The 57,671-nt window shown below is 51.9% G+C and carries 41 protein-coding genes, 1 rRNA gene and 1 riboswitch (1 of these 43 running past the window's edge); of the genes, 15 read left to right on the top strand and 27 right to left on the bottom strand.

Annotation, left to right across the window (positions count from 1 at the left end):
• Together lhgO and AC23NW_RS06225 are read right to left on the bottom strand one after the other, a co-directional pair.
• A protein-coding gene (gene lhgO, locus AC23NW_RS06230) for an L-2-hydroxyglutarate oxidase (protein ID WP_487448390.1) crosses the window boundary here: on the bottom strand, nt 1-997 show its 5' portion. Its footprint begins 200 nt before the window's first position; only the first 997 of its 1,197 coding nucleotides appear in the window; its start codon is at nt 995-997; its stop codon lies beyond the left edge, outside the window.
• A 4-nt stretch (nt 998-1,001) separates the two neighbouring features.
• Nucleotides 1,002-2,210 (bottom strand): anhydro-N-acetylmuramic acid kinase, encoded by a 1,209-nt coding sequence (locus AC23NW_RS06225; RefSeq protein ID WP_487448388.1) that lies wholly within the window; start codon nt 2,208-2,210, stop codon nt 1,002-1,004.
• 59 nt (nt 2,211-2,269) lie between these two features.
• On the opposite strand from AC23NW_RS06225, the gene AC23NW_RS06220 reads away from it, so the two are divergent.
• Together AC23NW_RS06220 and AC23NW_RS06215 are read left to right on the top strand one after the other, a co-directional pair.
• Nucleotides 2,270-3,151 (top strand): fructosamine kinase family protein, encoded by an 882-nt coding sequence (locus tag AC23NW_RS06220; protein ID WP_487448387.1) that lies wholly within the window; start codon nt 2,270-2,272, stop codon nt 3,149-3,151.
• Between the two features lie 48 nt (nt 3,152-3,199).
• The gene (locus AC23NW_RS06215; protein WP_487448386.1) at nt 3,200-3,958 is read left to right on the top strand and encodes an SDR family NAD(P)-dependent oxidoreductase; all 759 of its coding nucleotides are present in this window, start codon (nt 3,200-3,202) and stop codon (nt 3,956-3,958) included.
• A 48-nt stretch (nt 3,959-4,006) separates the two neighbouring features.
• Here the strand turns inward: AC23NW_RS06215 and AC23NW_RS06210 are convergent, their stop codons facing one another.
• Entirely contained in the window at nt 4,007-5,371 is a 1,365-nt protein-coding gene (locus tag AC23NW_RS06210) for a M28 family metallopeptidase (protein WP_293835950.1), read from the bottom strand.
• A 173-nt stretch (nt 5,372-5,544) separates the two neighbouring features.
• On the opposite strand from AC23NW_RS06210, the gene AC23NW_RS06205 reads away from it, so the two are divergent.
• Complete coding sequence (locus AC23NW_RS06205; protein ID WP_487448384.1) at nt 5,545-6,399, top strand: SdiA-regulated domain-containing protein; 855 nt, start codon at nt 5,545-5,547, stop codon at nt 6,397-6,399.
• Nucleotides 6,400-6,435: 36 nt separating this feature from the next.
• Here AC23NW_RS06205 and AC23NW_RS06200 read toward each other — a convergent pair whose 3' ends face one another.
• The 5 genes from AC23NW_RS06200 to AC23NW_RS06180 all read right to left on the bottom strand — a co-directional run bounded on the left by AC23NW_RS06200 (nt 6,436) and on the right by AC23NW_RS06180 (nt 10,917).
• Nucleotides 6,436-6,717, bottom strand: coding sequence for a hypothetical protein (locus AC23NW_RS06200; protein ID WP_487448382.1), 282 nt, complete (start codon nt 6,715-6,717; stop codon nt 6,436-6,438).
• Between the two features lie 32 nt (nt 6,718-6,749).
• Nucleotides 6,750-7,280, bottom strand: a complete 531-nt coding sequence (locus tag AC23NW_RS06195; RefSeq protein WP_487448380.1) for a hypothetical protein — start codon at nt 7,278-7,280, stop codon at nt 6,750-6,752.
• 99 nt (nt 7,281-7,379) lie between these two features.
• Nucleotides 7,380-7,721, bottom strand: coding sequence for a tRNA-binding protein (locus AC23NW_RS06190; RefSeq protein WP_487448379.1), 342 nt, complete (start codon nt 7,719-7,721; stop codon nt 7,380-7,382).
• A gap of 102 nt (nt 7,722-7,823) precedes the next feature.
• Complete coding sequence (locus tag AC23NW_RS06185) at nt 7,824-8,909, bottom strand: DUF5074 domain-containing protein (RefSeq protein WP_293835963.1); 1,086 nt, start codon at nt 8,907-8,909, stop codon at nt 7,824-7,826.
• Entirely contained in the window at nt 8,896-10,917 is a 2,022-nt protein-coding gene (locus AC23NW_RS06180) for a TonB-dependent receptor plug domain-containing protein (protein ID WP_487448377.1), read from the bottom strand. The genes AC23NW_RS06185 and AC23NW_RS06180 overlap by 14 nt, the downstream gene beginning before the upstream one ends.
• Nucleotides 10,877-11,097: riboswitch (cobalamin riboswitch) on the bottom strand. (Overlaps the previous gene by 41 nt.)
• 113 nt (nt 11,098-11,210) lie before the next feature.
• Between AC23NW_RS06180 and AC23NW_RS06175 the strand changes: the two genes are divergently transcribed.
• The gene (locus AC23NW_RS06175; RefSeq protein ID WP_487448375.1) at nt 11,211-11,981 is read left to right on the top strand and encodes an SDR family oxidoreductase; all 771 of its coding nucleotides are present in this window, start codon (nt 11,211-11,213) and stop codon (nt 11,979-11,981) included.
• A 117-nt stretch (nt 11,982-12,098) separates the two neighbouring features.
• Here AC23NW_RS06175 and AC23NW_RS06170 read toward each other — a convergent pair whose 3' ends face one another.
• Complete coding sequence (locus AC23NW_RS06170) at nt 12,099-13,328, bottom strand: NAD(P)/FAD-dependent oxidoreductase (RefSeq protein ID WP_487448374.1); 1,230 nt, start codon at nt 13,326-13,328, stop codon at nt 12,099-12,101.
• A gap of 267 nt (nt 13,329-13,595) precedes the next feature.
• Between AC23NW_RS06170 and AC23NW_RS06165 the strand changes: the two genes are divergently transcribed.
• Nucleotides 13,596-15,968, top strand: coding sequence for a glycosyltransferase family 4 protein (locus AC23NW_RS06165; protein ID WP_487448372.1), 2,373 nt, complete (start codon nt 13,596-13,598; stop codon nt 15,966-15,968).
• A gap of 151 nt (nt 15,969-16,119) precedes the next feature.
• Nucleotides 16,120-17,583, top strand: a complete 1,464-nt coding sequence (locus AC23NW_RS06160) for a glycoside hydrolase family 130 protein (protein ID WP_293835976.1) — start codon at nt 16,120-16,122, stop codon at nt 17,581-17,583.
• A gap of 79 nt (nt 17,584-17,662) precedes the next feature.
• On the opposite strand, the gene AC23NW_RS06155 is transcribed toward AC23NW_RS06160, so the two are convergent.
• From AC23NW_RS06155 to AC23NW_RS06135, 5 genes are all read right to left on the bottom strand, one after another.
• Nucleotides 17,663-19,192, bottom strand: coding sequence for a SusD/RagB family nutrient-binding outer membrane lipoprotein (locus tag AC23NW_RS06155; protein ID WP_487448371.1), 1,530 nt, complete (start codon nt 19,190-19,192; stop codon nt 17,663-17,665).
• Nucleotides 19,193-19,213: 21 nt separating this feature from the next.
• Nucleotides 19,214-22,402, bottom strand: a complete 3,189-nt coding sequence (locus tag AC23NW_RS06150; RefSeq protein ID WP_487448369.1) for a SusC/RagA family TonB-linked outer membrane protein — start codon at nt 22,400-22,402, stop codon at nt 19,214-19,216.
• A gap of 293 nt (nt 22,403-22,695) precedes the next feature.
• The gene (locus AC23NW_RS06145) at nt 22,696-23,538 is read right to left on the bottom strand and encodes a BT_3044 domain-containing protein (protein ID WP_487448368.1); all 843 of its coding nucleotides are present in this window, start codon (nt 23,536-23,538) and stop codon (nt 22,696-22,698) included.
• 12 nt (nt 23,539-23,550) lie between these two features.
• A complete protein-coding gene (locus AC23NW_RS06140; RefSeq protein WP_487448367.1) occupies nt 23,551-25,068 on the bottom strand; it encodes a SusD/RagB family nutrient-binding outer membrane lipoprotein in 1,518 nt (505 codons plus the stop codon).
• A gap of 14 nt (nt 25,069-25,082) precedes the next feature.
• Entirely contained in the window at nt 25,083-28,337 is a 3,255-nt protein-coding gene (locus AC23NW_RS06135; protein ID WP_293835983.1) for a SusC/RagA family TonB-linked outer membrane protein, read from the bottom strand.
• A 399-nt stretch (nt 28,338-28,736) separates the two neighbouring features.
• Here AC23NW_RS06135 and AC23NW_RS06130 point away from each other — a divergent pair, with 399 nt between their 5' ends.
• Complete coding sequence (locus tag AC23NW_RS06130; protein ID WP_487448365.1) at nt 28,737-30,056, top strand: cation:dicarboxylate symporter family transporter; 1,320 nt, start codon at nt 28,737-28,739, stop codon at nt 30,054-30,056.
• A gap of 58 nt (nt 30,057-30,114) precedes the next feature.
• Here AC23NW_RS06130 and hemE read toward each other — a convergent pair whose 3' ends face one another.
• Together hemE and purU are read right to left on the bottom strand one after the other, a co-directional pair.
• A complete protein-coding gene (gene hemE, locus AC23NW_RS06125) occupies nt 30,115-31,149 on the bottom strand; it encodes a uroporphyrinogen decarboxylase (RefSeq protein ID WP_293835987.1) in 1,035 nt (344 codons plus the stop codon).
• Between the two features lie 62 nt (nt 31,150-31,211).
• A complete protein-coding gene (gene purU, locus AC23NW_RS06120; RefSeq protein ID WP_487448363.1) occupies nt 31,212-32,051 on the bottom strand; it encodes a formyltetrahydrofolate deformylase in 840 nt (279 codons plus the stop codon).
• Nucleotides 32,052-32,233: 182 nt separating this feature from the next.
• Here purU and AC23NW_RS06115 point away from each other — a divergent pair, with 182 nt between their 5' ends.
• The 5 genes from AC23NW_RS06115 to egtD all read left to right on the top strand — a co-directional run bounded on the left by AC23NW_RS06115 (nt 32,234) and on the right by egtD (nt 39,337).
• On the top strand, nt 32,234-33,652 hold the full coding sequence (locus AC23NW_RS06115; protein WP_487448362.1) for a TlpA family protein disulfide reductase: 1,419 nt from the start codon (nt 32,234-32,236) through the stop codon (nt 33,650-33,652).
• Nucleotides 33,653-33,755: 103 nt separating this feature from the next.
• Nucleotides 33,756-35,159 (top strand): ATP-binding protein, encoded by a 1,404-nt coding sequence (locus AC23NW_RS06110; RefSeq protein WP_487448360.1) that lies wholly within the window; start codon nt 33,756-33,758, stop codon nt 35,157-35,159.
• Between the two features lie 94 nt (nt 35,160-35,253).
• The gene (locus tag AC23NW_RS06105; RefSeq protein WP_487448359.1) at nt 35,254-36,915 is read left to right on the top strand and encodes an NAD(P)/FAD-dependent oxidoreductase; all 1,662 of its coding nucleotides are present in this window, start codon (nt 35,254-35,256) and stop codon (nt 36,913-36,915) included.
• A gap of 290 nt (nt 36,916-37,205) precedes the next feature.
• Nucleotides 37,206-38,390, top strand: a complete 1,185-nt coding sequence (gene egtB, locus AC23NW_RS06100) for an ergothioneine biosynthesis protein EgtB (RefSeq protein ID WP_487448358.1) — start codon at nt 37,206-37,208, stop codon at nt 38,388-38,390.
• Nucleotides 38,357-39,337, top strand: a complete 981-nt coding sequence (gene egtD / locus AC23NW_RS06095; protein WP_487448357.1) for an L-histidine N(alpha)-methyltransferase — start codon at nt 38,357-38,359, stop codon at nt 39,335-39,337. The genes egtB and egtD overlap by 34 nt, the downstream gene beginning before the upstream one ends.
• 111 nt (nt 39,338-39,448) lie before the next feature.
• Here egtD and typA read toward each other — a convergent pair whose 3' ends face one another.
• From typA to AC23NW_RS06045, 10 genes are all read right to left on the bottom strand, one after another.
• Nucleotides 39,449-41,263, bottom strand: a complete 1,815-nt coding sequence (typA, locus tag AC23NW_RS06090; protein ID WP_293837714.1) for a translational GTPase TypA — start codon at nt 41,261-41,263, stop codon at nt 39,449-39,451.
• Between the two features lie 226 nt (nt 41,264-41,489).
• The gene (locus tag AC23NW_RS06085) at nt 41,490-41,693 is read right to left on the bottom strand and encodes a hypothetical protein (RefSeq protein WP_293837712.1); all 204 of its coding nucleotides are present in this window, start codon (nt 41,691-41,693) and stop codon (nt 41,490-41,492) included.
• Between the two features lie 69 nt (nt 41,694-41,762).
• Nucleotides 41,763-44,162: a TonB-dependent receptor gene (locus AC23NW_RS06080; protein ID WP_487448355.1), complete on the bottom strand. Its 2,400-nt coding sequence runs from the start codon at nt 44,160-44,162 to the stop codon at nt 41,763-41,765.
• A gap of 150 nt (nt 44,163-44,312) precedes the next feature.
• Nucleotides 44,313-44,603, bottom strand: coding sequence for a hypothetical protein (locus AC23NW_RS06075; protein WP_293837709.1), 291 nt, complete (start codon nt 44,601-44,603; stop codon nt 44,313-44,315).
• Nucleotides 44,604-44,751: 148 nt separating this feature from the next.
• Entirely contained in the window at nt 44,752-45,603 is an 852-nt protein-coding gene (locus tag AC23NW_RS06070) for a dienelactone hydrolase family protein (RefSeq protein ID WP_487448354.1), read from the bottom strand.
• Nucleotides 45,604-45,830: 227 nt separating this feature from the next.
• Nucleotides 45,831-47,111, bottom strand: a complete 1,281-nt coding sequence (locus AC23NW_RS06065; RefSeq protein ID WP_487448353.1) for a metallophosphoesterase — start codon at nt 47,109-47,111, stop codon at nt 45,831-45,833.
• 87 nt (nt 47,112-47,198) lie between these two features.
• The gene (locus AC23NW_RS06060) at nt 47,199-50,636 is read right to left on the bottom strand and encodes an efflux RND transporter permease subunit (protein ID WP_487448351.1); all 3,438 of its coding nucleotides are present in this window, start codon (nt 50,634-50,636) and stop codon (nt 47,199-47,201) included.
• A 56-nt stretch (nt 50,637-50,692) separates the two neighbouring features.
• Nucleotides 50,693-51,823, bottom strand: a complete 1,131-nt coding sequence (locus AC23NW_RS06055) for an efflux RND transporter periplasmic adaptor subunit (protein ID WP_487448350.1) — start codon at nt 51,821-51,823, stop codon at nt 50,693-50,695.
• Nucleotides 51,824-51,853: 30 nt separating this feature from the next.
• Nucleotides 51,854-53,221: a TolC family protein gene (locus AC23NW_RS06050; RefSeq protein ID WP_487448348.1), complete on the bottom strand. Its 1,368-nt coding sequence runs from the start codon at nt 53,219-53,221 to the stop codon at nt 51,854-51,856.
• On the bottom strand, nt 53,211-53,828 hold the full coding sequence (locus tag AC23NW_RS06045; protein WP_487448347.1) for a TetR/AcrR family transcriptional regulator: 618 nt from the start codon (nt 53,826-53,828) through the stop codon (nt 53,211-53,213). The genes AC23NW_RS06050 and AC23NW_RS06045 overlap by 11 nt, the downstream gene beginning before the upstream one ends.
• A gap of 336 nt (nt 53,829-54,164) precedes the next feature.
• Between AC23NW_RS06045 and AC23NW_RS06040 the strand changes: the two genes are divergently transcribed.
• The 3 genes from AC23NW_RS06040 to AC23NW_RS06030 all read left to right on the top strand — a co-directional run bounded on the left by AC23NW_RS06040 (nt 54,165) and on the right by AC23NW_RS06030 (nt 57,287).
• Nucleotides 54,165-54,926, top strand: coding sequence for a hypothetical protein (locus AC23NW_RS06040; RefSeq protein WP_293837697.1), 762 nt, complete (start codon nt 54,165-54,167; stop codon nt 54,924-54,926).
• A gap of 103 nt (nt 54,927-55,029) precedes the next feature.
• Complete coding sequence (locus AC23NW_RS06035; protein WP_487448345.1) at nt 55,030-56,373, top strand: histidine kinase; 1,344 nt, start codon at nt 55,030-55,032, stop codon at nt 56,371-56,373.
• Between the two features lie 116 nt (nt 56,374-56,489).
• Entirely contained in the window at nt 56,490-57,287 is a 798-nt protein-coding gene (locus tag AC23NW_RS06030; protein ID WP_487448343.1) for a LytR/AlgR family response regulator transcription factor, read from the top strand.
• Nucleotides 57,288-57,390: 103 nt separating this feature from the next.
• Here the strand turns inward: AC23NW_RS06030 and rrf are convergent.
• Nucleotides 57,391-57,502, bottom strand: a 5S ribosomal RNA gene (rrf, locus tag AC23NW_RS06025).
• Between the last annotated feature and the right edge of the window lie 169 nt (nt 57,503-57,671).

Below are 57,671 nucleotides of genomic sequence, written 5' to 3'. Positions count from 1 at the left end.
CCGGAATCAGTTCCTGTAAGGCTTTGGTGAACGCCGATTTTGAAAACGAGCGGTACATTTCGCCCAGACCGGTCTCCCAGTATTTGGCAGCCACTTTCTGAAAACCCGGCCACGAAAGCGTTTCAAACAGCTCTTTGGCGTTGATGTCGGATTTACGGTAGCCTTCCCGCGCAAAGGCCAGCACCGCGTTCGGGCCTGCCTCTACCCCACCGTGTACCATCCGCGTGTAATGCACGCCGAGGAACGGGAAATTAGGGTCGGGGACGGGATAAATCAGGTGTTTAACCAGATACTCCTTCTCTGGTTTCAGCTTATAATATTCGCCGCGAAACGGCACAATTTTCAGATTGATCGGGTCGCGCTGCGTCATCTGCGCAACCTTGTCCGAATACAGACCCGCACAGTTAACCACCAGTTTGGCTTCGTAAGCACCCTTATTGGTTACTACCACGCTGAGGCTGTTGCCGGGCGTCAGTTGCTCGACTTTCTCACCGAGCCGCACCTCGCCGCCCAGTTCGCGGAACTTCTGCGCATATTTCTCACAAACCTGCTTATAGTCAATAATACCGGTCTGTGGTACGCGGATTCCTTCGACACCATTCACATAGGGTTCAATTTCCCGCATCTGCGCCAGACTCAGCTTTTTGAGTCCTTCGAGGCCATTCTGCTGCCCGCGCTCATAGAGCATGTTCAGTTGCGGAATCTGTTCCGGCTTTGTGGCCACCACAATTTTCCCGCAAAGCTCATACGGAATGTTTTCCCGCTCGCAGAACTCAATCAGTGACCAGTAGCCACGGATGCAGTTGGTTGCTTTCAGGCTGCCGGGCTTGTAATACAAACCCGAGTGAATCACACCGCTGTTATGCCCCGTCTGATGCGCGGCCACGTGTGTTTCCTTTTCCAGTACGGTTACCGACAGGTTCGGGCTCTGCTGCTTGATTTGCAGGGCTGTTGCCAGCCCCACAATACCGCCCCCAATGATGATAATGTCTTGCATAAAGTTATCCGGGGAAGGAGATCTTGCCCATCGTGACAGATGGTACGCCCGCCCGCTTTTTATCGTCGCGTTCAAACAAAGTCTGGCCGCCGGCTACCGCCTCATTCGCCAGCACGGCAAACAATACCGCTTCCTTGGCATCGCCCGAGATACCGATGTCGTCGGTCCGGCCAAACGTGCAGTTCGGCAGCAGTTCACGGATCGCACCGGTCAGCACCGGATTGTGCATCCCGCCCCCGCTCATGTACACGTGGTAGGTCTCATCAGGCTTAATGACCCGCAACACCGTCTCCGCAATCGTTTCGGCACTGAACCGTGTCAGGGTCGCCATCAGGTCTTCGGGCGATAGTGAGGTCGTGCTGCTCCGCTGCTGAGCCTGCCGGACGTAGTCGAGGCTGAATAATTCGGGGCCGGTCGTTTTAGGAAACGGCTGGTCGAAAAACGAATTTTTCTTAAGCGCCTTCAGCAACTCGGTATTTACCTTACCACTGGCCGCCATCCGGCCGTCTTCGTCATACGGCTTATCCGAAAACCGCCGTGCAAAGGCATCCAGCAGGGTATTTCCCGGACCGGTATCCGTGGTAAAAACTTCCGTTGCGTCCTGTGTCGCGGGCAGATACGTAAAATTCGCGATCCCGCCCATGTTCAGCAGAATCCGGTTTTCGGCCGGTGCTGAAAACACAAAATAATCACCGTACACAGCCAGCGGAGCTCCTTCGCCCCCCATCGCCGTGTGCTTCTGCCGGAAATCGCTGAGGGTGATGATGCCCGTTGTTACGGCCACATGATCGCCATCGCCAATCTGCAGCGTTGCATTCGGAAACTTATCCTGCTGATGCAGGGCTTTCGGCGCATGAAAAACGGTTTGCCCGTGACTGGCAATCAGGTCAATCTGGTCCGGCGGAATTCCCCAGCGTTCCAGGCTGTTCAGAACCATGTGTCCATGCAGCCGCCCGATCCACGGGTTCAGCAAACAAAGATGCTGGAAATCGATTTCCTTTTTAGCGAAAACCTTACGGATTTCTGCCTTTATGTCGTCGGTATAGGGAATCGTATCAAAATGTGTTACCTCAACCTGCGTTTCAGGGCCACTGCCCTGAATCCGGCACAGGGCAATATCCAGCCCGTCGAGTGATGTACCCGACATCAGGCCGATGATCCGGCGCTCACGGCGGCCGGCTATTTCATATAATCGTTGAACTTGCTTATTCATGCGTCCAGGTGCGTGCAAATGGCAAATTTAGCTAATTTAACCTGGTTAATGACGAAAACATGTTTTGGGGAAACGATCAGTTTGACTTTTTTGAACATATTCTTTTCAAGGCGCTCGGCCAGCCGGTTGATGTCATTGACACCCAGTTCCTCTCGGGCGGAGACATCAGTACGGCAGCCCGTATTTTTTCGTCGGCAGGACTGTTTTTTGTCAAATGGAACCACGCCGAAGAGCCCGACCTGTTCGACTGTGAGGTACAAGGCCTTGAGGTGCTCCGCCAGACCGGCGCGCTTACCATTCCGCAGGTGATCGGCGTGGGCCGGTATATGGATAAATCGTATCTGATTCTGGAATACATTGATTCGGCACTCAACAATCCAACGTTCTGGCCGGAGCTGGGGCGTCAGCTTGCGCTGATTCACCGGCATACGCAGCACGCCTTCGGCTTTTCACAGGATAATTATATCGGCACGCTGATCCAGAACAATAGCCAGATGGACAACGGCATTGATTTTTTCTTTGAACGCCGCTTATTGCCCATGGCTGGTCTGGCTATGTATAACCAGCTGCTGAGCAAGCCGATGTACGACCGTTTTTTCCGGTTAAAAGAACGCCTGCCCGACCTGCTGCCGAATGAACGGCCCGCCCTGCTGCACGGCGATCTGTGGTCGGGCAATGTCATGATTGACGCCGAGGGCCATCCCGCCCTGATCGATCCGGCGGTTTATTATGGCCTGCGGGAAGCCGAAATCGCCTTTACCAAACTGTTCGGCGGTTTCGATGAACGGTTCTATGCCAGTTATCACGAAGCCTTTCCGCTCGCCGGCGACTTTGATGAACGGGTACCAATCTACAACCTGTATCCGCTGCTTGTACACCTGAATCTCTTCGGCACCGGCTACCTCAGCGGCATCGAAAAAGTCCTGAAGCGGTTTACTTGATTTCTGTCGCGGCTTTCCGCTATTTTACCGTTACTAATCCTGAACCTTATGTTTGATTTTACGCATCAGGTTGCGCTCGTCACCGGCTCCGGCTCGGGGATCGGCCGCGCCACCGCACTGGCTTTTGCACAAGCCGGAGCACAAGTCATTGTTTCTGACATCAACGAAGAAAGCGGACAGGAAACCTGCCGTCTTATTGCCGGACAGGGCGGCGAAGCGCATTTTATCGCCTGTGATGTAGGACAGCCCGAACAAATTACGGCGTTGATCGACCAGACGGTCGCGCACTACGGCCGGCTGGATGTAGCCGTAAACAACGCCGGTATTGGTGGCAAGTTTGCCAGAATCACCGAACAATCGGCTACCGACTGGGACCAGATGATTGCCGTTAACCTCAGCAGCGTGTTTTACTGCCTGCAGGCCGAAATCCGGCAGATGCTGACGCAGGGCTCCGGCAAGATCGTCAATGTAGCCTCGATTGCGGGCGTCCGGGGGTTGCCGAAGAGTGCACCCTATACAGCCGCCAAACACGCGGTCATCGGCCTGACCAAAGCCACGGCCGCCGAATACGTACGGCAGAATATCCGCATCAATGCGATTTGTCCGGTATACACCCGGTCGGCCATGGTTGACGGCCTGCTGTCGGTCGCGCCGGGGATGGAAGAAAAACTGTTGCAGGTGATTCCGATAGGGCGGTTCGGACAACCGGAAGAAATTGCCCAGGCCATTCTCTGGCTTTGCTCCGATGCCAATGCGTTCTGCACCGGGCAGGCCATTCAGCTCGATGGCGGCATGACGGCCATGTGATGTAAAGCTGTAGAGACAAGGCCGTTCCTTGTCTCTACAGTCATAAGCTTACCGCAGGTTCGGCACGGGAAGAACGGGCAGACTTTCGTTACCGTCTTCGCTAACCGCCTGAACCGCGAAATAATAGTTGTCTTTCGAATACTGAAGCGTCATACCCAGTTTAGTGGTAAAGAACTTCTTTTGCCAGAACGGCCAGTGCGTTTCCCGCATCAGCACGTAATAGCCCTTTACCTTACCGTTTTTGGGAGCCTGCCAGTATAAGGCTGTCGAATTGGTCAGGTTACGGACATCAACCGTCACATTCTGGGGTACCATCGGTGCTTTAGCCAGGTTCGCCAGCGCGGCGGCGTTGATGCCGGTATTTTTCCGCAGGTAGTCAAAGTCCATGAACTTCGCGTAATCACCAAACTCAGTGCCGTTTTCCGTACGCAGGTCCTGGTGCTGGTGCTCGTAGTTTTCGTTCATTTCGGTAATCCGGACGGCGGCAAAACCCCGCTGCACAAACGGTGTATGATCGCCCCCACGCAGGTAGCGGTCATTCCGGTACACCATCACTACTTCCAGGTTATCCACATACCGCTCCCCGATTTCTTTCAGGTAACGGGCCAGCGTACGTGCCTTGCCGTCGTTTTCGGTGCCATATTGCCGGATATTGGCCGCTTTGTCGGCAGTCTGATACGCCGGTAGCCCCTCACTGAAAACCCGGACGCGGGTGTTGTCGATCACCTTATCTTCGCCCGGCGACACGCTTTTGTTATTGGAGCCGACAATATCGTTGTTCAGCAGCGCTTCGAGGTTCCATTTTTCCTGTACCGCCCGTTCGGCCAGGTGCTCGGCGCCCAGCAGCCCCTGCTCTTCCCCGCTGACGACGGCAAAGACAATGGTAGCCGGAAACTGGTACTTGCTCATGACACGGCACAGTTCAATAACTGCCGCCGTTCCCGAGCCATCGTCATTTGCGCCGGGAGCGTTGCTTTCGCGGTTCATGACGTTGGTGACCCGGCTGTCGATATGGCCCTGCACAATAAACACACGGTCGTCGTTCGGATCGGTCCCTTTGAGCGTGGCAATAACGTTGCCGATTTCATAGTCCTTATCTACGCGGCGGCCATCGGCTTTCAGCGTCCACGCATCAATAGTAGCCGTCATCCGGCCGCCCGACTGCTTTGCGTATTGGTTAAATTTGCCCAGTACCCAGCGGCGCGAGGCCGGAAGACCCCGTTTATCATCCGTTGATGTACTCAACGTATGGCGGGTACCGAAACTTACCAGCCCGTCGATGTGTGCCCGCAGGCTATCGGCCGACAGCTCGCTGACGATCTGACTGATCTGCGGGTCACGGTTGACGATGGTTTGGGCGGAAAGGCAAAAAGGCGTAGCCAGTAAACAGGAAAGTAGTAGTCGTTTCTGCATGAATTTGTTGATTGTGCCAACGAAAATAACAAAATGTCCTTTTTCTCCGCCGATTTTAGATGTACTCCCAAATTAAGTAGATAAACTTACCGTTACCATCTATGGAGGTATCGTCTGTCAGACCGTTTCCTGCCGTACCTTCGTGCCACAACGCCCAGTACTAACTACTCCCCATGAAACAACAAATTCTATATGCCTTCCTGCTTGTAAGCATATTGGGTGCCTGTCAGTCTAAAAAACAGGAGGACACCACGGAGCAGGTAATCAATCAGCCCGTACCTTACGATCTTACCAAGCCCGATCAACGCTATGACCTGCCCCGTGACCTGCGGGAAATTTCCGGCCTCAGCTACTTCAAGCCGGGCATGCTGGCCTGCATTCAGGATGAGCTGGCGGTTGTTTTTCTGTATGACCTGAAAAAGAAAAAAGTAGCGGACGAAGTTGTCTTCGGGTCGAAAGGCGATTACGAAGGCGTTGAATATGTAAACGAGGAGCTGTTTGCCTTACGCAGTGACGGGGAGATTTACCACTTTCCGGCCCAGCCGATGGGCTCAAAATACGTTGCCCACATCAAAGTGGGGCTGCCCGGCAAAAATGATGTTGAAGGGCTGGGCTATGACCCGAAACTAAACGCCCTGTTGCTCGCCGTAAAAGACGGCAAAGGCAGTGATAAACCGATTTATTATTACGACCTGAAGCACGGCACACTTTTTCAGGGGCCGGTTATTAAGCAGGACGAATTAAAGGCGTTTGAAAAAGCGACGAATACAGCGGGGGCCAAAGAACACGCCGACCATGAGGTAAAACCGGCGGGCATTGCCGTTCACCCGAAATCGGGCGATTATTATGTCCTTGCCTCGAACGGGCACCGGCTGCTGGTGCTGAACCGGAAAGGGAAATTTCTGTCGTCGGTACCGCTGAATCCTGAGCTTTTCAAACAGCCGGAAGGGATCTGTTTCGCTCCCGACGGCACTTTATACATCGCCAGCGAAGGCGGTTATTTACTGACGTTTAATATGATACCGTGACATCGGTAACTATCACGGTATCACTAATACGTTACCCTATTCGCAGTCGGCCATTTTTTCCAGCAGCAGCTTGGCGAATTTTTTCCGGTCTTCCGGATCGGAGTACTTGCCTTCCATATCGGCTTTGATCTTTTTTGCCTCGTCGCGGAGCTTGCGTACATCATCGGCCGAGGCCTCTCCCGTGATCAGACCAACGGCGGCTTTCTGGGCTTTGCAGGTCAGATCGGCTACGTGCTGGGCATCCCGCTCAACGCTGTCGCAGGACGAAAACAAGGTAGACAGGGCAATGGCGCCTATCCACAGAGCTGTTTTTTTCATACTTTCCAATGTCTTAACTGTTGACTTTTGTGTTAAAATTTTCCCCGTACGCCAACACCCATCACAGGCGTTGCGTTACCGGGCAATGACTGTACCGATACGCCGAGACGGGCCTCCCGTAAGACCGAATTATACTGCTTCACGGCCTTGTTGACCTGTGAGTTGCCATATATAGACACCCCTAATGAAGCAGCAACCGAACCGATATAAATGGTCCAGTATTCGCGGCTGTTGAAACGGACGCCCGACCGCTGGGTCAGGAAGTAAATAAACGGAGCTATGGCTGTCAGGCGGCTCACCGTAGTGGCAAGCCGGTAGTTCCGGTAATGCCGGGTTACCGCCGGATGGCTTAGTTCGTAGAAAGGAATTTCGAGGGAATTAGGTGATGACAGGCGTTTGCCACCGTAGTAATATACGCTGCCCAGCGCCGATGAGCCGGCGGCCCGCTCAATAGGCTGCAAATGCGCCGGAATGGCCGTAGACCGGTAAAAAACGGTATCGCGCTGTTGTGCTGTCGCCAGAAAAGGCACCAGCAAACACCACAGAAGTATAATTTTTCTCATGAAAAGGTCAGGGTACTATATGCGGAGCTGTGTTAAGCCAACGAAAAAACAGGGCATTCTGACATATAATGGCCCGTTTCTTTTTTTTATATCCCTTAATCAGGCAATACGCTGGCCGTTATCAACCGGGCGTTCGGTCTGGAGCAGCGTTACGGTACCGTCCGGGGCCACGGCCCCCAGCACAAGGCATTCACTGTAAAAATTGGCAATCTGCTTAGGCGGGAAATTCACAACAGCCACAATCTGTTTACCAATCAGGGTATCGGGCTGGTAAAGTGTCGTAATCTGGGCCGATGAACGGCGGATACCCTTAGGCCCGAAATCAATCGTCAGCTGGTAGGCCGGTTTACGGGCTTTGGGGAAAGGCTCTACACCAATGATGGTTCCGGTCAGGATTTCGACCTTTTCAAAATCACTCCACGAAATGGTTTCGGCAGGCATACGGCAGGTATTAAATGAATAATGGACAATGTACAATGAATAATGCGGCTCCGCAAGCCCTGTTACTCCTTGTACATTGTCCATTTTACATATCCGGCCTGCTTACTTGAAGTAAACGCCTGCCGGTGAAATCTCAGCTTTTACTGAATCAATGAGTGCACCGGTTGCCTGGTAACGCAGCACATAACCCGCCTGCCCGAATGATGGCACGGCTGTTCCGTACAGATTACCCGTCTGCGGATCTACGTTCAGGTTCGAGAAATAGCGATTCACAATAGGTTTCGTGGTCGAAATTGCGGCATCGCTGATGCCGAAGCTGTACACTTCACCCTTCGAGTTGTAGTTGGCGTCGTAATATGAACGCACGAAATAGATCGTCCGCTTGTCGGGGCTGATACCAACGGCCGACGGCGTTTTGGTGGCATCTGAACCTGCCGGAATCCGTGCTTCGATGGTTTTGGTCTGCGTGTTCATCCGGATCATTTCTGAGCCTGATGAGATCCAGAGGCGGCTGTTGGCATCGACGGCAAACGGACGGGGGTTCGTACCCACGGTCAGCTTCTGCGTTACCTCGTCTTTTGTTACATCAATAACGGCCATCAGCTTATCGCCGTTGTACCGGCTGCCGAGGAACACTTCGTTACCCACCAGAACCATCCACTCGTTGGCGCGGATGCCCGGAATCTTCTTCGTTACTTTGTTTGAGCCCAGATCGACCACCGCAATGTAGCCAGGCTCCTTGTAGAATGTACCCGCGCTGAAGTCGCCCGAAACGTCCCAGCAGCTGACATATGCCTTATTGGCGGCTACACGGATCACCTGCCGCGGGTTTTCGATGTCCGGTGTTTTCAGCGTCGCGATCGACTTAAAGGTGCTGGCATCCACAATCTCCACCTGATCCAGACCGGCGGTGCTGTTATCGACCAGAATCAGCCCCTTACCATCGACTTCGGTATAGCCGCTGACGCCCCCTTTCAGTGAACGCGTATTTACCTGATTAAAGATATCGTATTTCGCAGCCGTTGAGGTACGGGCCAGATACGAGATGGTCCCGTTGTTTTGTGAGAAATTCCCCTCGTTCAGGATCAGGATACCCGACTCATACGGTGTAGGCTCCGGATCTTTGGTCTGACACGACGCCAACAAGCCAGCTAATCCGGCCAGTAACAGGAATTTAGAGTTTTGCATTTTTATTGGTATTAACAGTTAAAAACAAACTTAAGGCATAATTGCGTCCCGGCATGGCGTTACGCCGGACATTGAGATACAGGACATCAAACACGTTGTTGATCTGGCCCTGCACCTGCCCCAGAACCGCTCCCCACTGCCAGTGCGTGTTCAGCAACACATTGGTCAGCGTGTAGGCCGGTAATGCCTGGATATTATCAAAGGTGATGTACTGCTTTGTGTTCAGAAGCGTCTGGATCGTCAGCCGCGTCGGGCCGCGTTTCACAAACGCGCTCAGGTTACCGGTATGTAAGGGCACGTAAACCAACTGTTTGCCGATCACATCCTGCGCATAGACATCATAGACGCGTTCCTGCGTCGAGCGGGTGTAGGCGTAGCCCGCGCGCATCCCCGCCTGCCAGCGTCCCTGTGTGTAGGTGGCTGAGCCGTTCCATTCGACACCCCGCGCCAGTACTTCCTGTAAGTTTTCGACGCGGTAGTTGCGGGTCGGGTTCCAATAGGTCCAGTCTTTAACGCGGTTGCGGTACGTAGTCAGTTCGGCCGTCAGCTGCCAGGCTTTTGCGGTGGTGGTACGCGCAGCCAGGCCAGCCTCGGCATTTATGCCCTGCTCCGGCTTCAGGGCCGGATTGCCCAGATTCAGCCAGTAGCGTTCATTCAGTGTCGGCACCCGGTAACTCCGCCCGACGGAGCCTTTGGCCGTCAGTTGCCAGGCGGCCTGCCGGATCAGCTGGTACTCCCCGCCAATTGATGGCGTAAACGGAGCCCGGTATCCCGTCGCAAAGCCCTGCCGCAGATTGGCCGACACCAGCCACCGCCGGCCCTGATAGCGGGTCAGGGCATACAGATCGGCGCGGTTTTCCTGAACCACCTGTCCGCCATAGCCATCGACCTGCGTCCGGTAATGCGAGGCTTCGGCCCCTACACGCAGACTCAGGCCGGGCAACAACAAGCGCTCATGCTCGACGCGGGTCATCAGCCGGTCCATCAGCGAATGGCTGGGGCGGCTAAAATCACCTTTGGCATAATCGAGCACATCGCGGAACCAGCCCGCCCGCACGGTGGTATGGCTGGCCTCATAAGTGCCCATTAGCCGGTAATTCTGTGTGCGCGTCCGCTCACGGCCGATCGTGTCGGCGGGTGCCTGTACCAGATCGTTATCGGTCAGCCACGCATTCACCGAAACCTGCCGCCCCTGCCGGTTGCGGAAATACAGGTCCTGCAAAAGCCCCCGCTGCCGGGTTTCGGTCGGTTCAAGGTAATAGTATTTACGTTCGGGATAAGGATAGCGGTTATTCAGCTGGCTGCCGTAGACAACGGTCTTGCCGGCAACCTGCCATTGACTGCCCAACCGGCCGGTATACCGTGCTCCCCCCTGCGACTGATGGTTCCGGAAACTCCCCTGCTGATGTCCGGCGAATACCGACAGTCCGCTTTTGGTAAAGTCAGGCATTGTTTTCAGGAGAATACTGCCCCCAACGGCATCGGAACCGACCACGCTGGCGGCAGAACCATACTGCACCGAAAGCTGGTCGAAGCCGGCCACTGGAATGGTCGAAAAGTCGGTCAGGCCGGCCATGGGCTGGTTAATATTGACGCCGTTCCAGAGCACGGCGGTATGGCTGGCCGACGTACCGCGAAACGAAACGGTAGCCAATTGGCCGGGACCATAGTTTTTGAAGAGCAAAGGGGTGTTAAGCGCCAGCAGATCGGTCAGCGACTGGTAGCGGAACTGAGCGAGTGTCGTTGAATCGAGAGGCTGCACTTTCTGGCCCGCCAGAAACCGCTCGGCGGCATATCCCCGCACAGTTACCACCGACAGGGAAACAGGTTCCTGTCCGCCCTGAGCCAGCGCGCTATACGAAATACCTACCCAGCCAAGGCAAAGCCCGGCCACCATCCGACGCAAAAATGTGTTCAACCGACTACCTGAAAAGTTGTTGGGGTTGTGGATTTCCTCCGAATCCGTTACCGCTGATGGATCGTCGGCAGGTCTCCTGGCTTGTTTCATTGATTCAGGCCTTCCCGCAGACGCTTGGGTTGCAGTGGCCATGCAGGCGAATCAATTGTATGCTGAAACGAACAGTTGCGGGGACAGCTCCGGTCTGGCCACAAGGGCCTCCGGTATTCCCTTTTAAGCCTTGAAAGCCGCCACGAAGCGGCATCAGGCACCGAAAATCGGTTACAAAGGTAGAGGATTGTCGTTAGAATTTACCTTTTAGGGAAATAGAATTTAAAATACTAGTTTGGTAGCCTAATGATTCACTGAGCTTACAAAAAGCTTTTTATACCCCATTATTCTTCATGACTTCATCACTCTGGTCGCTTGCAAACCGGAAAGCACTGGTAACGGGCGGCACCAAAGGCATCGGCGAGGCTATCGTCCAACAACTGTTGGCGGCAGGGGCTTCGGTTTTTATCGTTGCCCGCGACAATGACCGGCTACAACAGCAACTCGCCGGGTACCGGCAGCAGGGCTATACGGTATCGGGACTGGCGGCTGATCTGAGCGTTCCCGGCGCTACCGGTCAAATCATCGATGCCGTAACCGGCGAATGGGGTGCACTCGACATTCTGGTCAATAACACCGGTACCAACATCCGCAAACCGACCGCAGACTACAGCCCGACGGAATACGACCATATCATGACCACCAATCTCCGCTCAGCCTTTGAACTGACGCAGGCGGCTTATCCGTTACTGAAAGCCTCTGAACAGGGAAATGTGGTGTTTGTGTCGTCGGTGTCGGGGATTACCCATACGAGCAGCGGCTCGATCTATGCCATGAGCAAGGCTGCTCTTAATCAGCTGACACGCAACCTGTGTGTGGAATGGGCAACCGACGGCATCCGTGTCAACGCCGTAGCGCCGTGGTATATCAACACCCCGCTTGCCGCTCCGGTACTGACCAATCCCGATAAGCTCAATGGTATCCTCAGCCGCACGCCCATGAAACGAATCGGCGAACCGGTGGAAGTGGCTTCGGTTGTTACGTTTTTGTGTATGCCTGCGGCCGGCTATGTCTCCGGTCAGACTATCTCCGTGGATGGCGGCCTGCTGGCGTGGGGGTATTAGTGCGTAGGGCGTAGGGCATAGAGAGGATGCATGGTTGTGTCAACACTACGCCCCTAGCTCTATCCGCTACGCTCTATGCCCTCGGCTCTATTCTCTCTGCTCTATGCCCTCCGCTAATTACCGGCCAAAGCGGAACATACCACCGTAGTTGCAGTCACCGTTCTGGAACAGATTGCGGATAATGTTAGCGGCGGTAATGCTGAACGTGATGCCGTTGCCGCCGAAGCCAAGAGCAAAATAGCTGTGCGGATAGCGCTCATGCTCACCGATGTACGGCAGGCCGTCCTGCGTCTCGGCAAAGGTCCCCGCCCAGGTCAGGTGCGGTTTTGCATCAACATCCGGAAATAATTCATTGATCTTTTTCAGCAGCCTCTCCTGCTTCTGCGGAATCATAGCGTCCCGTTCGGCTGCGTCTACTACCCACTCGTCTTCCCCTCCCAGCATCAGGCGGTTGTCGCGGGCGGTCCGGGCGTAGAAATACGGCTCGTCGGTATCCCAGATCAGGGACTGGCGCAGGGCCTCCGGCATAGTGGCCAGCGGTTCTGTTACCAGCGCATATGTACTTTTCAGTTTAAGGGCATCGGCATAGGCCGCCTGATCGCGCTGCATCATCTGCTGCGTTTCATAGCCGGTGGCATACACAATCTTACGGGCAAAAATTTCGGTATCGTGGTTGGTCCGGATGCGGGCCCGTTTGAAACCATAATCAATTTCTTCAGCCGTTGTTTCTTCGAATACCCGCAGGCCCCGGTCGATCAGGTAGCGGTACAGGGCCTGTGTCAGATCCATCGCATCCAGCTCAGCGGCCTCCTGCGACAAAATACCACCCGGAGCGTCAAAGCCGAACCGCGCTTTGATGGCCTGCCGGTCGAGCCATGATACCTGAAATCCGTACCGGGCACGGGCTTCAAACTCCTGCCGCAACATATCCAGATCGTCGGTTTTGGCGGCGTAGTACAGGCTATGTTTCTGATTGAATCCACAGCGCGTATCCAGCCGGCCGACAATATCACGCAGTTTATAAATGGCCCACAGACAAAGCTTGTAGGCCAGTACCGCATCCTGTTCGCCGACCTGCCGGATCAGCTGATGAAGCGGTACATCTATTTCGTATTGAATCAGGGCCGTACTGGCAGCCGTACTGCCCCGTCCCAGGGTTCGTTTATCGATCAGAACGGTATCAATACCGGCGCGGTGCAGTTCATAGGCAACAAGGGCACCGGTAATACCCCCGCCCATAATCAGCACATCACAACTGGTGTGCGGCTGTAGGAGCGGCGTAGTCTGGGCGGCTTTCGAAACCGGTTGGTTTTCCAGCCAGTATGTCTGAGCGGATCGTACATTCATGAGTTCTATAACGTTGAGAATGGCTACGTGCTAACTCGCGCGATAGTGGAGAATGCTTTCCCTACCGGCTTAGTAGTGATTTGTAGTTATGCTATTAACTCCGCCACCCGACGAAAGTTTGCGGCCGTTCAGAAAGATTCGGCCCGATCCTGCTTTTATGCGCTTTACGAGGCGGTTTTCAGGGTATTCAGCCTTAAACAATTACCCCCTTTCCGGGATTATAGTAGTATCCGAACGCATCAATACGTATACAACTGCTCAACGATCATGACTACTTTATCCAATTCAAACCAAATTACCTGGAAAGCACACCCGAAAAGCATTGCGTTCATCGGTGACTATCTGCCCCGCCAGTGCGGTATCGCCACCTTTACGGCTGATCTTTATCAGTCGTATCAGCAGTTTATTCCCGATGCAAAACCGATTGTAGTATCCGTTAATGACTCACCGGAGGGGTATAATTATCCGACCGAAGTGCGGTATGAATTTTACCAGCATGATCAGGAGTCGTACCGGAAAGCCGCTGAATTTCTGAATTCTAAAAACACCGAAGTGGTCTGCCTGCAGCATGAATACGGCATTTACGGCGGACCGGCCGGTAACTATATACTTACGTTGCTGCGGGCGCTTACCATGCCTGTTGTTACGACGTTTCATACGATCCTGAAAAACCCGGATGAAGACCAGCTGCTCGTCCTGAAAAGCATTGCCGACATCTCGGCGCGGGTCGTCTGCATGTCGGAGAAAGGGCGGGATTTCCTGATCAATATTTACGATGTACCGGCGGAGAAAATCGACCTGATTCCGCACGGTATTCCGGATATGCCCTTTGTGGATCCAAACTTCTATAAAGACCATTTCGGACTCGAAGGGCGCCAGACCATCCTGACATTCGGGCTGCTGTCGCCTAACAAAGGCATTGAAAACGTGATTAATGCCTTGCCGAAGATCGTTGAACGGTATCCGAATGTAGTGTATATGGTGCTTGGAGCCACTCACCCGCACCTGATCCGGCACGAGGGCGAAGCCTACCGCGAGAAGCTGATTGCCCTGGCCGAATCGCTGGGTGTCAGTCAGAACGTTCAGTTTTACAACCGCTTTGTGGAGCTCGACGATCTGCTCGAATACCTGGGTGCGGCCGATATCTACATTACGCCGTACCTCAATCCGGCGCAGATTACGTCAGGCACGCTGTCGTATGCATTCGGCTGCGGCAAGGCGGTGATCTCAACGCCGTACTGGCACGCGGAAGAACTGCTCGACGGGGACCGCGGCATCCTGGTACCGTTCGGCGATGCGGATGCCATTGCGGACAATATCCTGACACTGCTGACCGACGAGCCGCTGCGCCATGCGATGCGGAAACGCGCGTACATGATGGGCCGTGAAATGATCTGGGCCAAAACAATTGAGCGCTATGCCGATGCGTTTGCCCAGGCCCGCGTTGGCCGTATGGACAGCGAACAGCCGTATGCCCTGCGTGGCGAAGGTCATTATCAGTTGCCAACGCTCCGGCTCGATCACCTATATCGCCTGACCGATTCGACCGGTATTGTTCAGCACGCGCGGTATCACCTGCCCTATTACGAAGAAGGCTACTGTACCGATGATAACGCCCGCGCCTTTATCCTGACGCTGATGCTGACCGAAAATGGTATTACCGACCGGAAACTGCTGGGCGTCATGGACAACTATGCGGCATTTCTGAATCATGCCTACTCTCCCGCGCATCAGCAGTTCCGCAATTTTATGAGCTATGACCGGCGCTGGCTGGAAGATGTCGGATCAGACGACAGCACCGGCCGGACAATCTGGGCACTTGGTACCTGTCTGGGCCGTTCGACCAATAAAAACCTGACGACCTGGGCCATGAGCCTGCTCGAAAATGTACTGCCGAGCATACCGCACATGACGTCGCCGAGAGCGTGGGCCTTTGCCTTGCTGGGCATCCACGAATACCAGAAACGCTTCAGCAACGACCGGCTGGCCAAAACGTTCCAGCAGGAGTTGCAGGATAAACTGATGACCATCTTCACCAATGCTGCTACCGAAGACTGGCCATGGTTTGAACATGTGCTCTCTTATGACAACGCCAAACTGGCCCACGCCCTGATTTTGTCGGATCATCCCGAACAGGTCGAAACGGGCCTGAAAGCCCTACGCTGGCTGACCGAACAGCAAATGGCGGAACGCGGTCACTTCCAGCCGATCGGCTCCAACGGTTTTTATGTAAAGAACCAGCCGCGCGCGTATTTCGACCAGCAGCCGCTCGAAGCCCAAAGCATGGTATCCGCCTGTCTGGCAGCTTACCGCGCCACCAGCGATACATTCTGGTACAAGAAAGCGATCCGTATCTTTAAATGGTTTACGGGTCTGAACGACCTGGGTCTGCCGTTGTACGATCCGCATACCGGTGGCTGTTTCGATGGCCTGCATACCGACCGTGTCAACCAGAATCAGGGGGCTGAATCGACCTTATCGTACCTGCTGGCGCTCGCCGAGTTGCAGGGCGCTCAGGGACATATCGCCGGCCCTACCGATATGGTCCGCAGCCGGACCGGCACCGAACATAACGGATTGGCCAAACTGTTGCAGGCCGCCGGTCAGGCACCACAGGCTATCCGGATTCCGGAAGTATAGCCGGTCTGTACGTTATATTTTCCATAATTTTGTTTAGTTAAGTAGGCACAGTACTATTTTTAACAACAATCCGGTTACACTACCGTTTGAAACAAAACCAGTCAGCGGGCAGGTGCGGCATGCCGTTCGCCTGCCCGCCCGTTTTAGAAATATGAGCGTAAAAGCCACCCGAACGGGCATCGTCTTACGGCCCGACCCTACCCGTGTACTGTTCCGTCCGTTTGAGCTGGGCAGTACGACACGGACGCTGAAAATCATTGCCCGGGTCAGTTCGCTGACTGACGATGAAGTAGCCGTTAAGCTTCAGGAAGTTATCAATGAATTCGGTAGCCGGCACTACAAGCTGGAGCGCTTTTTCCAGAAGCGGTTTGAGCATATCAAACCGCATTTACTGACCGACGAGCCGCTGAGTATGGAGCGGCAGCTGCTGCTGGGCGCGTATTTTACGATGGAATACTCCCTCGAATCAGCCGCGCTGTTTAATCCGTCGATGATCTGGCACCCCGATCAGACGAATGTGCCGCCGGGATTCAAGCGATTTATCCTCAGCCTCCGTGCCACGGGTGAAGGCCATATCTCGTCAATTTCGTTCCGGATGGGCTACATCGACGAAGGCAGTAAAATTGTGCTCCGGAAACCATCACGCTACGTTACATCGCCTGAGATTGTGCCGAACCATGTGTTTAATAAAGCACAATTTGAGCGGAAGCTGTATGAGCTCCGGCTGATCAATGGCATTTCCGAGCGTATGCTGGCTGGTCTTGGTGATGAGTTTAGCCTCGCCGAGCTGGAGCTGGTTATCAAACGGATTACAACTCAATTCCGGTACAACGCCGAGTATGAGGCCATCGCTAACGGTATTCTGGCACTTGCCAGATCCAACTACGAGCTGCATTTCGACGAAGATCAGCAAATGGATGAGCGGTGCATTTTCCCGAGTTCCCCGAACGAAACGAACGGTATTGAAGATGCGCGTTTTGTGCAGTTTACGGAGGATAACGGCGAGGTAACCTATTATGCCACCTATACGGCATATAACGGTCACGTCACTTTCCCGCAGTTACTGGAGACGAAAGACTTTACGCATTTTAAGGTCAGTACACTTAACGGCGCCGAGGTGCAGAATAAAGGGATGGCGTTCTTCCCGCGTAAAATCAACGGCCGCTATGCCACGTTGTCGCGGCAGGACGGGGAGAATATCTACCTGATGTATTCGGATGATCTGTATTTCTGGCAAACGAAGGAGCTGCTTCTGAAACCGACCTACCCGTGGGAGTATGTGCAGCTGGGTAACTGCGGTTCACCGATTGAAACCGAAGCCGGCTGGCTGGTGCTGAGCCACGGGGTTGGTCCGATGCGGAAGTATGCCATCGGGGCGTTTCTGCTCGACCTTAATGACCCGTCGAAAGTAATTGGCCGCACTAAAGAACCGATCCTGAGCCCCGACGAAAACGAGCGGGAAGGCTACGTACCGAACGTTGTGTACAGCTGCGGCGGCATCATCAACGGCAATGACCTGATTATCCCCTACGCCATGGCCGACTATGCCAGCAGCTTTGCCATTGTCAACGTACAGGAACTGCTGGCCGAGCTGACCAGCGATAACAATAAATAAGTACCGGCAAGGTATATAAAGAGGAAAGGCCGTCAATTGACGGCCTTTCCTCTTTATATACTGCGGACGAATCGGTTAATTAGTCAACATCCCAGAACAAACGGGTCGTGAACGCATCGATTGTACCAACGGCTTTCACGTTTGTACCGTTTGAACCTGATTCTGTGTTCGGATAGTAGAAACGCAGCGGACGTTTGGCTTCGCCAACCAGCTGCACACTCTGTGGTGTTGCAGGCAGGTTAGTCCGGCGATATTCTGTCCATGCTTCCAGACCGCTGAAGTTAGCCAGTGCAATCCATTTCTGCGTGGCAATAGCTGTCAGTTTATCAGTAGTAGCTGCCCAGTCATAGTTTACGATTTTGCTGCCTTTGAATGCTTCAGCACCAGCTGTATTTGCACCCAGTACACGGAATGACTGCTTAATTCCTTCTTCGAAATAAGCCTGAGCCGTATTTGGCAGGGTTACATCGCTGTACCGCTGTTTTGCTTCGGCAAGCAACAGTTGTACTTCAGCAGCAGTCATAAAGATAATCGGACGGTCGAATGCACCGCGAACGATTAAGCTTGGTCCTACAGCACTTGTGTTGGCAGGCAGATAACCCGAGCTGGCACCGAATGGTGTACCGCTATAGTTAGCTGCAATTTCAGCGCGTACGCTTACGCCCGGTGCAGCTGTGTTTTCGTTACCTACTGCATAGGCAATACGCTTCAGACGAAGTGTATCACTTGACGACTTGAGGTTGTTTACCAGGAACTGCGTAATACGCGGATAGTTGTTCAGCGCCTGACGTGTACCGGCAGCATTGTAGCCCCAACGCTCGTAAATCGGGTTCATTTTACCAGCCGTTGCCAGGTAGAAACCGCTGCCACCTGAGCCTACATCTTCGCCATTGATAAAGCCTGAGCCCTGAGAAACGATTTTATTGATTTCGGTTTTGATATACGTATCACGGCCTGAGATGCGTGACTGGTGTATCAGAATACGCATCTTCAGTGAGTTAGCAAACTGCGACCATTTTGTAGTATTTCCTTTGAACACCAGGTCAGAACCTGTGAATGCACTGGCAAATGTATTGGCCTTCATGTCGGTTAAGGCTTCATCCAGCAATGTGATCAGCGATTCGTAAACGGCTTTTTGATCGTCAAATTTAGGAGCCAGCACAGCACTTCCTTTCAGTGCATCTGTGTAAGGTACGCTGCCGTACATATCCACCAGTTGCTGGAACAGGAATGCCTTCATTACTTTGGCTGGTCCTTTCAAAAATTTCTGATCGTATTTGTCGGCATTGTCAATTACGAACTGATAGTCCTGCAGGTTATCGTAGTAGCCATCCCAGTAGTTAAAATCACCATTAGTGAAGTTATAAGCAAACTGAGTAGTACTAATGATATACCCGTTCGACTGTGTCCACTGACCCGACCAGTATGAACCGATCTCGTTTGGGGTAACAATGTTAGCTGCCGATGTATTCAGTGCGTTTGTGAATACATAGTTAGGAGAGGCAGTAGGCAGCGTATTTGGGTTGGTATTGATGTCGAGGAAAGACTCCTGACAAGACGTCCCTGCCAACGCAACAAACGCTAATAAAACTATTGATTTTAATTTCATGTCCTGTTAATGTTGTGATTCCTAGAAACCAAGGTTGATGTTCACACCGAACTGACGTACCGGAGGCGTCTGACCAGTGTTGTTGATACCTAAGCCATTACCTGTTGTAAAGCTATACTCAGGGTCAGTATAGTAGTTCATTTTATCGACGATCGTAATCAGGTTACGGCCATACAATGCGATGCTGGCAGTCGAGAAGATTTTTGTCTTCGCTAAAAATGACTGTGGCAGATTGTATGACAGGTTAACATCACGAAGTTTGATAAACCAGGCTTTGTTCACGAAGTTTTCTGAGATTACCCGGTAGTTATCCACCCACAGAGCGTATTCAGGCTCACGAACTTTAATAGTTGTGTTTGGTGTCACAGATCCATCGCTGTTCAGTACGGCAGAGTTCGGGAAGATCTGATCCGTCCGGTTGTCAGTCCATTTGCCTGAACCGGTAAAGGTCATCTGACGGCCTAAGTCGCTGTACATGTAGTTGCCACCGCGATATTCGAAGTTAAAGGTAAAGCCAAAGCTGCCGTAGTTCAGTTTAGACCCTAAACCTACGATATGACGAGGTAGCGTACCACCACGCGGAGACAGTGTAGACTGACGCAGCGGATAACCTGTCGTGGCGTTAACCAGGCGATAACCTGAGCCATCCGGAGCATACTGATAACCATCGGTTTTCAGCATCGGGAACCGTGAGCCTTTGATTACATACGTACTAGCGTATGAATAACCGCTCAGCAGGAATTCATCAATGCCCGGATACAGGTCAATCACTTTGTTATCGTTGTATGAGTACCGTACAGAGGCATCCCAGTCCAGTTTACCGCCACGGGCAATCAGGTACTTGAATTCGCCTTCATAACCCCAGTTTTTCGTCTGCCCTACGTTGATCAGCAGGTTCGAGAAACCAGTAGTATTCGGTACTTTCACCGTGATTACCTGGCCTTTTGAGCTCTGGGTGTAAGCCGATACATCTAAGTTAACCCGGTTATTGAACAGCTGGAATTCGCCACCGATCTCTGATGAATAAACAACTTCCGGCTTCAGGTTAGCATCCGGCAGGGTGTTACCTACTGTCAGACCAACAGTGTTGCCGTATGGGAAGTTAGCACCGTTGTTGTATACCAGGTCAAGACCATAGAGCGGGATGTTATCGTTTGCGTTCTTGTTATAGTTAACCCGCAGTTTGGCGTAGTTCAGGAACGAGCTCTTAATAGTCGGGAAGGCATCGGTTGCAATGAACGAAAGGGCCGCTCCGTAATAAGGGTATGAGTAGAAATTCTTCGGACGGGTTGGCTTGTAGAACAACGACGTCTGGTCATAACGGAATGTACCGTTCAGAATCAGCCAGTTTTTGTAGTTGGTCGTTAAGTCAGCGTAGAAACCTTCACGACGCTGCAGTGAGTTAGCTTCACCACCTGTTAATTCGCCCTGACGGTTTGATACGTTATATACATCCGGTACAACGATCGTGCTCGACCCTACTGAGATTGACTTCAGGTAACGCTGGTATACGCTGTGACCCAGAATCAGTTTGTTTGAGAACGGACCGAAATCCTTTGTCAGCTGAATCTGGAATTCGTTGTTGATTACGTTTTCTGTGTTCGCGTAGTCGTTAACGCTACCCAGGACGTCGGAAATAGCGCGGTAGATACCTGTACCATCACCATCAAAATACCACGGAGCCGGAATGAACGATTTTGACTTTGCCCAGTCAGAATACAGAAATTTACCGGTTGTGTTTTTACCTGTCCGTGAGTTGTTCATGATGCCCAGACGCTCAGTAATCGTCATCCATGGCGTCGCCTTGTAGGTCAGATTCAGGTTACCCTGGATGTTAGCATCCTTGTAACGGGCACGATTGTTATCCGCGTTGAAGTACGGGTTGTTGTAATAGTCGTTGTAGAAACCGTTCGGGTTAGCGAGCGGGTTGTTCTGCCAGTCGCGCAGATCGCTCAGCGGCAGGTTGGCCGGCTGGTTGATTACGTCGTTATAGAAATCGGCTGATGTGCGGTCATACGAAGCCTGAGTATAGCTGGCGTTGAAACCGGCGTTCAGCTTACCATACTCGCGGGTAGCCGTCAGGCGGGCACCGGTACGCTCACTCTTATCGTGCGGAACAATACCCTGGATTTTCTGATTTTCAGCCGACATGTAAAATGAGCTGTTTTCATCACCACCCTGGAAGCTAATCTGGTTATTCATAGACACTCCAGTATCGAACGCCTTGTAACGTCCGTTTTTAACGGCTGAATACGGAACAATCAGCTGGCTGCCATCTTCGGCCGTACGACCGAGGATACGCATTGAACCATCGAACGGATCACCGAACTGCTGGTTTTCGTATGAACGCCAGTTGCCTTTCATCCGCACCAGCGGATCGCTGCTATAACCGGCAGAACCAAACGACGGATAGTAGTGCGAGCCGGAACCGTATTTTTCCTGGAATTGCGGCAGGAAGCTGATCTGCTCAAAGTTTGTACTGTTTGAGTAGCCAACCTTGATTTTACCCTTCGTACCTTTTTTCGTTGTGATGATCAGCGCACCGTTGATACCGGCCGAGCCGTACAGGGTTGCCGCCTGACCACCCTTCAGGATTGATACGCTTTCAATGTCATTCGGGTTAATCAACGCCAGTACAGTCGATGTTGTCTGCATACCGTCCAGAACCACGAGTGCTTCGTTGTTACCGGTCAATGAACGGAAACCGCGTAATACAATTTTCACCGACGGGTCAACACTGTTGTTCACGTTGTAAACAGCCAGACCGGTTACTTTACCGGACAGGGCCTGTGCCAACTGCGGTGAGCGGCCAACGGTCACGTCTTCAGTCTGTACTTTCGAGTACGCATAACCGATTTCGCGCTGGTTCTTACGAATACCTTGTGCCGTTACAACGATCTCCTGTAACTGAGACGCATCCGGTTTCAGCGAGATGTTGATTGTTGTCTGCGCACCAACAACTACCGTCTGCGTCGTAAAGCCGATAAAGCTGAACTGGAGCGTTTCCCCTTTTGACACCGCGATTTTGTACGTACCGTCTGCCTGTGTACTGGCACCGCGGCTCGAACCTTTGACAAGTACACTTACGCCGGGTAGTGGAGATTTGTCCTCCGAAGATGTGATCTGGCCCGTTACTGTAATGTTCTGCGCTAACAGCGGAACACAGAAAAGCAACGTCAGTAGCCAGCTACCGAGTAGAACTTTTTTCATAGGGAACGATTATTAGTTTGGTTATTTTGGAAAATTGACCGCAAATTATCACTTTTTAATTAATTCGGTAAAATTTTAATAAACTATACCTAACTTTTTGCCACATAATCGGTTGCCGTTTTCTCAATACAACGTAGTAATCAGGTCACTTTATTTAATGATTCCTTAATATTCGACCTGATAAATACAATTTTCGCAACATTTCGGCTCGCATGTTAAAAAAGTTTAAAATTGGACTTTCAATAAAAAAGGCGGACCATAAGGCCCGCCTTCATTATTAAAAAAATACCAGATTACAGTCGTCTAATACGTTCATTCACAACCCGATCTCCACCTGATCCAGGGTATTTATAGTTCAGAATGAATGTCCGCGTAGCCGGATCATAGCGGTTTTCCCCGAATTGCGTGGTCGCCGTGCTCGATGATCCTTTCGGTGTAAGCGTTACGGTATTGTCCGCATTTACCTTCAGCCACATGGTCCAGCCACTGCCACCCAGGTCCGCAAAGTTAGTTTCGCTGGTTGTCAGATCAATGGTCTGCAGTGTTTTCTGCTCATTGATCGCGCGGGCGCCGGCTGTCGGGTGTGTAAAGGTCCCCGTTGCCTGATAGCTACCTTCGTAGTTATTCCGCAGCTTGATGAAAATGATCTTTGTCGCATAGTTACCACTCACCGTTACCCCGCCCGTCGCACTGGTGATACTGACCGGAATGGCAAACTGATCGGTTGGTTTAATCGAGCCCGTATTGATCTGTACCGTAACAGGTGCCATGCGTGTACCCGCCTTTACCGTCACCGTCGGCGTCGTGATCTGGTAGGTTCCCGCCGTCGGCAACGTGTAGGCAGTGCCGTTCTGGCTATTATACGTAGTCAGCGCGCTCTGATTAATGCCCAGTGCCAGCTGCACATCCTGCGACGGCAGATTCGGCGAAGCAATGTTTACATTGAACGAATACGAGGTCGGCGTTGATGAAGACAGAAAACTCTGGTTATCCGCAATGCCGTAGAATGCCGACGACGGAATCTCCGCAATCGCACCGGCACCCTGAAAGTCCACATAATGTTCGTCGTCGTTCAGGCAGCCCGTCAGATTAAAAGCCGTCCCAACCGCAACGAGTATAGCAAGAATTTTTTTCATGGTTGATTTCGTTTATTTAATCCAGAACACCTTAGTTGTAAACTGGCTGACCTGCCCCTGCGCCTGCACGTTGGTACCGTTGTAGCTGTACTCACTCTGCGGATACAGCAACCGCACCGGAATCTGGCGCACGGTTACGCTCGGATCCCGTGAGATCGGCACAGCCGGTAAGCCCAGCCGGCGGTAATCACTCCATGCTTCGTAAGGCGAGAAACCATTCAGCGACGCCCATTTCTGGGTAATGATCGCCTCGATTTTATTCGGCGACGCGTCCCATCCTACGTTTGCGACGTTCTGCGAATAGTACTCCTGCGCGTATTCCTCCGCCGTACCGGTATCGTCCTGTACCTTAAGATTCCGGTATGATTCGGTAATAGCGGTCTGGTATAAGGTCTTTGCACTACCTGTAATCCAGCCGCGCTGCGCTGCTTCGGCCTGCAGGAAGAAAGCTTCGTGCGACGACATAATCACGGCATCCTGCGCGGCACTTTCCAGCAGTCCGGGGCCAATGCCCGATGTCTGGCTGTTGACCAGCGTATTGATATCGCCGAAATATGTGCCCCGGTATGCGCTGCCCGTCGACGATGCCGAATAGAAGAAATACAACCGCGAATCATTGGTCTGCGTGTAGAAATCAATGGCGTATTTGTTGCCGCGGTACTGGTTGTTGAGTTCAACCGTTGCCCCGCTCACCGAATAACCGAACGCACCATAGAACGGACTCTGTCGGTTGGTTGAGTTGGTATAGCCCGGATTCACCGACGCGTTTTCACCTTCATGCAGGAAACCGATGTTCGATGCCTTGATCTTAGCCAGCTCAGTCTGGATATAGGCCTGCCGGTCCGACTTTTCAGATTGCCGGAGCAGCATCCGCAGTTTGATCGTGTTGGCAAAACGGGCCCATTTGTCCATATCACCCTTAAACATGATGTCATTAGCTCCAATATTCAGTGACTCTTCTCCGGCATCCACCCGCGCATTTCCCTGATTGATGAAAATCAGGGCTGAGTCGAGCTGTACCATCAGGTTTTCATAAACCGCCTGTCCGTTTTCGTAGGTTGGCTGGAGGTTTGTGGCCCCTTTGAGCGCCCCTGTATAGGGTATATTACCGTAGGTATCTACCAGAATCTGGAAGTGCAGCGCCTTCATGACTTTGGCAATGGCCTGCAGGTACGGCTGATTACGGACCGCCCCCTGCTTCTCCACGAAATCATAGTCTTTCAGCCGTGTGTAGGCATCCGTCCAGATATCGTTGAAATAGGTCGTTGTAAACTGGTAGTTTTTGTCCGACTGACTGATCGAATAGTTACCGCTCCAGTTCCAGTAACCCATCCACAGGTTCAGGAAGGGAAAATTTGTGGCAAAATAGGTACCCGTTGCATTCAGGGCCGTTGGCAGTACCAGTTCCGGTGGTGCCTCCGTCGCCTGATTCGGGTTATTGTTAATATCGAAGTAGCTGTCTTTGCAGCCGGACACTGTTCCCAGTACCACAACCAGCGCTCCGATGGCAAATTTCTTTATATTGTTCATGATGAGTTCTGCGTTTAAAAACCTACACTAACCCGGAAACCATAGAAACGCGTTGTCGGCGTCTGGTACTCGTTCGTGATCCCGATTGCGTTACTGTTATCCACCGAGAATTCAGGATCGGAGAATACGTTGGTTTTCGGGCGGAACAACAACAGGTTACGACCGTTCAGGGCAATGTTCAGCGTCTTCACGAATTTCACCTTCTCCAGGAATACCGCCGGCACATCGTAGCTGATGGCCATCTCGCGTAACCGCCAGTAGTCGGCGCTGGTCACGTAGCTGGTTCCGGCCTGATGATAGGCTGAGTTTGTCCAGAAAAACAGGTTGCCGTCGCGGGTAGTCAGGTTAGTGTTCGGCGCGAACGTGCCGTCACTGTTCTGTACCACTGAATTCGGGAATACGAAGTTTTCGCGGCCGTTATAGGTTGACCGGATACCGGCACCGGTAAATTCAAGGGCGCTGCCCACCGAGTTATAAATCACGGCCCCGCCACGGTACTCCCACAACATGTTCAGGCTGAAGTTGCCGTACTTAAATGTATTTGAGATACCCAGCCGGTGTTTTGGCTGCGTCGAACCGGCATAGGCCAGATTCGGATCCAGAATCGTTTCGCCGTTGCTACCCACTACCGGACGGCCCAGGAACTGACCCGAAGCATCATAGTACGGGCTGTTCGGGTCATTGTTGGCACGGGCGATGTCGCTCACGTAAATGGCCGGATACGACTTACCGACAGCTGCATACACATCGGAACCGGTTCCGCTGCCATACGGGATATTCAGACGATCCAGATCACCGTACAGCGACAGAACCTTGTTGGTCAGATAGGTATAGTTCCCGCTGGCTTCCCACGTAAACTTACCGGCACGGATAATCGGACGGATTTTCAGATCAACCTCAATGCCCTGGTTTTCCATTTCACCGGTATTGATCAGGGCCGATGTATAGCCTGTTGCCCGCGAAATCTGAATCGGTACGGTCTGGTTGGTCGTATTCATTTTGTAGTAGGCAACCTCCAGATTGAAACGGTTCAGGAAGCCCAGTTCTACGCCAATCTCACGGTTGGTCGTAAATTCCGGCTTCAGGTTCGGGTCATACTGTGTGTTGCCCAGCTGATAGCCGGACTGGCTGCCATACGGAAACGACGTGCCGTTGGTATAGGCATTTGTACCGGCAATGAATACGTTCTGTAACTGATACGGTCCCACAGTGATGTTACCCACTTTTGAAATACCGCCACGCAGTTTCAGGTAATTCAGCCACGTTGTCCCTTTCAGAGCCGGGATGGCATCCGACAGAATCACCGACGCATCAACACTCGGATAGAAGAATGACCGGTTAGCGCTCGACAGCAGTGAGGTCCAGTCGTTCCGGCCGGTTGCGTGAATAAACACAAAGTCGCGGAAACCAACCGTAATGTCACCGAATGCCCCCATCAGGCGGCTGCGCTGCATGTACTCCGATACTTCCGGCTGACCAATTACGTTCGAGATGTTATACAGTCCCGGAATCTGCAACGCCGCACCGTAATCCGACTGCGTCCGGTAGTAATCCTGCTGAATATGGTGACCCAAAATCAGGTTAGTCGAAAACTCACCGAATTTAGGGCTGAACGATACGAGGAGGTCACCGGTAAAGCGGGTTGTCAGCGACATGGCATCCTGCACACGGGCATTGACCCGCTGCAGCGAAGAGGCAATATTACCGGCACCCCACGGGTCGCCCAGCGCATAGTCGGAGAAAGTAACCGCCGCGCGGTTGTATTTGTACGAGCTGAAACGCGCCTGCCCACCTACACGGTACAGGATATTCATCCACTCAACCGGCTTGTAGGCCACGTCCGCAAACCCCTGCAACGCGTAGTTGTTGGTTTTCTGACGCGAGTTTTCGCCGGTCACCTGCCACCACGGATTTGGATAATAGGCATTATAATAGCCGTTAACATTGCCATACGGCGAGTTGATATCCATCAGCCGCGGATCGCGGATCGGTACGTGCGCCGGTGTGTTCAGCACGTTCCAGTAAACCGGACGGTCCTGTCCGAAATCGCCGCCGGCCACGTTGGTATTCTGATACGTAAAGTTTACCGCTGCATTTGAGGTGAATTTATCTACCACACGACCACCTTTTACGCCAATCACCGTCCGCTGGTAGCGGTCGTTCGGGATAATCCCGCTCTGGTCGAGCCGCTGCAGGTTCAGGCCGAAATAATTGCTGTTATCGCCGACCCGGAAGTTAATGTCGTGCTGCGACAACACGCCCGTATTAAAGAAATCACGGCGCGGGTCTCTTTTTGTGGCGCTGTACGGCACCATCAGGGTATCCAGGCCCGATACGGTTCCGTCCGGATTCCGGATTTCAACACCATAGCCCAGCGGTACCATGCTGCCGTTGTAGGCCGGACCAAACTGCTGGTTTTCGTACGGTACATACAACCGGCGGCCATCGCGGTCCAGGAAGGGATTACCCTCGCCCCCGTTTGACCCGAATGAGCGCTGCAGCCCCGGCATGTAGGCCACGCTTTCAAACTGCGTTGAGTTGGTGTACGAAATCTGCGGGCGGGTTGCCGCCCCACCGCGCTTCGTCGTAATCACCAATACACCGTTCGACGCATCCGAGCCATAAAGCGCGGCGGCACTCGGGCCTTTCAGCACCGTCATGTTTTCGACGTCGTTAGGGTTGATGGTACTCAGGAAGCTGTTGTCGGTGATGATCCCGTCGACGACCAGCAGCGCCTGGTTGTTACCCAGAAACGAGCGGTTGCCGCGCAGTGTCAGCCGTACGTTACTGCCAACCCCGCTGTTTACGTTGTTGATCTGCAGACCCGACACTTTACCGGCCAGACCCGTCGCCACGTTGATCGGCGAAGCCTGTACCAGCTGCTGGTTATTTACTTTCGCCACGGAACCACCGATTTCGCGTTCATTCCGCTGGATACCAAAAGCAGTCACCACGACTTCGTTTAGTATAGCAGCATCCGACTCAAGCACTACATTGATTGTACTCCGGTTTCCCACCGCCACATCCTGCGATTTGTAGCCGACAAAGGAATAGGTCAGCGTTGAGTTGCCCGGTACAACAACACGATAGGCACCGTTTCCGTCGGAGGTTGTGCCCCGCGTTGTGCCCTTAATAACAATGTTCACACCCGGTAATGGGGAACCATCATCCGAAGCGGTAACCCGGCCACTCACTGTTACGTCCTGCGCCAGCAACGGAACACAGAACAACAGTGACAAGAGCCAGCTACCAAATAGAACTTTTCTCATAAACGACAATTGGTTAGCTAATTACTATTATTTGAAAAAGTGTCTACAAATCTAAAGCAGACATTTTATTATTCGCAACTTTTTGTCGTCCACAGAATAATTTTTTGATATTTATCGAATTAAATCGCCATTAAAATCAAAAAATCGTAATCTTGCCAAAGCAATCACAAAAACATTAATCACTGTAACTATTTAACTTTTCCTAGTTTGTAGATAATATAAAATAAACATTATCCTTCGCTGCTTGTTGCAGACAACTATATTTTGAGTCAACTAATTCTAACACAATAGTTTGTACACCAATTATTCGCATAAATATACTTACGATACACAGGGCTTTATTTTGGACTTTATCGCTATTTTTACTCCGCTTACGGCCAGGCCTAACCATCGACTACCTTGAAAAAACTATTCTCAAACCTTACATTCTGGGTTCTTACCAGTATCACCTTAGGCATTTTACTAGGCCACTTCCGGCCGGACATTGCGTTGCAGCCAATTCTTGACAGTCCGGTAAAAGGCCGGCTTATGGGGCAGGAGCTCACGATAGGAGCCACCATCAGCGAGATGCTCAGCGGGCTTTTTATCAGTGCCGTAAAGCTGTTCATCAACCCGATCATTTTCCTGACCATTACCTTAGGTATTGTCAGCATGGGCGATTTAAAGAAAGTCGGGAAAGTAGGTGCCAAAGCGCTGCTGTACTTTGAGGTAGTCACAACGGTCGCGCTTATTATCGGCATTGTGGTCGCCAATGTCATCCGGCCCGGCGATGGTGTAATGACGGAGCAGCTTAAGGGAGGCGATATTTCAAAGTACACCAAAGGCGCTACTGAATTCAGCTGGCTGAAGTTTTTCCTCGATAATGTCACGCTGCAGGTGCTGGTGTTTGCCATCCTGCTTGGTATTGTTCTGAGCCGTTACAGCGGCCGCGAGCAGGTGGTTGCCCTGATGACGCGCCTCTCTAAATATATTTTCTGGGGCTTGCACAAAGTGATGCTGCTGGCGCCCATCGGCGCTTTTGGCGGCATGGCTTTTACCATCGGCAAGTACGGTCTCGGCACCCTCCTGCCGCTGGCCAAACTCATGGGCACCGTTTACACGACCATGGCCGTTTTTATTTTCGGCGGCCTCGGCCTGGTCATGCGCTCGTACAACATCAGCCTGTGGGGATTCCTGAAATACATCCGCGAAGAGCTGCTGATTGTGCTGGGTACGTCTTCTTCGGAAGCAGCGCTACCCTCGCTCATGGAGAAACTCGAACGCATGGGCTGCGCCAAATCGGTGGTCGGGCTGGTGGTACCGGCCGGCTATTCATTCAACCTCGACGGCACAACCATCTACCTGTCGATGGCCACGATTTTTCTGGCGCAGGTCTTCAATGTACATCTGGATATCAATCAGTTGCTGACCATCATCGGCATTCTGATGGTAACGTCGAAAGGAGCCGCGGGGGTAACCGGCAGCGGTTTTGTGGTACTGGCCAGTACGCTGACGGCCATTAAGGTGATTCCGGTCGAAGGGCTGGCCCTGTTGCTGGGCGTTGACCGGTTTATGTCCGAAGCGCGTAGTATCACCAACTTCATCGGCAATGGCGTAGCAACCATCTGGCTGGCCAACAACGAAAAAGCCTTTGACCGCCAAAAAATGGCGTATGCCTTCGGCAACATTACCGAAAGTGAAGATATTGAAAAGGATAATCTGGATCCGTTGCCGGAGTAGGTTAAGCAGCTTGCCATAACTTCCAGGAAGTTTTGAACTTCCTGGAAGTTAATAGTAATTACAACTCCTTCACTGTCTCGATAAAGCAGCGGACTTTGTCGGGATCGGTATCCGGATAAACGCCGTGGCCAAGGTTAGCAATGTATTGTTGCTTACCAAACGCATCTACCATTTTCCGCACCTCGGCCCGGATCTGGTCGTAGCTGGCATAGAGCACACAAGGGTCAAGATTGCCCTGCAACGTCTTATTTGGCACCAGTAACCGCGATTCGGCAGGGTCCATGTTCCAGTCCAGGCCTACCACTGAGCAGTTCAGTTCACCAATAGCTTTACGGGCAAAAAACGCGCCTTTCGCAAAAACCGTTACGGGTACGTCAGTCGCCGGGTCAGCCGCAATGGCATCACAAATCTGCTTGATGTACGGCAGCGAATACGTATTGTACTGCTCCGGCGACAAGATACCCGCCCATGAATCGAACAGTTGAACCAGATTAGCCCCTGCCGCCACCTGCGCCTTCAGGTAGCCAATGGTACTGTCCGTGATTTTCTGCAACAAAGCGTGTGAAAACGCCGGATCGGTGTACAGCAGTTTTTTGGCTACAGAGAATGTCTTTGAGCCTTTACCTTCTGTCATGTAGCAGAAAATCGTGAACGGTGCGCCGGCAAAACCAATGAGCGGGACCCGGTTGTTCAGGCCTTTTTTAGTCAGCCGGATGGCTTCCAGCACATAGCCCAGATCGGTTTCGGCATCGGCAACGTGCAACTGCTTCAGGTCGTCGGCTGTCCGGACCGTTTTCGGGAATACCGGCCCGCGCTGCTCTACCATTTCGTAGGGTAACCCCATCGCCTCGGGCACCACCAGAATGTCGGAAAAGATAATGGCCGCATCAACGCCCAGGAGGTCAACCGGCTGAATCGTTACTTCGGCTGCCAGTTCGGGCGTGGTAGCCAGACTGATAAAGCTACCCGCTTTTTCGCGGACGGCCCGATATTCGGCCAGAATCCGGCCGGCCTGCCGCATCATCCAGACAGGCACCCGTTCGACCTGCTCTCCGCGCGCAGCCCGCAGCAATAAATCGTTTTGTAAGTTCATAGTCGTGACACCGGTATCCTGCGGGGCTTCCGGAGAAGTCCGCAGCCGCTAACCGGTGATTGTTAAAGAATAATCGTCCGGTTCCGGTGAATGAACACACGGTCGTTGAATACTAGTTTTAAGGCCTGGGACAGTACAAGTTTTTCGACATCCTTGCCTTCCGTGGCCATGTCGATAGCCGTATGCCGGTGGTCAACCTCTTTCACATTCTGGGCAATAATCGGTCCCTCATCCAGATCATTGTTGACGAAGTGGGCTGTGGCGCCGATGATTTTTACCCCCCGGTCATGAGCCTGCCGGTACGGGCTGGCTCCGATAAAGGCGGGCAGGAACGAGTGGTGAATATTGACAATCCGGTTCGGGTAATGCTTCACAAATTCCGGCGTCAGCACCCGCATGTACTTGGCCAGTACCAGGTACTCCGGCTGGTAAATGGCCAGTGTACGCAGAATAGCGGCCTCGTGCTCATCGCGCGTTTTGAGCTCGTGAGAGATGTAATGAAACGGAATCCCGAACTTGCTCACCAGCGGTTGCAGGTAATTGTAGTTACTCACCACGGCCAGAATATCCGCATCCAGTTCGTTGAAGGTGTACCGGATCAGCAGTTCGCCCAGGCAATGGTGTTCTTTCGTAACAAACACCACAATGTTCTTTTTCTTCTTGGGGTTAATGCGCAGGTTAATGCCTTGCGGAAGCGTGTTCTGTAGTTCAGTCATCAACGCTTCCTTATCCAGCTCCCCTTCAAATTCGGTACGCATGAAAAACTGCCCGTCGGGGCTTACGTATTCATCGTTCCGGATAATATTCAGATTGTGCCGAAACAACACACCTGTGACATGATAAATCAGCCCTTTATTGTCGGGGCCGTCCATCAGCAATATATGTTTAGTAGCGTCGGACATAAAAGCCTTAAAAACGCAAAGGTACAGACTTTATGCCATTTGACGGTCAGGGAAATAGCAGGAAGACGGCGCCGGTAAAGACGTAAACAGCCAAACACGTTTCACCCATTATAACCGCTATTGCCTGACATTGCAAATACAACTGAAATTCACTTACTTACAGCCCCCAAAACACCACTAACATGCATCTGTATATCCTGACCTTCGTCCTTCTTTTTTCCTCATTTACCAGCCATGCACAGACGATTAATGACCTCGGCAAATTCTATCCTGATGCCAGAACAGTTGTACGGCTCAATTATACCGGCAATGAACGCGCCTGCCGGCTCTCAATAAGCTCAGGGCGCACCCTGGTTGGTGAGAACAATACTGTTGCTGACCTTATTCCGGCCGGTAATGGGTCTAAAGAAATAGCGATTGCGGTTGCCGGTATACAGTCCGGTCATCTGTATATCGATAAGCACTGGCTACCGGTGTTATTAATTCCGGCCGATACCCTGACCATTACCTTTAATGGCAACAGCGCTTCCGGATTCAGCACGGCAGCAATTACCGGAAAAGGCGCCGCCGCAACGCTTTATTCCAGAGCACGCGAAAAAGACACGGCATTCCAGAATGACGCTATCGAAGCCCGAAAGCTGCCTGCTATCCAGGCCGTGTTCCAGCGGCTGGATTCGCTCAGAAACGCCGAACTATCCTACTTTAACACCTACCGGCAGCAACATAAGCTTCCCGACTGGTTCGTACAGTTTGAACAGGATCGTATTCGTGCGGATAATGCTTTTTTTCATGTTCAAAGCCTGTACAGAGACAGCCTGACGAACAACTTTGCCGCCTTAGACGAAGCACTACGGTTTGCTACTCCGGACATACTGGATAACCCGAGAATACGCCTGCATAACCTTTACCAGCTATTTCTGCGGGATTACTGGCGATTTAAGGCCCGCAATCCGGCCATCGACAAAGCACAGAGAAACGCGCTGGCTATTTCTCTGAACCAAATGAGTCAGGATGTGTGGGATGCATTTGCCGCCGCGATGATTGCTGAGTACTGGAAAATGTCACCTACCGGAGGTCAGTTTTTCTACGACAAATTTTATCCGTTCATAAAGGACAAACGATTTATCGATCCTGTAAAAAATCATTTCGGGCCGCTCTACCAGCTTTCCGGAACGCAGATACAGCAACGGCTAACCACGGGTACGGGTGCGGGCCACGACTCACTGGCGCTGGCCGAAGCGATGCAGGGGAACATCGTTTATATCGGTTTCTGGTTTGTCAGCTGTCCGCCCTGTATTGCCGAGATACCTTATGAAAATGCGCTGGTAGATCGCTTTCAGGGCAAACCCGTCAAAATCGTCAATATCTGTGTGCATAGCAGCAAAGAAGACTGGATACGAATGAGCAAGGCCAAAAACCTGAAAACCCTGAATCTGTATGCAGACAAGCCATGGGCCACGGCATTACTGGAAAAATTCAGCGTTGCAGCCTTCCCGCATTACGTCCTGATTGATGCCAAAGGCAAGCTGGTTTGCAGCGGCTGCGGAAGCCTCCCCAGCACCAACGCTGCGCAGGAAATCGAAAAACTGCTGTCACAGTAAGTTATCCACGCTGCTTTTCCCGCTGTATAAATGCTTGCCGGCAAACGAACGTCCTCGAAGCTAAGTGTGTTACCGCATTGACCTTTATACCAACTCTTCTTTTATGGTTTCACTGGCTACCTTACGTGCCTTCGACTACTTCCGGGAAGTGCCCGATGAGCAGTTCCAATGGCTTCTTGACCGGTCTGAATCACAGGTCCACCCTGCCAAAACCACGCTTTATAAACCCGACGATCCCGTTGATCACCTGATACTGGTCGTCAGCGGACAGGTACGGCTCGACAGCGACGCCCAGAGTGCGAAAGAAGAGATTGCGCTCTATGGTCCGCACTCGGTCATGGGGGTGCTGCCCTATTCCCGCATGAAAACGGCACCTACTTTCTGGAATGTACAGGCAGAGGCCGAACTACTTTACCTCCACCGGGACTACCTCCGCGAGATGACACAGCATTGCTACGAACTTACCGAGGCGCTCGTTCACCGCATGACGGCCCGCGTGCGTGACTTTACAAAGCTGGCCCAGCAAAACGAAAAAATGGCCTCGCTGGGGCGGCTGTCGGCAGGGCTGGCTCATGAACTGAATAACCCCGTGGCCGCCGTGGTGCGCAGTGCCAATACCCTGCGCAAACACATGCATGCAACGCCCGAACGGTTTAAGACCATCATGCGGCTTAAGCTGAATGACGCACAAATTGATGTCGTCAGTCAGATGCTGCTCCGGTTAGTGTCGGCACCGGCCAAACACCTGTCGTTGCTGGAACGCAGCAGCCTGGAAGATGAACTGATGGACTGGCTCGATGACCACGACGTTACCGACAACGACGACCTTGCCGGTCAGTTGCTTGAATTCAACGTGTCGGCCGATGATCTGGATGCCGTTTTTGAGGAAGTCGGGGCCGCTAACATACAGGGTGTACTCGACTGGCTGGTCACGAATCTGGTCACCGAAAAACTGGTGCTCGACATCTCCGACGCTTCCGGCCGGATTCAAACACTGGTTGGTTCGATCAAAAACTACACGTATATGGATCGCGGCGAGGGCAAAAGCAACCTGCATATCCAGGAAGGGATTCAGAGTACACTGACGCTCCTCAACCACAAGCTCAAACAAAAACAGATTACAACGTCCGTTCAGCTGGCGGATAACCTGCCCGTTCTCTGCGGCTGGCCCGGCGAACTGAATCAGGTATGGACAAACCTGATTGATAATGCAGTGGATGCCATGGATAACGGCGGCCGGCTGGAAGTGACCTCGGAGGTCGACCAGCGCCCGAACGGGCAGACATTTATCCTGACGAAGGTGGTGGATAGCGGTAAAGGCATTCCCGAAAACGTGATCGACCGGATTTTTGATCCGTTTTTCACAACCAAGCCCATTGGCTCGGGCACCGGTCTGGGCCTTGACATTGTCCAGGGCATTGTTCACCGCCACAACGGCAGTATCAAAGTTAAATCACAACCCGGCCATACAGAGTTCAGCATCTGCCTGCCGGTTACTAATGAGTGATTGAGTGATTGAGTGACCCGCTGATGCGGTAATTTAGTGATATCACATATCCAGCGTCAAGTATCTCAATATCCAGTAACTCAAAAACTAAGACATGAAGCTTCCTGTAATTTTTGCAGTTGACGATGATCAACAGGTATTGAAGGCGGTGCAGCGCGACCTGCGGCAGCAATACCGGAAAGAATACCGTATTCTGGCCACAACCTCGGCGAATGAGGCGCTTGAAAGCCTCGTCGAGCTCAAGAAAAAAGGGGAAGAAGTAGCCTTGTTCCTGTCCGATCAGCGGATGCCCGAAATGGCCGGCGTTGATTTTCTGGTCAAGGCCCGCCAGTTATACCCGAACGCCAAACGGGCGTTGCTCACGGCTTACTCCGATATTGACGCGGCAGTCCGGGCCATCAACGAGGTACAGCTCGATTACTACATCGGTAAACCCTGGGACCCGCCGGAGGAGCGGCTGTATCCGGTCCTGAACGAGCTGCTCGAAGACTGGCAGTCCAGCTACCTCCCGGCCTTCGAAGGGCTGCGGCTGATCGGGTATCAGTTTTCACCCCGTACCCACGAAATCAAGGATTTTCTGTCAGGAAACCTGTTTCATTACCAGTGGCTTGACATTGAGACGAATCCGGAAGCCGAATCGACGCTGGCGCTCCACAACCTCAGCCGGACGGATCTGCCGGCCGTTATTCTGGGCGATGGTACTGCATTAGTGAAACCGAAACTCACCGAACTGGGCGAGCACGTTGGCCTCAAGCCAAAGGCTGCCGAAAGTTTATACGACCTGGCCATCATCGGCGCGGGGCCGGCTGGCCTGGCAGCCGCCGTGTATGGCGGTTCCGAAGGGCTGAAAACGATCCTGATCGACAAACGGGCGCCGGGTGGTCAGGCAGGTACCAGCTCACGGATTGAGAACTACCTTGGTTTCCCCTCCGGCCTGAGTGGTGCCGAACTGACCCGCCGCGCCATTACGCAGGCTACCCGCTTCGGTGTTGAGTTCCTGGCACCGCAGGAGGTCGTCAGTATTAAGTCAAACGGGCAGTATAAGCACATACACATGTCGGACGGCAGCGAGGTGGTCGCCAAATCGATCATTCTCTGTACCGGTGTATCTTACCACAAGCTGGATACCGAAAGCCTGAGCCGCTTTACCGGTGCGGGTGTCTATTACGGCGCAGCCACCACAGAAGCCTATGCGTTTAAGGGCAAACCGGTGTATGTGGTCGGTGGCGGTAATTCTGCGGGGCAGGCAGCCATGTATCTGTCGCGTACGGCGGCGCAGGTCTTTATCTGCATCCGCCGCGCTGACCTGTCGGCCACCATGTCGCAGTACCTGATTGACCAGATTGGCAATACGCCGAACATCACCGTACTTCCGTTTACCGAAGTGGTGGAAGGCCTGGGCAATGAACGGCTTGAATGCCTGGTGCTGCAAAACAGCCAGACCAAAGAGCGCGAAACAGTAGAAGCAGCAGGGCTGTTCATCTTTATCGGTACCAAGCCGTTCACGGAGTGGATTGAGCTGAGCATTATTAAAGACGACAGAGGATTTATCGAAACAGGCCGGAACCTCCTCCGGTATGAGTCATTCCGTAAGTCATGGAAACAAACCCGCGATCCGTTTGAACTCGAGACCTGCAGCCCCGGCATTTTTGCCGCCGGCGACGTGCGGGCTACAGCGATGAACCGCGTGGCGTCCGCTGTCGGTGAGGGAGCCATGGCGGTTAGTTTTGTACACAAATACCTGGCCGGAATGTAGTCCCACAGGCCCGTAAGCCGGCATCCGGAAGTTGGATTCCGGCTTACGCTCTGTTTCCTGATGATCCGCAAAACATTCCCGTCAAGGGTCGTGTTAGGTTGTTGTTTGTCTCATTTCACAGCAAAAAGTAACCTGTAGAAAACCATTTTTCACATTGGTAACAAAACAGGAAAGGCATATATTTTTTCATATGCTATTGTTACGATTTAAGTTGATAGGCAACTAAAACTTCAATAATTTGCCACAACACTAATCACCCGGAAAGAATTAGTAACCATAACACTATTCCCATGCTTTCTGAAGTCCTGCCTTTAACGCAGCCTGCATTTGTCGACCGGTACCGGACTGTCCGCACGTATTCGGAGGCTATCTGCCGGTATCTGGAGACCGAAGATTACGTTGTACAGCCAATCGTCGATGTCAGCCCGCCCAAGTGGCACCTTGGGCACACTACCTGGTTTTGGGAAACCTTCATTCTGGTGCCCAATCTGCCGGGCTATACCATTTTTCATGAAGACTTCAGCTTTGTCTTTAACAGCTATTACGAGAGTGTAGGCAAACGGGTGTTACGTAACGATCGCGGCAATCTGTCACGGCCGACCGTAGCTGACGTATACCGATACCGTGCATACGTAGATACGTACATGGATACGTATTTAATGGAACACGAACTATCGCCGGAGATCAGCGCACTGATTGAGTTAGGGCTCAATCACGAACAGCAGCATCAGGAACTGCTGATTACCGATATCAAGTATATTCTGGGCCATAACCCGCTGTTTCCGTCGCTGGATATTCCGATCAGCCAGGGCGGTCTGTCCGGGGGCGCCTCTTACGATGATGTACAGTTACAGGAAGGGATTTATACCATTGGCTACAGTGGCAGCAACTTCTGTTTTGACAACGAGCTCGGTGTTCATAAGGTGTACCTTAACGCGGCAACGATTTCGGGTAAGCTGGTAACCAATGCCGAATACATTGATTTCATTAAGGCCGGCGGTTACCAGAATTTCCGCTACTGGCTTTCTGACGGCTGGGCGTGGGTTAAAGCCGAACAAGTGAAAGCCCCGCTTTACTGGTATGAAATAGACGGGCAATGGTATAGCTATACCTTCAAAGGACTCGAACCGGTTGACCTCGGTGAACCGGTTTGCCACGTAAGTTATTACGAAGCCGATGCCTATGCCCGCTGGTGTGGTCAGCGCCTGCCAACCGAATTTGAGTGGGAGGCCACCAACGAGCGCTTTGCCTGGGGCGAGCGCTGGGAATGGACCGGCTCAGCCTATCTGGCCTATCCGGGATTTGCAACGGCCGAGGGCGCCGTCGGTGAATACAACGGCAAATTTATGAGTAGTCAAATGGTCTTGCGCGGGGCGTCAGTTGCTACGCCTGCCGGGCATGCCCGATCAACATACCGCAATTTTTTCCAACCTGACAAACGATGGCAGTTCACCGGAATACGACTAGCGAAGTAGCCTTTGGCATGGCTGACGATGTTCGCAATGGTCTCCAACAAACGCCGAAGCGGCTTTCCTCGCAGTTTTTTTACGATGCGGTGGGCAGTCATCTCTTCCAGCAAATCATGCATTTGCCGGAATATTACCTGACCCGCAGCGAATACGAAGTTCTGGATAATCATAAGGACGATCTGCTCCGGCACTTTGCCCCTGACCGGCAACCGTTCGAACTGGTTGAGCTGGGTGCGGGTGACGGACTGAAAACCAAAATTCTGCTCCGCCATTTTCTGGATGAGCAGGCGCCGTTCAGCTATGTCCCGATTGATATTTCCGAGGATGCGCTGATCGACCTGGCAACGTCGCTGCAAAAGCAGTGGCCGATGCTGAGCATTCAGCCGCAGCATGACGAATACTTCCATGCGCTGGAATGGCTTTCGGGCACGTCAGACAAACGGAAAGTCGTGTTGTTCCTGGGCTCCAACATCGGCAATTTTTCGCCGGATGCCGCGGTGGGCTTCTACAAGCAATTGTCGGACAGCCTGCGCCCCGGCGATCTGGTTCTGACCGGTTTTGACCTGCAAAAGCACCCGGCCGTTATTCTGGCGGCTTACAACGACCGGCAAGGCGTAACACGGGCCTTCAACCTGAACCTGCTGCACCGCCTCAACGAAGAGCTGGATGCCGATTTTAACCTCGCCATGTTTGACCACTATCCGACCTACAACCCGGAAACCGGTGAAGCACGGAGCTATCTGGTAAGTCAGAAAAAACAGACGGTTCATATCGGAGCACTCGACCTGGACGTATCATTTGACTACGGCGAGGTTATCCATACCGAGATTTCGCGCAAGTTTACCCCAAAGCAGATTCAGGAGCTGGCCGACGCCACCGGTTTTACCGTCAACGCTACCTTCACCGACTGCAAAGGCTATTTCGTTGACGTGATCTTTGAGAAAAAGGCATAAAAAAGTGGTGGCACGACTATAAGCCGTGCCACCACTAAACATGTATATTACTATTGAGCGAATAAGCAATAGCGATCACTCACTCGCTCAATTACTAACTCACTCAACGCCTTACGCCATTTCGAACTTGCTCTGCATCCGCTTACGCTCGTTTTCGTCGAGGTAAATCTTCCGCATCCGCATCGACTTAGGCGTTACTTCCAGGTATTCGTCTTTCTGGATATACTCCATTGACTCTTCGAGCGAGAACTGGATTTTCGGCGCGATTTTCACGTTGTCGTCCGATCCTGACGCCCGCATGTTGGTCAGTTTTTTCGCCGTCTGCACGTTTACAACAATGTCGTTCTGACGGTTGTGCTCACCGATTACCTGGCCGGTATATACTTCTTCACCCGGATCAACGAAGAATACGCCGCGATCCTGCAGTTTATCAATTGAATAAGCCGTTGCCGCGCCGCTGTTCATCGAAATCAGGGACCCGTTGATCCGCTCAGGAATCACACCACGGTATGGCTCGAAGCTCTTGAACCGGTGGTTCATTACTGCTTCACCGAAAGTTGATGTCAGTACGTTTGACCGCAGACCGATCAGACCACGTGACGGGATCTCAAACTCAAGGTGCTGCAGATCACCTTTCGGTTCCATGATCAGCAACTCACCTTTACGCTGCGTTGCCAGCTCAATTACCTTACCGGCAGTTTCTTCCGGCACGTCAACTACCAGCGTTTCGATTGGCTCCAGCCGCTGACCGTTTTCATCTTCCTTATACAATACCTGTGGCTGACCAACCTGCAGCTCGTATCCTTCACGACGCATGGTTTCGATCAGTACCGACAAGTGAAGAATACCACGACCGAATACCAGGAACTGGTCTTCACGGTCGGTTTCCTGCACGCGCAGTGCCAGATTTTTCTCCGTTTCCTTAAACAGACGGTCACGCAGGTGACGGGATGTTACAAACTTACCTTCCTTACCAAAGAACGGTGAGTTGTTGATCGTGAACAACATGTTCATCGTCGGCTCATCTACCGAAATCCGCGCCAGTGCTTCCGGATTGTCAACATCAGTCAGCGTATCCCCGATTTCAAAGTCGTCCAGACCCGTAACGGCGCAGATTTCACCGGCGTTAACTTCCGATACTTTCTGTTTGCCAAGGCCTTCGAACACCTGAAGTTCTTTGATTTTCACTTTTTTGATGCTGCCGTCTGCTTTCACAAGGGCCATATTGGCACCTTCTTTCAGCGTACCACGGTGTACACGGCCGATAGCGATCCGGCCAACGAACGCTGAATAATCCAGCGATGTTACCTGCATCTGCGGTGTACCTTCGTTTTGAGGAGCAGCCGGAATATTTTCGATGATTGTATCCAGCAGGAAGGTAATGTCGCCAGTCGGCGTCTTCCAGTCCGGACCCATCCAGCCTTGCTTCGACGAACCGAATACAGTTACGAAGTCAAGCTGATCTTCTGTCGCGCCGAGGTTAAACATCAGGTCAAATACCTCTTCGTGTACCTCTTCCGGCCGGCAGTTTTCCTTATCAACCTTGTTTACAATCAGAATAGGCTTCAGCCCTAAGCTCAGTGCCTTACCCAACACGAAACGCGTCTGAGGCATCGCGCCTTCAAACGCATCGACCAACAGACAAACGCCGTCGGCCATTTTCAGTACCCGTTCAACTTCCCCACCAAAATCGGAGTGGCCCGGTGTGTCAATGATATTGATCTTGACGTCCTTGTACCGCACCGAAACGTTTTTCGACACAATCGTAATGCCCCGCTCCCGCTCCAAATCGTTATTGTCCAAAATCAGGTCCTGAAACTCCTGATTGTCCCGGAAGATTTTTGACGCGTGGATGATCTTGTCAACCAGCGTAGTCTTACCGTGGTCAACGTGGGCAATAATGGCGATATTTCTTATAGATTGCATACTTTGCGAACTGTGACTCAACAACTTAACCTGACGGGTATTTTCTGGACTATTTGTTACAAATGCGTCAGTTCCGTTGTGAAATCGGCCTTATCAGTCTTCTGATATTTCAAGCCGCAAAGATACGCTTTTTTTATCTGAAACACAGATTTTTACAATTCTTTTTAACAGAAAAAGGCCCTGAATAAGGGCCTGACTATCAGAAGTACAATTTCTTAACAATTGCTTAATGCTTTGGGCAGCCGCAGTTGTTTTTGCGAAACAGTCCCCAGAGGAAACCTTTCTTTTTCCGGTAGCCTTTTCGCTTCTTGAAAATTTGCTCCGGCCGCGCAAACACAGTTGTTTGTTCACTGACCAGAGCCGCCTCTGCCGTCTCTGCCAACGGCAGCATCATGGCAACAATAAGACCGATTATCCCTAACTTTTTCATGGCTAACTAGCTGGCTCTACAGAGAGTTAACGAAGGTAAAACGCTTTTTGGTCAATTCCGTCAGAAAACTTATTGCGGCGCCTCAATATTGAACATATTCACCCGTTCTTCCTTCTTGCGGATACCGAAATTGTACCGCACCGTCAACCCGAACCGGCGTGTATCGTTGCGGCGCAGCCCTGTTGCCGCTACCGTCCCCTGCTGCAGCGTAAAGCGGTAGTAATTGGTAAAGAGTAAGTCATTCGCCGTCAGCGTTACCAGCAGTTTATCCTGTAGAAACTTGCGGTTTACGCTCAGGTTCAGCATGCCGAAATTACTGAGCTCGTAAAACTGAAGCTGGCCTTTTGTCCGGATAAATCCGTTCATGGTTGCCGTTGAGCGCTTATCGATTTTGAAGGAATGAAAGGTAAAAAACGACCAGCTCCCCCGCTGGAAATTCAGCGGCCGGTTTTCGTAGAGACCCGCGTAGTCGTTGTAATTGTACTGCGTGCCAACCACAAAGAAGTACCGCTTGCCCGGCGGAATTGCCCCCAACAAACGGAAGTAGGTTTCGCGGTTAACACCCAGGTTATCATACGTCCGGACGGCAATGCTCCGGTTCACCGGATCCTGATACACGACGTTCGTGAAAATGTCGCGGGTATAATTCCGGCCCACCGCAAAAATCGGCCGCTCATCGACGCTGATATTTACCTCATAATTCTCCGTAAACTGCGGACGCAGGGCCGGGTTACCAGTCTCGTACAGATACTGATCGATGTAACGGGCAAACGGGTTCAGGTAGTCGTAGGTCGGGCGGGTAATCGACCGCCGGTACACCAGATACCCGCGCAGGTCGAAACCGGCAATTTTCATCAGCCGGCGGCTCAGAAACACATACGGGAAGAGGTCGGTCCGGTGGATGTTGAACGATGTATCGGCCGGAATCCGCTGATGGCCCGCCATGTTGGTGTTTTCCATCCGTACGCCACCTTTCAGCACAAACGCCCCGAAGGTCTGCGAAGCCTGTAAATAGGTGGCATTGATATTTTCGCGATAGTCAAACGAATTGGTACGGGCGAGGTCAGGCTTACGGACGCCGCCTATAATATTAGCATAATCACCGTTGCTGGTAAAGTTCTGAATACTGGTTTTAGCACCGGTTTCCAGCGTCAGGCTCTTCATCAGTTTATAACGTAAATCAACCTGTGCTGCAAACAAATGCCGCTGGTTATCAAAGCCGCCCTCGCCCATCGTTGCCGGCCGTTCGGGCAACCGATACTGTGTACTGTAATCCTGCCCGCCGCGATTACCGATAAAGTTGTAGGAAACGTCGGTTGTGAGCTCCGACCCTACCGAATCAATTTTGTATTTGGTCGCGAATCCCTGGCTAAACGATAATACATTGTTGCGGTTCGTAACCGTGTTCAGGTTATCCGATACGAGCTTGCCCGTGCTTAAGCGGCTGATCAGGTTGTTATTGTTTGATGCTGACGTGGCCTCATTCCACGAGAAGCGGCCATCCAGGTTCAGCTCCCATTTTTTAGGCAGCTCAAACCCGAGACCGTAACCCGCATAGAAAATCTGCGCCGGATAGGTCGTGTAGGCGTTCTGCGCCAGCACTGAATCGGCCGAAAATTTCCGGCTACTCTGTACCTCTTCGTAATTATTGCGGAGGGTGTAGTTTACGTTCAGATAGGCAGTCCGGCCATTGTTGTTATTGTTGATGTTTACCCCGGCAAACTGGTTCCCGAAACGCCCCTGATTGAATCCGGCGTTGGCCGAGCCCGTCATCCCGATTTTGACCCCTTTTTTGAGAATGATATTCACCACCCCGCCGCTACCGCTCGCATCGTACCGCGCCGACGGCGTCCGCAGAATTTCCATGCGGGCAATGCTGTTGGGAGGCAGACTTTTGAGCATGGTGGCGATATCGGCCGCACTCATTTTCTGCTCCCTGCCGTTGATGTAGATCGTGGCGGGCGTTGTACTGCTGAGGTATACGTTGCCATCGGGGTCAAGGAACAACCCCGGCGTTTTTTCCATAATTTCGTAGGCACTGGTGCTGGTATTGGCAATCGGTTCAGGGTCCACCACCGTTTTATCGTCTTCCTGCCGCACCAGCGGTTTGGCCGCCGTAACCGAAACCGCCTGCAACAGCACATTATCCGGCGCCATCACATACGTCAGCCCTTCCGATGTATTGGCCGATACTACGTTCCGCAACAACGGCTTGTACCCTACCGATGTGGCCCGCAGCTGATACTTTACAGCCACCGGCACCATAAACTGCGCCTGGCCAGCCGTATCGGTTACGGCATACATGCGCCGGGTAGTATCCCGTGCATCGATCAACTGAAGATTGGCACCGATGACCGGTTGTCCGGACGTTTCCTGCAACCGGATCCGGAACGGGTTGTTTTGCCCGAAGGCAGTACAGAACGTATAAGCAATGAGAAGAAGTGTAAACAGACAGGTACGATAAGGCATCAGATTGTTATTCTTTGATAAACAAAGTTACATACAACCTACCCTCCTGCGGTACAGAACTTGATGAGCGGTTGTCAGGGCGGATTATACATGTCAAAAGCCGGCCCTGTACAGACAGAACCGGCTTTTGCCTGATCAATGAGATCGTACCTACCGACGGTATGACCGCGGGCCACGGCTGCGGCCTCCATCGTAGTGACGGCCATAGGCTGGCGGCGCCGAACGGTAGTAGCGCGGAGACGACCGGTATACCACCCGTGGCGGCGGCGTTACAATCACCCGGCGAGGCCGGTAATAGCCCGGACCATAGCCATAGGCAGGTCCGTAATTCGGGCCATAGCCGTAGCCGCTTCGTACACCTACGTATGACGGACCACAGCTACTCAGTATCAGTGTCAATACCAGACCCACTAGTAAAGCACTTGCTTTCAACGTTTTCATGGTATTTGCGATTTATGTTCGTTAGACAAAAGACAACTTATAAGGTTTAAACCCCCATCTACTAAAAACGTTTAAAACGCAAAAAAAATGCCCCGACCGCTCAAGCGCAATCGGGGCTGCTTATTTTATGACCGGCAAACCGGCCTTTTTATGCTTTTAAGCGCTCTTTCAGGTAATTCAGAGCCAGTTTGTAGGCATCTGCCGACGCTTCCTTATCGTATACCGGGTTGCTTGGATTGGCAAAACCGTGGCCGGCATCGTACATTTTAACCGTCACTTTTTCACCGGCTTTCTGCATGTTTTCTTCAAACTGCTTCACGGATTCCGGCGAGATACCTTTATCGCGGCTGCCGAAAATACCCAGCACATCTGTTTCCAGGCTTTTCAGTTTTTCTACATCCTGCTCCGGACGACCGTAGTACATCACGCAGGCAGCGGCTTTTTTGCCTTCCAGCATGGCCGACTGCAGCGACAGCATACCGCCGAAACACCAGCCTACACTACCAAACGTTGCTTTCGGGCCGGCGTAGGCAATAGCCCCTTTCATGATCGACTGCAAGCGGTCTTTCGACGCGCCCTGCATCAGTTTACCGGCCTCCGAGGCTTCGGTAGCCACTTTGCCGTCGTACATATCAACCGCCAGTACGTTTACGTCTTTCAGGTCATTGTAAAACTGCTCGGCCTGCTGTTTGATGTTATCGTTCAGGCCCCACCACTCCTGATAAACCAGTAACCATTTGTCTGATTTTTTCTTCGACCTCAGCAGAAAGCCGTTGGCGGTTTGCCCGTCGGGAGTCGAAAACTGAATCATCTCACCCGCTGCACTGACATAGTGAAACGGAATCGGATTAGCATGCAGCTTCTGGAATTCAGGATCCGCCGCCATTTCCGACATATCGTTACCTTGTCCATGACAAACCGGAATCTCAGTTTTTTCTTCTTTTACCGGCGAAAACAGGGAAACAAACAACGTAATCAGGGAGATAAACGTGATTTTCATTGGTTTATGGTTGTTTTAGGCTTTTATGTGTACGTACAACTAATTTAGGTAAGTAATTGTTCAAAAGCCATTGCCGGCCAGCGAAAAGGGAGGCCATGCGGGAGATTTGCAGATAGTGGGGCGACCACGTGGGGGATTGAAAATAGTGGGCGACCACGTGGGAATTGAAAATAGTGGGGCGACCACGTGGGGTCGCCCGTACGGGAAAAATAAGCAAAAGTGATTTATCAGGCCTTTGTCAATTCGAAAATGGTGATCTCGGGCAGAATGCCGATGCGGCCGGGATAACCCAGATAGCCGTAACCACGGTTAACATATAGCTGCTGATCGCCTTCCTTGTAAAGTCCTGCCCATTGCTTGTATACGTACTGCGACGGGCTCCATTTGATATCGCCAACCTCCACGCCAAACTGCATCCCGTGTGTATGCCCGGCAAACATAGCGTCAATGTCGGGAAATTTCGGCCGTACCTGCGCATCCCAATGGCTCGGATCGTGCGACAGCAGGAGTTTTACCGGATAATCTTCGGTGCCTTTGTAGGCTTTTGCCAGATCACCGTATTTCGGCCAGCGTGCACCGGCACCCCAGTTCTGGATACCAATCAAGGCAATTTTATCGCCGTTTTGTTCGATGATGCGGTTTTCGTCCAGCATCAGGTTCCAGCCCAGCTGCCGGTGGGCGGCCACGAGGTTGTTCAGGTTCTGCTGCTTGGCCTGCAGACTGCCCCATTCAACATAATCGCCGTAGTCGTGGTTACCCAGTGTTGAATACACGCCCATCGGGGCTTTGACCTTGTCGAATATAGTAATATAATCCTGCACCTCATCAGCGGTGTTGTTGACCAGATCCCCCGTGAAAAACACCATATCCGGTTTTTCGCGCAGCAGCATTTCCACCCCGCCCTTTACGGCTGTTTTATTGAAAAAACTACCCGAATGAATGTCTGACAACTGGGCAATTTTCATGCCTTCGAATCCGGATGGCAGGTCTTTCAGCGCCAGCTTGATCCGGCGGATGCGGTAGTCATGTGCTCCGGAAATGATGCCATACGAAAAACCAACCAGCGGCACGGCACTGGCAATGAGCGCGGTTTTCATCAGAAACTCCGAACGCGGAATCACATCCGTGGCCGGCATGGTGCTGCGGGTTGCATCATCGGCCGCCTCCCGCACGTCGGGACGGTAAAACAGCGACACTACCCACCGGAAGAACCGGCCCAGATCGTCGATGAACAGAAAAATAACAGCAAAAAGCTTTGAAAAATACGGGATCAGTACGGCCGCCCAGATCAGGCTCCGCGTTGACCGGCCGAGTGCGTCGGGCGGCAGCAGCTGCATGACGATGTAGGTCACCAGCGAAATACCGGTCAGGCTCCAGTAGGCTGTTGTGATCATCCGCTGGGTTGTTTCGGAGAGGCTGCGGCTCAGATTCCGTACGGCCTGAAATACGTACAGATCCATCAGAAAGAAGACGGCCGCAATGAGAAGAAAAAAGACGATTCTGTTCATGATTGTTTGATTAAACAGCAAACGGTTGCTATTGTTCAGCCGGAGCCGGAAGCAATAACAACCGTTTACATAGGCGTTTATGGTACGTTAAACCGCTTCGGGTTCCGGTTCGCGCTTCATGGTCAAAGCCGGATCTTTTTTACCGAACCACTTCATCCGTACCCGCTCGTTGATCCAGTATAGACAAGGGACAATAACCAGCGTCAGCACCGTCGAGAATGTCAGACCATAAATGATAGTCCAGGCCAGAATGTTCCAGAACACGGCACTCGCCCCACCCACCATCACATTTGGCTTGAAGTCGCGGAACAGAGAAACGAAGTCGACCGTCAGACCGAACGCGAGCGGAATCAGGCCGAGTACGGCCGCCGACGCAGTCAGCAATACCGGCGTCAGACGGATACCACCACCTTCGATGATGGCTTCCCGCAGCGGTGTACCACGGCCCCGCAACTCGTCGATGAACTCGATGAGCAGGATACCGTTTTTCACCACAATACCTGCCAGGGCAATGATACCGACGCCCGACATGATAACGGAGAACGTTTTACCCGTTATCATAAAGCCCAGTAACACACCGATGAAGGACAGCAGGATGGTTACGAAAATGATCAGCGGTTTAATGACCGAGTTAAACTGCGTTGCCAGAATCAGGTAGATCAGCAACACCGCAACGCCCAGCGCCGTCATCAGGAAGATGGCCGACTCCTGCTGGTCTTCCTGCTCGCCACCCAACCGGACCGTATAGCCGTTCGGGATTTCCATCTGGTCGATCACCTGCTGGATCTGCTGGTTGATCTGGTTGGCGTTGAAGCCCGGCACCACATCTGAACTCACCGTCACCAGACGCTCCTGATTTTTCCGGTTAATCTGGCTGAACGTCGTTGAGTACGCAATATCGGCCACCGACGAAATCGGCACCTGACGCAGCTGACCGCCCAGGTTCATGTCGCGGTAAACAATGTTCAGGCTCAGCAGCTGTTCGATTTTGCTGCGGTCGTTCTGCTTCAGACGGATCATGATCGGGTATTCATCTTTGGCATCGCGGAACTTCGAAATCTCGGTACCGAACAAGGCTGTCCGGATCGCAAAGGCAATCTGCTGGGCCGAAATGCCTTCACGCTGCGCTTTTTCCTTATTAATATTAATGACAATCTCCGGCTTGTTGGTTACCAGATCGGACTTGAGCTGATCAATACCCTCGATACCGGCCTGTGAAATACCCTTGCGGACAACCTTCTCCAGGCTCTGCAACGTACTAAAATCTTCACCCGATAACTCAATCGAGATGGCCTTACCCGTTGGCGGGCCGCTGCTCTCGCGTTCTACCGAAATTTCGGTGCCCGGAATGCCCTGCATGGCTACCCGTACCTTACCCAGAATTTCTTCCGTTGAACGGCCGTCGCGGTCTTCGCTTTTCACAAAGGCTACGGTTACTTTCGACTTATGCGGCGTGGCGGCACGGTCCGGGTTGAACGGGTCACCGGCGTTTTTACCGACGTTGGCAATCACCGAGTTCACGATGTTCATCGCCTTCTCGTCTTCCAGCACCTTGAACACCCGCTTTTCAATCACCTTCGTTACCGAGTCTGTCACACGGGCATCGGTACCAATCGGCATTACGTTGTATACGTATACGTAATCCGGATCACCGCTCGGGAAGAAGATCACTTTCGGCTGCACAACGCCCATCAGCATAAACGTACCGACCAGCAGGATGAACATGCTCACGACCGCCCATACCGGACGCCAGCCGTGCAAAATCCACGAAATCAGTTTCCGGTAGCCGTTTTTCAGCCGTGGCAGCAAGCCTTCCTGGAACGGCACAATGATTTTCGGCGTCAGCACGTAGTGGTTGAACACATACAGGATGATAAAGGCAATCATCAGGTTACCGATACCCCGGTCAATGACGTAGCCGATACCAGCCAGCACAGCCATGATAATCAGCGGTCGTTTCAGGCTGTCGAAACTGGTGTCAACCGCTTCATGCCCGCTTTCGTCGTGACGCTTCATAAACGTAACGGCAAACACCGGGTTGATCACGTAGGCCACAAACAACGACGCAAACAGGGTCAGGATCAGCATCAGCGGCAGGAATTTCATAAACTCCCCGACAATACCCGGCCAGAACAACAGCGGGAAGAACGGCGCAATGGTCGTCAGCGTTCCCGACATAACCGGTACGAATACTTCACCGGCCGCAGCCTTCACCGCGTTTTTAATATCCCAATCCTTGTGCTGGTTGAACAGACGGTGTGAGTTTTCGATAACCACAATCGCGTCATCCACAACCAGACCCAGACCGAGCAGGAAGGCAAACAAGACAATCGTATTCAGGGTAAACGCCGTACCGACAATCGGGCCGACCACCGGCATACACACGAACGCCACAAAGGCCGACAGGGGTACCGATAAGCCAACGAAAATCGAATCCCGCACACCCATGAAGAACATCAGAACGAGTACGACAAAGATAAAGCCCAGTACAACTGTGTTTACCAGGTCATGCAGCTCCGCCCGTGTCCGTTCCGACTGATCGGCGGTGATTTTGATGTCCAGCCCCTGCGGGAACCGGTCGGCTTTGTATTTTGCAATCGTCTCTTCGATTTTGTCTGCCGCCGAAATCAGGTTGGCGCCTGAGCGTTTGATAACGTTCAGCGACACAACCGTTTTCTTGTCCAGACGCGAGAAGTCCTGCTGCTCTTCGAAGCTATCCTGCACATCGGCCACATCGCCGAGACGTACGGTAGCGCCCGTTGCCGTGCGGATCTGGAGATTCCGAAGCGTTTCTACTTCGCTGAACTCGCCTTTTACGCGCAGTGTCCGGCGAACGCCGTCAACGTTCAGTTCACCACCCGATACGTTGATGTTTTCACCCTGTACCGCCTGCTGAATGTCGAAGAACGCCAGGCCTGACGACTGCATCCGCGGTAAATCCACGTTGATCTGTACTTCACGTTTCAGGGCACCGACGATATCGACGCGGCTGATTTCCGGCATGGCCTCGATGGCATCCTGCAAATCTTCGGCATAATCTTTCAGCTGGTTCAGCGAAAAATTACCCGCCATGTTGATGTTCATGATCGGAAACTCCGAGAAGTTCACATCCTGCGCCGTCGGGCCTGAATCCAGCTTTTGCGGCAAATCCCGCTTCGACTTGTCAATCGCATCACGAACCCGCTGCAAGGCGTCCGATACCTGCACATCCGGGTTAAACTCCACCAGAATTACCGAAACGTCCTGCAAGGCGTTGGATTTAATCCGCTTTACGCCCGAGATCGATTTCAGCTGCTTCTCAATGGGTTTGTTAATGGTGTTTTCGATATCCGACGGGGCCGTTCCGAAATAGATCGTATTGATGTAGATCTGCGGCACCTTGATATCCGGAAACTGTTCTTTCGGGAGGTTATTGTACACCAGTAACCCGCCCAGTGTAATAATGAACGTGAAGATGTAAATCGCCGTCCTGTTTTCGACGCACCAGTTGGTGAAACCGAGCGTTTTATACTGTTCAAATTTCATGTTGACAGGGGTTGTTGCTTACCGAAACCGAACTACCGTCTCGACGAGCGGTTCCACTAATAGTTTATAGGTTGTCCGTCTACTAACTCCTGATAGCCTTTCGTTACCAGCTGATCACCGGCTTTCAGGCCATCCAGCACTTCGATCTGCCCGCCATAACTCTGTCCCGTTTTAACCTGCCGGGCGCGTGCGAGTTTCTTTCCGCCTTCGTTGACGGCCACGTAAACTAACTGTCCCTGTTCGGTGCTTTGAATCAGGTTCTGGTCAATCACTACCGAATTGGCTTTCGACGCATCGTTGATTTTCACCTGCGCCAGCATGTTCGGCTTCAGGCTTTTATCCGACGGCAGCGGCGCTTCGATGGTAAACGTCCGGCTCAGCGGATCAACCGTTGTCGAGACAAAGTTGATGCGTGAATTCAGATTCTTATTCACGTCCGGGAAGCTCACCTGCACCTGGTCACCGCTGCGAACACTGCCGGCATAGGTATCCGCTACTTTCGCCACCACTTTCAGCGCCGACAGGTTCACGACCTGGAACATGGGTGCGCCCGGCATACCCATAGCCCCTGCTTTCACAAACACCTTGTCAACTACCCCGGCAATCGGCGCTTTCACTACCGACTGGCTCAGCTGCGTGTTCAGCGTTGCCAGCCGCTTCTCCAGCGACTCTTTGTTATTTTTTGCCTGCAAATACTGAATTTCGGTACCAATCTGCTGTTTCCACAGGTTCGCCTGTTTCTCAAACACCGTGTTGGCCAGTGTCAGCTGATTTTTCACCTCTTCAATTGACTGACGCAGGATCTGGTCATCAACTTTCGCCATCACCGTACCGGCTTTCACCTGACTACCTTCCTGCACATAAACAGCCGTTATGGTTCCACCGGCCTGCGGGCTCACTTGTACGTTGTTTTTCGCATCAATAGTCCCCTGTAATTCAATAAAATGGCGGAATGTCGATGCTACTACCGGCGACACAACAACATCTTTGACCTTCGCTTCTTCTGCCTTTTTCGGATCCAGTTTCGCCACCTCAGCTTCCAGCGTCCGGACTTTTGTATTCAGTTCGGCCTGCTGCTGTTTCAGCGTCGCTAACTCTTCTTTCTTCGATTGTAAGTCATTTTTCTTTTCCTGAGAACAAGACCATAACAGACTCATTGTCAAGGCGAGGATGTAATATTTTTTCATGATGGTTGTTTTTGCGTTAGTGAATAGGGATTAATTGCCGGCATAGAGTTTTCCGGTTGCCTTATCGGCATCAACTTTCGCCAGCATAAAGTCCAGTAATGCCGAGAAATAGTTGGTTTGTGCCTCGCGGGATGAGATTTCGGCGTTCAGCACCTCAATGTTGGAGCCAACACCTTCCTTGTACTTGATCCGTGTTACCCGTAAAATCTCCTGCGCCAGATCAAGGTTGCGTTTCTGGGTCTGTAAGCTTTGCAGGTTGTTCTGCAACATGATCTGCGCCTGCCGGATTTGCAGGTCAATTGAGTTTTTCAGTAGCTCACCGCTGTTCTGCGCCTTTTGCAGGGTAATCCGCTGCTGCTGCATCCGGTACTTTTTGGCAAAGCCATCAAACAGTGGTGCCGACAGGTTAATCCCGACAGACGACAAGGCAAACCACTTTGTGGTGAACATATCTCCTAGCTTATCCCGGCCGTTGTTATACCCGTAGTTCAGGAATGCGGATAAACGCGGGTAATACTGCTTGCGGGTGTTTTCAATGTCCAGAGCCGCCAGTTTCAGCTGGGTTTGCAGTGTCGAATATTCAATCCGCTGGTTGTAGTCAAACGTTTTGGCTTCGTATTGTGCCAGCCGCTCCAGCTCTTCCAGATTCTGCTCCTGAATTTTGTCGGTCAGCTTAATGCTTTCGTCAACACTCAGCCCCATCTGGTATTTCAGCAGGACATAGCTCAGTTCGATGAGGTTTACCACCTTCTGGCGTTCTGTCCTGAGGTTGTTGGCCTGTACTTCGAGCCGGTCAATATCGATCTTTTCGACAAAGCCCTGCCGGTTCAGTTCACGGGTTTCGCGCAGGGTCGAATCCAGCCGGCCAATGTTCAGGTCGAGCAGCTTAATCCGCTCTTCGCTTACCAGTACGCCGTAATACGCCTTGGCCACCTGACCGGCCACGTCGATTTTCGATGACGTAACGTTTTTCTGGGCCAGTTCGCGGTAGGTATCCGCCGCTTTCAGGCCAACCTTATACGAAGCATCAAAAATCAGCTGGTTAACGGCGGCCACGAGGCTGCCCGAGTATTTCACCCCGAAACGAACACCCTGTGGTCCGGCCGATTCCGGCAACTGGAAAAAGGCCGGCGGCAGGAAAACGGTCTGAATCGCGAGGTTCTTCAGCGCCTGTCCCGAAATACTGGCCTGCGGCAACGCAACAGACCGGATTTCCTGGATGCGCGCCTCCGCGCTGGTGGCGTCCAGCTTCGTATTCTGCACATTTATGTTGCGTTCAGTCGCAAACTGAATGGCTTCATTTAGTGAGTACTGTTTCTGGCCATACACGATGTCTATACTACAGAGCGTCAGCATAAGCATCAGCCCCGTCCTGATCGTAGTAGTGCTATAATTCATGGTTGAATTGGTTATAAATAGTAAATCCTTTTTCGGTTAGCAGACCCCGTACAAAGTGATGCAGGAGTTCGATCTGTATATCTGTAAGGCCAAAGCGGTCGTGTGGGAAAACGGCCTCATCCATCGCCATATGCATTGATTCCAGCCGCAGCCGTGCCAGTACTTCTACGTTGATGTCATCGCGGTATAAGCCATCCCATATGCCCCATTCCAGATTTTCCCTGATGGAGGCAAAGACAAACTCTTCCTTATATTTCCGGTATTCCTCCCAGGCTTTGGGGTAGTGGCGCTCAATATCAAAAAGTAGATTCGGATTGTTGCTGTCTGCGTATTTCCGCACTAGTACCGATAGCATCAGCATGGCATCGACAGCGTTGTGAGCGTCTATTTTATGGCAGTTAACATTTTCTTTTTTTGCGTTGAAATGGTTAACAACGACCTGATAAACGAGGTCTTCCTTATCTGAGAAATGCTGATAGAGCGTCTTTTTGGATATGCCAAGACGCCGGGAGATGTCATCGAGTGTGACTGATTTTACGCCGTACTTCCAGAATAAACGTTCGGCTTCGTCAACAATTTTTTGCTTCATGGAAGCGGATTCCTTCATGTGTTCCTGATCTGGGAACCAGGGAAACTTTCTTATAGTTCATAGTTTCCGTTAAATTTTTGTTGTCTTGTTCGTTAGCAGCCGCAAGTTAGTCCGGAAGCCCCGACCGGTAAACAAATACTTCATAAAGTGGAGATTTTGAGGGGTGAACGGCATTAATTCACTGACGAACTTTAGTCTCCGGAATGCAATCCGGTAAATCGTTTCTCCGGTTGATCCCGAAATAATGACATTTCAAACAGAATACCTTTGAAAACCTACACCGCAGCGGCCAGTTTTGCATTGACATTACGCCGCAGTAAACACAATAAAACGCTTACACAAAACAACAATACAATGAAAAACATAGTACAACGTATCGCTTTTATCATTCCGGCAATTGCCCTGTTTGCCATACAGGCCGAAGGCCAGACGGCAGCCAAAAAAGCAGCGCCGGCTCAGAAACCAGCACAGGCCGTTGCCCGCACAGCAGCACCCGCTAAACAGGCCGCAACCGCGCCGGCAACAACAGCCCAAACGCAACAGCCGGCAACCGCTCCGGTAACGACCCAACAGCCGGCACAGGCACAGGCTCAGGCCAGCACAAGTTCTGCTCCAAAACCAGGCGCAACGACACCGGTAAAAAAACAGCCGGTTTTCGCTAAAGCAGCGCATCGTACGTCATATCTGAACGGTGGTATTGGTCTGGCATCATACTGGGGTGGCGGTATTCCGATCGGTGTCTCCTTCGAAACTACGATTGCCGATAATCTGTCGGTCGGCGGTTCTGTTGACTATGCGCATTACGGCCGGAATTATGGCGGCTATAAGTGGAGCTATAACTTTATTTACGCCGGTGCCCGTGGTTCTTACCACCTTGGTGAGCTCCTGCAGACAGGCGACAAATTTGATCCGTATGCCGGTATCTCACTCGGTGTCCGTATTGCCAGCTACAAAGACAACGCCGGTTACGGCGACTATTATAACCCCTACAACAATGGCCTGTATTTAGGTCTGCACGTGGGTGGCCGCTATTACTTTACCGAGAAAGTCGGTGGCTTTGCGGAGGTCGGTTACGGGGTCACCGCACTGCGCCTCGGGGTCACGGCCAAATTTTAACCACTAATCTTAGTACCGGACAGTTAAGCCATTAGTTGTAAGCTCTTTTACAGCTAATGGCTGTCTTATATTTGCATCGTTGTGAAAATCCTGCCCTAAACGAATGAGCTACGATACCTGGTATCTGTTATTTCTGGGAACGGTCATTGCCATGCTGATGCTGAATGTGATTCAGTGGTGGCTTTACCGCGAACGTGTCTATGGTTTATACACGTTCTACATGCTCTCTTGGATTGCCTTTTTCTGCGCATTGAACGCTGCTACCACATGGCCGGTGATCCGGTTTGTACAGGTTGCCATTCCGATGCTTGCCTATATTACTTATTTCGAACTGACGGTTTATTTCCTGAACCTGCAAACGGCCAGACCGGATCTGATCCGGATTTTCCGTACTACACAGGGTGTTCTGGTACTATACGTTCTGCTGGAGGTAGTATTCTGTTTTCTGACGGATCTCTGGAAACAGCCTTTTCATGGTATGCTGCATACAATCGTCCGCAGTGGGCTGGCCTTACTGTCGTTTTACATTATTTCGATTATCTACCGCTGGGAAAATATCGTTGCCCGGTTATTTATTACCGGCAGTACGGCATTGGTTCTGGGCGCTATTGCGGCTATGCTGGCAACCTTGTTTTTTTCACAGCCATGGGGTGAATTTGCCTGGAACAAGCCGCTGGCTTATATGCAGACCGGTATTATAGTCGAATTACTTTTTTTCTCGACAGGACTTACCTATCGGCACCGAAGTCAGGAAATCCGGCAGGCTGTCCGAAAAGCCCTGGTCGAAAAAGAGCTTGTCCAGGAACGTGAACAGCGACAGCGTGACCAGCTGGAAACCGCCTTACATGTTCAACAGCTCAAACAGGAAAAAACAGAAGTTCAGATCCGGGCGTTACAAACCCAGATTAATCCCCACTTTTTGTTCAACAGCCTTAATACTCTTTCGTCGCTTATTGATGAAAACCCGTCACTGGCTACTACGTTCGTTGATGAATTAAGCACAGTCTACCGTTACCTCCTACGCAGCAACGTGCTGGAACTGACAACCCTACAACTCGAACTCAACTTTATTCAGTCGTATCTAAGCTTGCTGAAAACACGCTACGGGAAAGGGCTTATTACCGAAATTGACGTAATGCCGGAGCATACCGGGCTGCTTTTACCACCGCTGACACTCCAGCTCCTGACAGAAAATGCGGTTAAACACAATGTGTTGCTGCCTAATAAACCACTGGTGATCCGGATTAAGACAGATACCGGCGGACAGATTATTGTCGAAAATTCACTTCAGCGTAAAACATTACGTGTTGAATCTAACGGTATCGGGTTATCCAATATTACCTCTAAATACAAACTTCTGGGCAGCCAGCCTCCTGTATTTGAAGAAGATAAGCAATTTTTCAGGGTAATTTTGCCACCTGTTGAGACAAGCAGGGAGATCGGCTAAATAGTGTTGGTTCAAGGGCGTTTTTTTACATTTCGTCCTGCTTTTCTTACCCTACATTGACAATTATATTGATGAACTGCCATCTTTAATAAATATTTGTTTAAAAAGTCAGAGCAATGAATGTTTTTCTAATTGAAGACGAAGAGTTAGCAGTCCGCAAATTAAGTAAACTGTTACAGGAGGTCGATCCTGCCATGCAGGTCGTCGGTACGGCTGCCAGTGTGCGGGCATCTGTCGCATGGCTTGAAAGCAATAAGGCACCTGATCTGATCCTGATGGATATTGAACTTGCTGACGGACAAAGCTTTGAAATCTTCGAACAGACTACCGTAAGCTCTCCGGTCATCTTTACCACATCCTATGATGAATATGCGTTAAAAGCCTTTAAGGTCAACAGCATTGATTATCTGCTGAAGCCGATTAAGCGCCATGAACTGGAAGCCAGCCTGAGCAAATACCAGCGTCTGCATCAAACAGCTGATTCAGGTAATGAGGCCGCTAAAAGCGATATTGACTCAGCCGCCGCCATTGATGCGCTGGTGCAGCAACTTCGGCAGCAAATTCAGCCGGCTGACTTCCGGCGCCGGTTTCTGGTTAAACACCGGCAGCAGTGGATCCCTATTGAAGTAAGCGACATCGCCTTTTTTTATACAGAAGAAGGAATCAGTTTTTTCCGGACCACGACTAATCAGAAATACGCCGTAGACTATACGTTAGACGAACTGGAAAAAATGCTTGATCCTGCGCAATTTTTCCGAGCAAACCGGCAGTTTATTACGCACATTCAGTCTGTTCAGCAAATCCATCCGTATTTTAATAACAAGCTGAAACTGATTTTGAAACCTGTTACCGAAGAGGAAGTGGTCATCAGCCGGGAGAAAGCCACCGATTTTAAGAAGTGGATGGGTAAATAATGTCCGCTGACGCCTGTTGCCGACCGACAGGCGTTTTTCTATGGGTTGGAGGGGGTATAAACGACAAGAGCCGACCCTTGCGGATCGGCTCTGTCAATTACTGAGGTGGCAGTGACCTACTCTCCCGCCGGTGAAGGCAGTACCATCGGCAGCTCGGGGCTTAACGGCTCTGTTCGAGATGGAAAGAGGTGAACACCCGACTTATTTCCACCAACCTCTGTATATTTTCTGCTTAGGCAACTAAGCTAATATCGTTCGTCTTTTTCCCTACAGAGAGAATCTGTAACAACACACACACCTTCCAAGCAAACCTTTCCAACACGATTCCGGGACCATTAGTATGGCTCTGCTCTACGCCTCTCAGCGCCTTCACATGCCACCTAT

Source organism: Arsenicibacter sp. R0_47 (genome assembly GCF_057652235.1).
Note: the sequence above shows the minus strand (reverse complement) of the source record. Positions and strands in the feature narration are given on the sequence as shown.

Excerpts from the sequence above, each read along its gene's own strand:
- AC23NW_RS06225 (WP_487448388.1), bottom strand. The coding sequence starts at position 2,210 with ATGAATAAGCAAGTTCAACGATTATATGAAATAGCCGGCCGCCGTGAG.
- AC23NW_RS06220 (WP_487448387.1), top strand. The coding sequence starts at position 2,270 with ATGTTTTGGGGAAACGATCAGTTTGACTTTTTTGAACATATTCTTTTC.
- AC23NW_RS06215 (WP_487448386.1), top strand. The coding sequence starts at position 3,200 with ATGTTTGATTTTACGCATCAGGTTGCGCTCGTCACCGGCTCCGGCTCG.
- AC23NW_RS06210 (WP_293835950.1), bottom strand. The coding sequence starts at position 5,371 with ATGCAGAAACGACTACTACTTTCCTGTTTACTGGCTACGCCTTTTTGC.
- AC23NW_RS06205 (WP_487448384.1), top strand. The coding sequence starts at position 5,545 with ATGAAACAACAAATTCTATATGCCTTCCTGCTTGTAAGCATATTGGGT.
- AC23NW_RS06200 (WP_487448382.1), bottom strand. The coding sequence starts at position 6,717 with ATGAAAAAAACAGCTCTGTGGATAGGCGCCATTGCCCTGTCTACCTTG.
- AC23NW_RS06195 (WP_487448380.1), bottom strand. The coding sequence starts at position 7,280 with ATGAGAAAAATTATACTTCTGTGGTGTTTGCTGGTGCCTTTTCTGGCG.
- AC23NW_RS06190 (WP_487448379.1), bottom strand. The coding sequence starts at position 7,721 with ATGCCTGCCGAAACCATTTCGTGGAGTGATTTTGAAAAGGTCGAAATC.
- AC23NW_RS06185 (WP_293835963.1), bottom strand. The coding sequence starts at position 8,909 with ATGCAAAACTCTAAATTCCTGTTACTGGCCGGATTAGCTGGCTTGTTG.
- AC23NW_RS06180 (WP_487448377.1), bottom strand. The coding sequence starts at position 10,917 with ATGAAACAAGCCAGGAGACCTGCCGACGATCCATCAGCGGTAACGGAT.
- AC23NW_RS06175 (WP_487448375.1), top strand. The coding sequence starts at position 11,211 with ATGACTTCATCACTCTGGTCGCTTGCAAACCGGAAAGCACTGGTAACG.
- AC23NW_RS06170 (WP_487448374.1), bottom strand. The coding sequence starts at position 13,328 with ATGAATGTACGATCCGCTCAGACATACTGGCTGGAAAACCAACCGGTT.
- AC23NW_RS06165 (WP_487448372.1), top strand. The coding sequence starts at position 13,596 with ATGACTACTTTATCCAATTCAAACCAAATTACCTGGAAAGCACACCCG.
- AC23NW_RS06160 (WP_293835976.1), top strand. The coding sequence starts at position 16,120 with ATGAGCGTAAAAGCCACCCGAACGGGCATCGTCTTACGGCCCGACCCT.
- AC23NW_RS06155 (WP_487448371.1), bottom strand. The coding sequence starts at position 19,192 with ATGAAATTAAAATCAATAGTTTTATTAGCGTTTGTTGCGTTGGCAGGG.
- AC23NW_RS06150 (WP_487448369.1), bottom strand. The coding sequence starts at position 22,402 with ATGAAAAAAGTTCTACTCGGTAGCTGGCTACTGACGTTGCTTTTCTGT.
- AC23NW_RS06145 (WP_487448368.1), bottom strand. The coding sequence starts at position 23,538 with ATGAAAAAAATTCTTGCTATACTCGTTGCGGTTGGGACGGCTTTTAAT.
- AC23NW_RS06140 (WP_487448367.1), bottom strand. The coding sequence starts at position 25,068 with ATGAACAATATAAAGAAATTTGCCATCGGAGCGCTGGTTGTGGTACTG.
- AC23NW_RS06135 (WP_293835983.1), bottom strand. The coding sequence starts at position 28,337 with ATGAGAAAAGTTCTATTTGGTAGCTGGCTCTTGTCACTGTTGTTCTGT.
- hemE (WP_293835987.1), bottom strand. The coding sequence starts at position 31,149 with ATGAACTTACAAAACGATTTATTGCTGCGGGCTGCGCGCGGAGAGCAG.
- purU (WP_487448363.1), bottom strand. The coding sequence starts at position 32,051 with ATGTCCGACGCTACTAAACATATATTGCTGATGGACGGCCCCGACAAT.
- AC23NW_RS06115 (WP_487448362.1), top strand. The coding sequence starts at position 32,234 with ATGCATCTGTATATCCTGACCTTCGTCCTTCTTTTTTCCTCATTTACC.
- AC23NW_RS06110 (WP_487448360.1), top strand. The coding sequence starts at position 33,756 with ATGGTTTCACTGGCTACCTTACGTGCCTTCGACTACTTCCGGGAAGTG.
- AC23NW_RS06105 (WP_487448359.1), top strand. The coding sequence starts at position 35,254 with ATGAAGCTTCCTGTAATTTTTGCAGTTGACGATGATCAACAGGTATTG.
- egtB (WP_487448358.1), top strand. The coding sequence starts at position 37,206 with ATGCTTTCTGAAGTCCTGCCTTTAACGCAGCCTGCATTTGTCGACCGG.
- egtD (WP_487448357.1), top strand. The coding sequence starts at position 38,357 with ATGGCAGTTCACCGGAATACGACTAGCGAAGTAGCCTTTGGCATGGCT.
- typA (WP_293837714.1), bottom strand. The coding sequence starts at position 41,263 with ATGCAATCTATAAGAAATATCGCCATTATTGCCCACGTTGACCACGGT.
- AC23NW_RS06085 (WP_293837712.1), bottom strand. The coding sequence starts at position 41,693 with ATGAAAAAGTTAGGGATAATCGGTCTTATTGTTGCCATGATGCTGCCG.
- AC23NW_RS06080 (WP_487448355.1), bottom strand. The coding sequence starts at position 44,162 with ATGCCTTATCGTACCTGTCTGTTTACACTTCTTCTCATTGCTTATACG.
- AC23NW_RS06075 (WP_293837709.1), bottom strand. The coding sequence starts at position 44,603 with ATGAAAACGTTGAAAGCAAGTGCTTTACTAGTGGGTCTGGTATTGACA.
- AC23NW_RS06070 (WP_487448354.1), bottom strand. The coding sequence starts at position 45,603 with ATGAAAATCACGTTTATCTCCCTGATTACGTTGTTTGTTTCCCTGTTT.
- AC23NW_RS06065 (WP_487448353.1), bottom strand. The coding sequence starts at position 47,111 with ATGAACAGAATCGTCTTTTTTCTTCTCATTGCGGCCGTCTTCTTTCTG.
- AC23NW_RS06060 (WP_487448351.1), bottom strand. The coding sequence starts at position 50,636 with ATGAAATTTGAACAGTATAAAACGCTCGGTTTCACCAACTGGTGCGTC.
- AC23NW_RS06055 (WP_487448350.1), bottom strand. The coding sequence starts at position 51,823 with ATGAAAAAATATTACATCCTCGCCTTGACAATGAGTCTGTTATGGTCT.
- AC23NW_RS06050 (WP_487448348.1), bottom strand. The coding sequence starts at position 53,221 with ATGAATTATAGCACTACTACGATCAGGACGGGGCTGATGCTTATGCTG.
- AC23NW_RS06045 (WP_487448347.1), bottom strand. The coding sequence starts at position 53,828 with ATGAAGGAATCCGCTTCCATGAAGCAAAAAATTGTTGACGAAGCCGAA.
- AC23NW_RS06040 (WP_293837697.1), top strand. The coding sequence starts at position 54,165 with ATGAAAAACATAGTACAACGTATCGCTTTTATCATTCCGGCAATTGCC.
- AC23NW_RS06035 (WP_487448345.1), top strand. The coding sequence starts at position 55,030 with ATGAGCTACGATACCTGGTATCTGTTATTTCTGGGAACGGTCATTGCC.
- AC23NW_RS06030 (WP_487448343.1), top strand. The coding sequence starts at position 56,490 with ATGAATGTTTTTCTAATTGAAGACGAAGAGTTAGCAGTCCGCAAATTA.